Origin of the sequence: Streptoverticillium reticulum (assembly GCF_047456005.1) — a bacterium.
Taxonomy (GTDB): domain Bacteria; phylum Actinomycetota; class Actinomycetes; order Streptomycetales; family Streptomycetaceae; genus Streptomyces; species Streptomyces reticulum.
The window spans coordinates 4336137-4391681 of record NZ_CP179755.1 but is presented as its reverse complement, the minus strand read 5'-3'; the positions used below and the strand labels follow the sequence as shown (position 1 = coordinate 4391681).

Genomic DNA, 55545 nt, shown 5'->3' with positions numbered 1-55545 from the left:
TGCGCTCCATCGAGCTCCCTTTCCCCAATGTTGTGAAGACAAAAGCCACATTAGGGGATCTATCCAACGCGCCCACACACGGCACTCCCGGCGCCCCCCGACCGGCTTCCGCACCCCCACGGTACGCCCCAACTCCCGCGCCCCACGCCCGCGTCCCCACCCCCCGCACAGGCCCCTCACACGACAAGAAGGCCACCCGGACCAGTGCACCGGGGGCCTTCGATGGGGTAGAGTGTGCGACGATGCGACGCCCTGAGGGCGTCCTCACGCGGGCGTAGTTTAATGGTAGAACATGAGCTTCCCAAGCTCAGAGCGCGAGTTCGATTCTCGTCGCCCGCTCTTCGAACAAACCCCAGGCCAGGCGGCCTGGGGTTTCTTGTTGTCCAGCCCTGTTGCGGGGTGGCGTGCCCTCCGCGTGCGGCCGGCCACCGCCTGACCATGACCGAACTCCGGCCCAACGTCCTCGGCCTCGGCCGCACGGCCTGGGACACCGCCGCCGCCGTCGAACAGGACGGCACGATCAGGGCCGACGCAGCCGACTCCGCCTCCCTCACCGTGCTGCGAGGCCGGCCGGCCGCCTGGGAAGACGCCGGACGCCCGGCCCCGGAGACCTGCGCCCCGGCCCTGATCCCCGGTACCAGCGGCGACGTGCCCGGCTGGGACCTCCGCCTCACACGCTGACTCCTGCAGTCCGCGGAAGAGTTGAACAGCCCTTTGAGGCCCTCTCACTCCCAGGAGGAGAGGGCCTTTCGGGTGGATTTTTGCGATTGACGTTGTGTTGAGTTGACATGCACGGTGTGCTGCATATCGACCCGCTGGCAACCGTAAGGAGTGGGGAGATGCAGCGAAAGATCAAACACCTCGAAGTTCGGTCGACGATGGTCATGGCCATCAGCGCAGCCGCCCTGGTGATCAGTCAGGGGCTTGCGTTCGCGGATACCACCGGGTGGTCGGTTCCCGGGAACAACACGTCGATCGCGGCGGGCTCGCACGTATCCCTGAACCCTCAATGGTCCTGTCGGCAGGGCCCCTGCGACTACGACCAGAACTCGGTGTTCAGGATCGGTGCCGTAAACGGCGCCTCCCTGGACGCGGGCACCGCGCCCAACCTGGTGACCAACAGTTCCGGGACCCAGGTGGGTACCTGCACGCTCGACTCCGGTCAACTCCTGTGCAGCCCGACGAGCAGCGGAACGGTCGGCTCCGGGGATGCTCTCACCCTTGACAGCTCCGTGAGTGGATTCGCGGCAAGCAGCACCTGCACCGAGTCCTTCTACGTCGACTGGTTCGACTCGAACAACGGCACGCCGGACCAGAGCCAAGAAGGAACAGGTCAGGTCCAGGACTGGGATAACTCTGGGCAGTGCGGCGGGTAGGGCAAGGGACCAGTGAAGCGAAGGAGCGACCTCCGAATTTGCTCCTGTAAGGCCGCCCACCGGCCACCGCTCACGACACAGCGCCAGGCCCTCACAAAGCGGGGCGGACAGCAACGGTCAACGAGGGTGCCACGAGCCGGCCACGCCGACGTCAGATCGCGGCATTGTTTGTTGTCCAGGCCACGCCAGGCGTCGTGCACCAGATCCGCACCAGAGGTCCGCAGCCGGGCCGGCCTCGGACCGGGCATGTTGCGCGATCAGCTTCTCGGCCTGCTGCTTCCCCACCTGGAATCCGCCGGGTCTTTGCGAGCCATATTCCGGCACCTCAGTGCAGAACATCGCGAGGAATTGCCTTACAGCTGCGGATGACACTTAAGGCTGGATATTGAATGGTAAGGGTGCTCTTGGCACTTGGGCAGGTTCGCTGGTGCAATGAGCGGGACACCATCGGAACCAGCCCGTGCCAGTGTGGCCGGGAGTCTGCGCGGAGCCTCCCCAGCGAGGGGGCGGGCAAGACGCTGCTGTACGCGGCAGTTCCGCCTCGCTGCACAAATACACGATGGATCTTCCTCAGTACTGCTCGGTTTCCACGAAACCCGCGTCCGCGTCGTCGTCGGCGCCAAACGCGTCGGCGGCAGCGGTCGGGTCGAATCCGGGCGGGCTGTCCTTGAGGGCCAGGTCCATGCCGGCCAGCTTCGCCTTGACCTCGTCGATCGACTTCGCACCGAAGTTGCGGATGTCCAGGAGGTCGGCCTCGGAGCGCGCCAGGAGCTCACCCACCGAGTGGACGCCCTCACGCTTGAGGCAGTTGTAGGAGCGGACCGTGAGCTCCAGCTGCTCGATCGGCAGCGCCAGGTCGGCGGCCAGGGCGGCGTCCGTCGGGGACGGGCCCATGTCGATGCCCTCGGCGTCGATGTTGAGCTCGCGGGCCAGACCGAACAGCTCGACCAGGGTCTTGCCGGCGGACGCCGCGGCGTCGCGCGGGCGCATGGCCTGCTTGGTCTCGACGTCGACGATCAGCTTGTCGAAGTCGGTGCGCTGCTCGACACGGGTCGCCTCGACCTTGTAGGTGACCTTGAGAACCGGCGAGTAGACGGAGTCGACCGGGATACGGCCGATCTCCTGGCCCACCTGCTTGTTCTGGACGGCGGAGACGTAGCCGCGACCGCGCTCGACGGTCAGCTCCATCTCCAGCTTGCCCTTGGCCTTCAGGGTCGCCAGGACCAGGTCGGGGTTGTGCACCTCGACACCGGCCGGCGGGGCGATGTCGGCGGCGGTGACCAGACCCGGGCCCTGCTTGCGCAGGTACATCACGACCGGCTCGTCGTGCTCCGAGGAGACGACCAGCTGCTTGATGTTCAGGATGAGGTCGGTGACGTCCTCCTTGACGCCCGGCACGGTGGTGAACTCGTGCAGGACACCGTCGATGCGGATGGACGTGACCGCCGCACCCGGGATCGAGGAGAGGAGCGTACGACGCAGGGAGTTGCCGAGGGTGTAGCCGAAGCCCGGCTCCAGCGGCTCGATCACGAACCGGGAACGGAACTCGTCCACGACCTCTTCGGTCAGGGAGGGACGCTGAGCGATCAGCACGAGGTATTGCCTCCAGTGTTTGGCGCCCGCTATATGACGCCGTAGACACCACGAAGAGTACGGGCGTTTCGGCCTCCAACCAGGCCGAACCGCCCGTATCCCGCCCGTCTGCCGGCCGGCCGACAGGATCAGCGCCTGCCGGAGCAAAATCCAGCAATCAACCACTCCTGCCCTGAGAATCAGCCACCAGCACAGTTCGCAGGGCGCATACTGGGGTCAATGACAAAGCCTGCTGCACCGAAGCGCCATTTGCCCACCAGCCCCTTCAAGGCCCCGGTCACACCGGCTCCCAAGCACTTCGCCGTGGGCGACCAGGTCACACACGACATGTACGGCCTTGGCCGGATAATCGGCATCGAGGACGGAATCGCGGCGCTCGTGGACTTCGGCTCGGCGCAAATGCGAATCCTGAGCCCGTACACCAAGATGACCAAACTGTAAGGACCGCTGCGCCCGGTCACGGCACGCCGGGCCCCTTTCGTGCCCCATCCGTGCCCTTCGGAGCGGTGAACAGCGGTCAGGGTGGGCACCCAGGAGCCCACCGAATCGGTCACGAATCACGGCATCACCGCAGGTCAGTCCATATGCGGGCACCCAGAGCCCCTGTGGTTCCCGAGCTCGGGGCGCGAGTTCGATTCTCGTCGCCTGCTCCCTGCAGCAACCCCAGGTCGGATGACCTGGGGTTTTGCGTTTTCCCGCCCGGTCACGGGGCGGCGGCCTCCAGGTCGGCGATGCTGCCCGACATGATCGTCCGCACATGCTCGGTGATGTGCTCCGCGGGCCAGTCCCACCAGGCCACCGCCAACAGCCGGGCGATGTCCCGGTCGTTGTAGCGGGTGCGCACGAGGCGGGCCGGATTGCCGCCGACGATGCCGTAGTCGGGCACGTCACTCGTGACCACGGCACCGGAGGCGATGATCGCGCCGTGTCCGATGCGCACGCCGGGCATGACCGTCGTGCCGTGGCCGAACCAGACGTCGTTGCCGACGACGGTGTCACCCCGGTTGGGCAGGCCGGTGAGCAGGTCGAAGTGTGCGGACCAGGAGCCGCCCATGGTGGGGAAGGGGAACGTCGAGGGGCCGTCCATGCGGTGGTTGGCGCCGTTCATGATGAAGCGCACGCCCGTGCCCAGCGCGCAGAACCTGCCGATGATCAGCTTCTCCGGCCCGTAGTGGTAGAGCACGTTGCGCGTCTCGAACGCCGTCGGATCGTCGGGGTCGTCGTAGTAGGAGTACTCCCCGACCTCGATCAGCGGGGACTTCACCAGCGGCTTGAGCAGTACCACCCGCGGCTGCTCGGGCATCGGATGGAGGACCGTCGGGTCGGCAGGCACGGGCAGGGGCATGGGCAGCGCATTCCTCATCGGTGGCGGGTCGGTGTCCGGTCCATGGTCGCGGCACCGTGCCGTCCCGGAACACCGAATTTCCTCATACCCGGGCCAGCCCCGTCCGGTAGGCGGTGACGACGAGCTGGGCGCGGTCACGGGCGCCGAGTTTGGCCATCGCGCGGTTCACGTGGGTCTTGGCGGTGAGCGGCGTGACGTAGAGCCGCTCGGCGATCTCGTCGTTGGACAGACCGGTGGCGACGAGGGCGACCACCTCCCGCTCCCGCGGAGTGAGGGCGGCCAGTTGCGGCGTCCCCCCGGGGTCGGGGGCGGCGGGCTGGGACAGGAAGCGGGCGATCAGGGCCTTGGTGGCGGCCGGTGACAGCAGCGCGTCGCCGGCCGCCACGACCCTGATGGCGTCCAGCAGTTCGCCGGGGTCGATGCCCTTGCCCAGGAAACCGCTCGCGCCGGCGCGGAGGGCCTCGGCGACGTACTCGTCGTTCTCGAAGGTGGTGAGCACGAGGACCTTGACGCCCGCGAGGTCCTCGTCCTCGGTGATGAGCCTGGTCGCGGCGAGACCGTCGAGGTCGGGCATCCGGATGTCCATCAGCACGACGTCGACGCGCCGGCTGCGGGCGAGTTCGACGGCCCGGCGTCCCGTCGCGGCCTCGGCGACGACCTCCATGCCGGGGGTGGAGTCGATGAGCATCCGGAACGTGCCGCGCAACAGGGCCTGGTCGTCGGCGAGCAGGACGCGGATGGTCATGGTCAGCCCTTTCGGCCGGAGTTCAGCGGCAGGTCGGCGGTGATGCGGAAGCCGCCGCCGGGACGTGGTCCGGCGGTGAAGGTGCCGCCCGCGGCCTTGGCCCGCTCGTGCATCCCGATCATCCCGTGGCCGGTACCGGTGCCTCCGCCGGTACCAGCGGAGCCGTCGTCCTCGACCGTGATGCGCAGGACGTCCGTGCGGTACTCCAGACGGATCCGCGCCGCGACGGGACCTGCGTGCTTACGGGTGTTGGTGAGCGCCTCCTGGACGATCCGGTAGGCCGCCAGGTCGGTGATGGACGCGAGCTCCGCGGGCCGGCCGGTGCGCTCCAGGGCGATGTCGAGGCCGCTGTGGCGGAAGGAGTCCAGCAGGCGGCCGAGGTCGTCGAGAGCGGGTGCGGGTTCGCGCGGCGCCTCGGCGGTCTCGCCGTTCCGGAGCACCCCCACAGTGGCGCGCAGCTCGTCCAGCGCCGTCCGGCTGGTGTCGCGGATGCGTTCGAGGGCCTGGTAGGCGTGGTCGGGGTCGGAGCCCATCAGGTGATGGGCCACGCCCGCCTGGGCGTTGACCAGCGTGATGTGGTGCGCGACGACGTCGTGCAGTTCACGGGCGATGCGCAGGCGCTCTTCGGTGACCCGGCGGCGGGTCGAACGGGCACGTCCGCGTCACAGGCTGCAGTGCGGTGACGGGCTGTATGTCGCTCACGATGTCGCTCACGAAGCGGTCCCTTCCCAACGGTACGACGTCCTGGCGTCCACCGTGCCGCCCCGCTCGGAGCATGTCGTCGCGCGTCCGCAGACACGTGGGCTACTGCGGCTGCGGTACGGGGGCGTTGACGACTACCGCGGATGCAGACGGCTCACCCCGGCCCGGCCGGCAGCGTCCACTCGTTGACCAACTGCCGGGCCCGGCCCGCGTCCTTCGCGAACACCAGCACCTGCAGCCGCCACGGCGAGCGCCGGCGGCGGGGGCAGGGGGCCGTGGTGGAACGGATCCCGCACAGGTCGAGGAAGGCGCGGACCTCCTCGGCCGCCGTCCCCGTGGCGACGCGCACCACGGGGACCAGCAGGCCGTACGGATAGGAGCCGCGGCGGACCGGGCGTCTCACGCGAGGGGAGCGTGCGGCCGGGTCAGTGGCTGCCCTCGCCGACCTTGGCGACGGCGTGGTGCTCGTGGGCCGCGGCGATCTCCCGGTACTCCTCCGCCGTCGGCTTGGGGATCTGGCCCATCTCGCCGAAGTACGCCTCGGACAGGCGGGCCCGCAGGCGCTGGGCCCAGGAGATCTTGCGCGGGTTGCCGTTCTCGTCGACGGCGGGCGGCAGTTGCCAGGGCGTGTACTGCCCGTGGGCGGTGAGCGTGTAGAGCCCCTCCTGCGACAACGGCTCGTGGATCTCGACGTATTCGCCGTGCGGATAACGCGTGATGACGCCCGACTCCCGGCCGTGCAGCACCTTTTCGCGGTCGCGGCGCTGCAGGCCGAGGCACCATCTCCGGGTGATCGCGAAGGTCAGGGCGGGGACCACGAAGAAGCCGACGCGGACGAACCAGGTGATCGCGTTGATCGACATGTGGAAGTGCACCGCGAAGACGTCGTTGCCGCCGCCCAGCAGCAGCACGACGTACAAAGAGATCCAGGCGGCACCGAATCCGGTGCGCACCGGGTTGTTGCGGGGGCGTTCGGCGATGTGGTGCTCGCGCTGGTCCCCGGTGACCCAGGCCTCGAAGAAGGGATAGCTCCAGATCGCCAGGAAGACCATGGGGAAGACGATCAGCGGGATGAGGACGCCGAGGACGAGCGTGTGGCCCAGGAAATTGATCTCCCAGCCGGGCATGACGCGGATCAGGCCCTCGGAGAATCCCATGTACCAGTCGGGCTGGGCGTCGGTGGTCACCATGTCCGGCCGGTACGGGCCGTACGCCCAGATCGGGTTGATCTGCGCGAAGCCCGCGAAGACCGCGATGATGCCGCTGACCAGGAAGAAGAAGCCGCCCGCCTTGGCCATGTAGACCGGCATCAGCGGCATGCCCACGACGTTGTCGTTCTTCCGTCCGGCGTGAATCCCCTGCGTGTGCTTGTGGTAGAAGACCAGGATCAGGTGGGCCGCCAGGGCGGCCGCCATGATGCCGGGGATCAGCAGCACGTGGACGGTGAACATCCGCGGGATCCAGATGTGGCCCGGGTATTCGCCGCCGAAGATGAAGAACACCAGATAGGTGCCGACGATCGGCAGGGACAGGATCGCGCCCTCCATGAACCGGACGCCCGTGCCGGAGAGCAGGTCGTCGGGCAGCGAATAGCCCATGAAGCCGTCGAACATGCCGAGGATCAACAGGCTTGCGCCGAACAGCCAGTTGAGTTCGCGGGGCTTGCGGAACGCGCCGGTGAAGAAGACGCGCATCATGTGGACGAGCATCGCCATGATGAACACCAGCGCGGCCCAGTGGTGGAGCTGACGGAGCAGCAGTCCGCCGCGGACGTCGAAGCTGATGTCGAGCGTCGACTCGTACGCGCTGGACATCCTGATGCCGTTCAGCGGGACGTACCGGCCGTGGTAGACGACCTCGTTCATGCTGGGCTTGAAGAACAGCGTCAGATAGACGCCGGTCACGATGATGACGATGAACGAGTAGAGCGCGACCTCGCCCAGCATGAAGGACCAGTGGTCGGGAAAGATCTTCCGCAGATTGGCCTTGGCGAGTGAATACAGCCCGACGCGACCGTCGAACCAGTCCGCGAGCCGCTCCCCCTTGGATGCCTGGGCAGGGGTCTGTTGCGTATTGGACATGCGCCGCGCTCCCGGAACCTGGTGGTGACCGTCCTTGCCACACCTGTGACCACAGTTCCGCCCATCTTCCACGCATTTGCCGAGGAAGACGGGATTGTCACCCTTCCGGGGCCTCCGCGGTGTCGTCGTCCTCGTAGGGCGCCTCCTCGACGAGGCGTTCGCCGATGTCGTCGGACCACTCCTGCGCCCAGCGCCGCAGTGCCGCGCTCTCCTCCGCGTCCAGTCCGTACCCGGCGAACTCGGCGTCGCCGTACCAGTCGGCCCGGTCGAGCCGGTCCCGCAGGTCGGCGAGGTCGAGGGCGTCCCGCGCGTGCCGCCGGCCGAACTCCTCCAGTTCGGGCCGGGACCAGCGGGCCGAGGCGGCGTGCACGTCGACGAGGTCCCGCGCGAAGCCCCGCTCGGCGAGGGCGCGGACCTTGGTGCCGATGACGTCCTCGACGGCGAGGGCCAGGCCCCAGGCGGTGGGGACCGGCGGGCGCCACATCGTCTCCTTGAGGACGTGCACCTGGCACTCCGCGTCCGTCACCGGGTCGCCCGCCGTGAACCGCGCCGACAGCGGTTCGGCCTCCAGGTCCCGCACCCGCCAGCCGCGTTCCAGCAGCCCGCCCCGCAGCACGGCGGCGATCTCCCGCATCGGCGCCGGGGACCCCGTGGCCAGAGCCGGGCCGCGGACCGGCCGCTCCACCAGGCCGTGCGCCCGCAGCGCGTAGCCGCCGGTGAGCACCAGCGGGAAGGACGCCCCCACGGCGACCGCATCGGCGAGCAACCGCCGGTGCAGCTCGGGAGGGAGCTGCACTCGGCGGTCCGCTTCCATGGCCGGGATTATGGCGCACGGTCCCCGGCCGGGCCCGCAACCGCTCAGTGGCCGGGCCAGCCCTCGAGGTGGCGGTGCACGGTGACGGCCCGCTCGGCCGGGTGGTTCGCCGCTGCGACGGCGTCCTTGAGGATCGAGGTGACCTCGGCGGCCAGAGCATCGGTCTGGTGCTTCAGGTCGGTGGCCGGCAGCTGCGAGCGGCCCAGGGCGTCGAGCCTGCGGTGGACGTCGGCCAGGCGGCCGCGGGTGGCGGCGCTCAGGTGGAGCGGCGAGGGGGTGGAGACGACGAACTGGTAGGCGCCCGCCAGGGTCTGGCAGCCGGTGCAGTGGTCGTTGACCGCCGTGCCGTCGTTGACGGCGTTGAGGTGGACGTGCTGTCCCGCGAGGGTGACGATCTGGAAGGACAGCGCCACCGAGCGGCAGGCGTCGTCGGCGGTGCAGCCGGCGCCGGTCGCGGTGGCCTGGTTGCGGACGGCCGCGGCGCCGACCCTGCCGAGCTGGTGGACCGCGAAGCTGTCGCGGAACTGCACGTGGTGATGGTGGTTCGCCGTGGTGCGGACGTTGTCCATGGTGATCTCGGCCGCCTGGGCGGGCACGGCGGTGGCGGCGGCCGCGACGCCTGCCGCCAGCAGGCCGAGGCGGAGGACGGAACGGGACAGCGGTGTGGAATGGGACATGGGCGTGTTCCTTTTCGATGACCTGTTGCGGTGACCTGTTGCGGTGAGCTGGGTGACGGGTGCTCAGTGAGCGGGCCGGGGCGACGCGGGCGGCGACACCGCCGGCGGGCTCGCCGGGGGCTTCGGGCCCCCGGGCGACGGAGCCGCGCCGGCCGGGGCGGAGGCGGGAGTGCTGGGGTGCGGCGGCACGGCCGACGGGGCCACGCTCGGTCCGACCGCGGGCGCCGGCTTCGACGGGGCGGCGGGCGAGGGGGCGGGCGGCCGCGGCGCCACGCCGGTCGGGGCCGGCTTCGGACCGGGCGGCGCGGGCGGCGCGGGCGTCGTCCCCGGGCTCGGGGGCGGCAGTACGACGGCCGGGTTACTCGGCTGCGGCGTGCGCCACGGCAGCGGCACGACCACCGGTCCCGTACCGCCCTGGCCGCCGGACGCGCCGGGGCCGGTGTGCCCCTCGGCGGGGGTGCGGCCGGGCAGGGTGGGCCGGTCCGCCGCCGGCGGGGCGGTGGGCACGTGGGGCTGGAGGACCGGTGCGATGGGCGGCGCGGGCGGCAGCGGCTTGGGCGTGACGCCGCTGAACCACGCGAAGCCCAGCGTCGTGGCCACCCCGGCGACGGCCGCCGCGAGGACGAACCGCAGCCACAGCCGGTCGGCGGTGGCGCGCAGGGCGTTGCGCGCCAGCCGTCCGGTGAGCCGGACGGACAGGTACGTCATCCCGGCGAGCGGGCAGATCAGCATGAGGCTGCCGAGCACGCCGGCCAGTCCGCTGGCCACCTGCCCGTCGGCGAACGCCTCGAAGGTTCCGGTGAGTTGCTGGGTGAGCGAGCGGATACCGGTGTCGATGAGGCGGGGCAGGTTCCACAGCGCGTAGCAGAGGTCGCCGAGCAGCAGCGGCACCATCGTGACGACCCAGGCGGTCACGATCACGCGGGTGCTGCGCTTGAGGTCGGCCACGGCGGGCTCGACCGGGCGGCCCGGCACCATGCTCAGCAGGATCGGTTTGATCTTGCCGTAGAGGTCGGGCACTCCGGCGAGGTCGCCGAGGATGAAGTAGCCGTCCAGCCGGACGGCGGGCATCAGTTGTTCCAGCACCTCGAAGTGGCCGAGGTAGACGGCGCTCAGCAGGAAGGGCTGTCCGGTGAGGAAGTACAGGCCGGTCAGGCCCAGCATGAAGACGACGTTGAAGTAGACACCACCCAGGTCGGTGCGGATCCGCCCGCCGCGGCCGATCCGGTAGACGTCGGTGACGTCGGTGTACATCGACGGCCAGATCAGGAAGAGCCCGCAGCCGATGCAGCCGGGGTCCGCGCCTCCGTATCTGCACGCCGACGCGTGGCCGAACTCGTGGAACACGAGCGACGCCACGATCAGCCCGAACACCGCGAGCAGCAGCAGCGGTTGGTCCAGGACGTGCAGCACGGGCGTCATGGCGCCGTAGAAGCCGAACAGCCAGGTGTCCATGGCGACGGCGGCGAGCAGCACCAGCACCACCACGGGCGGCCGGTGCAGCCAGGCCAGTGCGCGGGAGATCCCGGCGACCCGGCGTTCGGTGAAGAGGACCGTGTGGCCCTTGAGACTGAGCAGCAGGTCCGAGCGCGGGCCGCCGGCCCGGTCGTCCTCCTGCCCCTCGGGCACGGTGATGCCCATCGGGTCGAGCTTGTTCTCCACCAGGTAGGCGATGTTCTCGGCGCTGACCTCCCGCCCGAACTCCGCGCTGACCAGGCGGGCGATGGCGTGGGTGTCCCGCTCGCCGTCGACGGCGGACGCGGTCAGGTGCAGCAGCCTGGTCAGCTGCACGACCTGGCCGTCGCCGCGGCGGGCGATGTACTTGGGCTCGGTGAAACCCGACCCCTGGTACTCGCCGTGCAGACGCAGCCCCGCGCTGAGCCGCGGGACGACGGCCCGTGTTCCGGGCAGCGGGCCGGCCGGCTGCGTCTGCGGCGGCCGCTGCGGTACGGGCAGCGGCGCGGTGGCGGTCTCCCCCGCCCCGTCCTCCCACAACCGGGAGTACGGAAAGCCGCCGGGCCCCGGCACCGGGGCCCCGGATTCGTCCCCTGTCAGGACGTCCGGCCATCTGGTGCCGAACCCCAAGGTCGCGGTGTCGCCCGTGCGATGGCGGCTGCGGCCGGCGTCGTGGTCTCCGACCACCGTCATCTGTGTTCTCCCCCTCGGCGAAACCGCTGTCCCCCTCGCGGACCACGCCCTCCCCCGGACGCGGTCCGCCTGCGTGGGTCGTGCGGTGGAACTACTGGTGGATGGAGATCGACTGCGCCGCCTCGGACTGGGCCGTGGCGAACGGGGAGTCGTTGTTGAGCGCGAGCGACTCGTTGTGCGCGTGGACGTTCGCGATGTGCTTGGTGACGTGCGTGGTGCGGTGGAAGCTGAACTTCAGCTTGCCCAGGGCCTCGCGGCCGGGAAGCAGTTCGGCGGACTCGGCCTCGAGCTCCTGCGGGTTCATGCTCATGGTCTTGCCTCTCTCTGTCGGTGCGAAGTGCTACAACTGGTGTGGCGGAACGAACTGCCGGTACGGCTGGGGGTGTTGCTACTGCGAGATGGAGATGCCCTGCATCGCCTCGGACTGGGCGATCGCGTCCGGCGAGCAGATGTTGACCGCGTCCGACTGGTTGTGCGCGTCGACGTTGGCCATGTGGGTGGTGAAGTTGTCCTGGCGGAAGAAGTCGAACTTCAGCTTGCCCAGGGCCTCGCGGCCGGGAAGCAGTTCGGCGGACTCGGCCTCGAGCTCGTTGACATCCAGCATGGTTGTCCCCCTCCGGGATGGTGGTGCACGGCGTTGCGACTGCGGACGCAGGCAGGACCCCCCAGCCTGCGTCCGATGTGATCGGACGAGCTGTCCAACGAGATTGGACACTAGTGGCGCGGCACGGCTCCGCGCAAGCGGTTCGGCAGACCTCCCCCATGGCGCGGCCGGCCCCCGCCCGTAGAATCGGTTCCACCCGAGCGGGCCAGAGCCAGCCGAGAGCAGGAAGCGACCGTCAGTGGCCAACGCACTGCAGCAGATGATCCGACAGCGACTCGACCGGCAGAGCTGGTCCTACGGGGAGGTCGCACGGCGGGGCGGGATCCCCCGCTCGACGGTGCACCATCTGGCCACGGCCGAGCGCCTGGCGCGCATGCCGCAGCCGGCCACCCTCGAAGGCCTCGCCCGCGGACTCGAACTCCCCCTGGAGACCCTGCGCCGTGCGGCCGCCGAGGCCTGCGGCATCCACCTGTACACCTCCGAGGAGGAACAGGCCCCCGCGTCCCGGCCCGACCCCGAGGTGGACCTGCTGATCGCCAGTGTCCAGCGGCTCTCCGCCGACGACCGCCGGCACGTGACCGCGCTCGTCGAATCCCTCCTCGAACGCGAGCCCAAGGACGAATAGCCGTACGAGCGAATTCGGGCAACGAGGCATATCTGCGCGGCACTTGGCGTTCTGGACGCCTGGGGTGTCCGTTCCGGTTCCCGGTACGACTGAATCCGGTGAATATTCCGGAGCGCCCGAGGATCATGCGACCGCACGGATATCGTCTCCACCTGCCCGAGGCGAGTGAGTGGCACGAACCCTCTGGTGGATGGGGGAACGTGTGCTCGTTGTCAGTGGTGGTTCGACATCCAATGCCGTCGTCCGGGGCCGCTCCGGGGAATCCGTGGTGCTGCTCTCCGGCGAACTGCCCGATGTGCTCACCGATCGCAGCGTCGCCGAACTGCTCGACCTGGCGGCCGCGGTGCTGACCGGTGAGGAGATGGGGATGTTCCGCAAGTGCCTCGACGCCCTGCGCAAGGGCGAGGTCCGCGACCACAGACGCATCGAGGTGGGCGGCGCGGTGCTCACCGTCTACCACGAGAGCCCGCACGAGGCCTGACCCCCGCGCGGACCGCACAAAGCCGCCCCCGGGATCCCCGGGGGCGGCTTCCGCGCTGCACTGCGGCAGCGTGCCGGCCGGCTAGTGGCCGTGCCGTCCTTCGTGGTGGTGGTGTCGGCCGCCTCCGAAGTCGTGCCCGAACTCGTGGTCCTCCTCGTTGGCGGAACCATTGCCGGACAGGATCGGGATGTCGTCCAGAATGTGCGACAGCGCGTCGTCCCCGTCGTTGATCGTGGAGTTCTCGGTGCACATCTGCTGCTGCTGCGAGGACAGGATCGGAATGTCCTGGAGGCCGATGCCGACCAGGCCGACGAGCGACTGCGCGCCCAGCTTGCCGATGGCGATACAGGGCTTGTTGAACGAGCCGTTGATCAGACCCATCTGCGGGCTCATATAGCCGCCCGTGTAGGTGTTCCCGTAGGACTGGTACGCACCGTTGGCGTTGGCGACATCGCTGTCGTTGCCGATCGCCAGTGCGGGAGCCGCTCCTCCACCGACCGCGGAGGCCGCCAGAGCGGCCGTGGCCACAACCTTCTTGATCACGATATTTCCTTCGCTCCGGTCGACGAATTCCAGTGGCTCTCTGCCTAACTCACGGCATCGGCGGAGGTTCTCCGGCATCAGTCGTTCGGCCCACGCACCGACCCGATGAGCATCAATTCGGCGGAATTCCCCGGCCCGGCCGGACCCGGGCGCACGGAAATCCCCCTGTGGCAGGTCCCGCACACCCGCCACAGGGGGACTGTTCCGTGACCGGAAGGTCAGTGCCCGTTCGCCGAGCCGTTGCCCGAGAGAATCGGGATCTCGTCGACCAGGTGCGACAGCGCGTCGTCCCCGTCGTTGATCGTGGAGTTGTCGGTGCACTGCTGCTGCTGCTGCGACGTGAGGATCGGAACGTCCTGGACACCGACGTTGATAAGTCCGATGAGGGACTGGAGCTCCGCCTTGCCGAGGCCGATGCACAGCTTGTTCAGCGTGCCCTGGATCAGGCTCATCTGCGGGCTTTCCTTGCCGCCCGTCGAGGTGTTGCCGTAACCGGTCTTGGCGCCGTTCGCGTTGGCGACGTCGGTGTCGTTGCCGACGGCCATGGCGGGGCCGGCCATGGTACCGACCGCGGTCGCCGTCAGAGCGGCCGTCGCGAGAACCTTCTTGAGCACGTCTATGCCTTTCGATCGAGTAGCGCCCCCACTGAGAATGCGCTCTGACTAACTCCGGCTCTTTTGGGAAGTTCCGGGCTTTCACTCATTCGAGCCAGCGGGCCCAGGAAATAAGGGAGTTGTCGACCGAAGCGTTCGACGGCTTTTATCGGGTGCGTCGTCGATAAGAAAAAATGCTGGTCAGGGTGACATAGCGGTACTGGCCGCCGCGCTCGCTGACGAGTTCGCCGCGCTCTATCAGGTGGGCCACCGTCCAGGGGGAGAGGCCCAGCAGCGAGGCGGCCGTGCGGATGGGGACGCTCAGCCCCTCGAAGACGGCGGGGAGGGCGCCCTCCTGGAAGGACTCCCCTGCAAGGGAGTCCTCCGGTACCTGCCGGGCCACCACGCCGGGGTCCATCGCGTAGTGGCCCATCACGTACATGTCGTGTGCGGCTGCGGCAGCAAGGTGTCGTGCCATGTGACGCGCACCGTCCCCTCGGTCCGGAGTGTTGTTCTCAGATGTTGTGCGGTGCTGTGTCCAGCAAAACGGAACCAGGCATTCCGGTCAGTTCACCGGCCCCTTCTGACGGCAGTTCAACTTCCTTACCTGCCGCCGGGCTAGCGTCCCCCGAAAGACTAGAAACCGACTTGCCGGGCGTCAAGTAGGCTAGGCTGCCTGCCTGCTGAGCGGCAAGAGCGGCCGGTCCCCGGCCCTCCCGAGCGAAGGGAACAGCCGATGGGGAGCACAACGACACCCCGCCGTAGCAACACCCGGCAGCGCATCCAGGACGTCGCACTGAAGTTATTCCTCGAACAGGGATACGAGAAGACCGCGCTCCGGGAGATCTCGGACGAGCTCGGTGTCACCAAGGCAGCCCTCTACTACCACTTCAAGACCAAGGAGGACATCCTCGTCAGCCTCTTCCTGGATCTCGGGAGGAAGATGGACGAACTCATCGCCTGGGGAAAACGGCAACCGCGCGAACTGACCGTCAAACAGGAGCTGCTGGCGCGGTGCAGCGTCATCTTCCACGATGCGGCACCGCTGTTCGACATCCTCATAGCGAACCAGGCGACGCTCGACGCACTCAGCGTCGGCCAGGACTTCAAGGACCGGGTCGCCGCCCTGTCGGACCTGCTCCAGGAGGAGAACTCCTCGCTGAACGCCCGGGTCCGCTGCGCGACGTCCCTGCTCACGCTGCACTTCGGCACCTTCGCCATCAGACAGCTGGACGGCGATCCGGAGGAGAAGCGGCTGGCCCTGCTGGCCGGCGCGACCGAACTGCTCACCTCGGCCCACGAGGGCGTCCTGTCCGGCGTGGCCGGACCGTCGGCGGGGGTACCTCCGGAAGGGTGACGGCGGGTATTCCGGCGGCGTCGCGCGTCCGGATGACGCGGACCGCCCTCTCCGCAGCGATATCGCGCCAGAGCCCGCCCCGCAGTGGCCGCTTCCTGCGCCATCATCGTCCTCCGCACCCGCGTGGGTGCGGGGCTCCTCGCACGGACCGCTGAACCTCCTTGCCGACCGGCCAGTTTTGTTCATAACGTAACCGGTCCCGGTGCTAACCGGTCGTCAAGTAGGCTCACCGGCCGGGGGGAGCGGACGGCGGGACGAACGCGACGGAGAGCAGGAGAGAAGGCCATGGGCACAACCCCCCGGGCGCGCAGGAGCGACACCCGCGAGCGCATTCAGCAGACCGCCCTCGGCCTCTTTGTGACGCGCGGCTACGAGAAGACCTCGCTCCGGGAGATCGCCGAGGAGCTCGGGGTCACCAAGGCCGCGCTCTACTACCACTTCAAGACCAAGGAGGACATCCTCACCGCACTCTCCGACCGGCTGGGCGAGCCCGTCGACGAACTCATCGCCTGGGGCCGGGAGCAGCCGCCCACGCTGGAGAACAAGCGCGAGCTGCTGAGCCGTTACAGCGTCGCGGTGCGCGACGCCGCACCGCTGTACCGGATCCTGCAGGAGAACCAGGCGACGCTGCGCGACCTCGACATCGGCACGCGGCTGCGGGAGCGGGTCGGCGCCGTCTCCCAGCTGGTGCACGCCGCGGAGGACGGCGAGGACGCGCCCCTGGAGACCCTGGTGCGGTTCTCCAGCGCCCTGCTGACCGTGCACTTCGGCACCTTCACGCTGGACGAGATGCCGGGCGACCCGGAGGCGAGGCGGGCCGCGCTGCTCCAGGTCGCCATGGAGATCCTGGACTCCACGGACGGCGGCTCCGCGGGCTGACGGGGGCCGTCGGCCCCATCCGGGTACGGCTGGCCGATACCCCGGGCGACCGGACAGTCCCTCGATTATGGTCGGGCGCAGTCACCGCAACCGACCGCCGCCGAGCCGAGGGAGCGTCTGCGGGATGAGTCTGACCGGAACCGCGTTCCTCGCGCTGCTCCTCGCGGTGACCGTGCTGACGGTGCTGGCCACGCTGCTGCTCTGGGCGAGGATCCCCGGCCCCGGGCCGGTGCGCTGGCTGGGGCGGGTGGTGCTGATCGGGCTGTGCCAGGCGACCGCGATCTGTGTGGTCGCCGTGTGGATCAACACCAGTTACGGCCTCTACGCCTCCTGGGACGACCTGCTGGGCCGCTCCGGGGACAAGGGCCCGGTCTCCATGCCGGGCCCGCCCGCGCAGCGGGCCCGGTTCATCCGCGGGGACAACGGGATGCGGGAGGCCTACTTCCACGGCTCCCGGTCCGGGCTCTCCGGCCAGGTCATGGTGTGGACCCCGCCGCAGTACGACGACCCGCGGTACCGCCGCACGGCGTTCCCGGTCGTCGTGCTGCTGCACGGGGTGCCGGGTTCGCCGCAGTCGTGGATGGAGCAGGGCAGGATGCCGGGCGCCTACGAGCGGCTGCTGCAGAACGGGGAGACGCGGCCGTTCATCCTGGCCGCGCCGATCATCAACCCCGGGGGCGTGGACACCGACTGCTCCGACGTGGACGGGCGCAAGGTGGCCACGTGGCTCGCCGCCGACGTGCCCGAGCTGCTGCGCAGCCACTTCCGGACGGCACCCGAGCCGAAGTCGTGGGGCCTGCTGGGGATTTCGACGGGGGGCCTGTGCGCGGCGAAGCTGCCGCTGCAGTACCCGAAGGTCTTCGGGGCCGGCGCCGGGCTGGATCCGGATCCGCTCAACGGGGACCGGGGGGCGGTGACCGACCCGGCGCTGCGGGAGCGCAACAGCCCCACCTGGCTGGTGGCGCACACCAGGGCCGACGTGGGGCTGTTCCTCGCCACGTCGCGGCAGGACCGGGAGAGCCCGCCGAGCTACATCGAGGACTTCCAGCGGGCGGCGGCCGGGTCGCCGGTGCGGCTGAGGACGATGCTGCTGCCGGCCGGCGGCCACAACTACGGGACGTGGATCACGCTGTACCCGGCGGCCTTCGGGTGGCTGGGCGAGCAGCTGACGGGCGGGCCGCCGCGGTGATCACTGCTTGGGCTTGTCGGCGGTGTCCTGGGGGAAGGTGAGCTGCTGGCTCATCCACTCCAGGGCCGGGCCGATCTCCCGGCGCCAGGTCTGGAAGTTGTGACTGCCCTCGGGAAGGATGATCGACGAGGCCGTCATCGGCTGCTTGACCGCCTTCAGGAACTTCTCGGTCTCCCCGAAGTTCTTCTCGCCCTTCCTGCTGCTGGTGACGAGCACCGACACCCGCGGCACCGGCATGTTCTCCAGGCGCCAGATCAGGTCGTGTTCGCGCTGGCGCTGCTTGGCGTCGGGGCCGCTGCCGAAGAGCTTGCCGGTCGTGGGGTCGCTGCCGACCTTGTAGTCGCCGGAGAGCGCGGCGGCCGCGGGGTAGACGTCCGGCTGGCGCATCGCGAGCTCCAGGGCGCAGGTGCCGCCCGAGGAGTAGCCGAGGACGCCCCAGGCGCTGGGGTCGTTGCCCACGCGGTAGGTGCTCTTCAGCGCGTCGGGCAGGTCCTTGGTGAAGAAGGTCTCCGCCTGCGGGCCGTCCGGCACGTCGACGCACTCGGTGTCGCGCGGCGGGGCGATGGTCGGGCGGACCATGACGATGATCGTCGGCTGCATCTTGTTCTGCGCGAGCAGCGTGCCGGCGGTCTGCGGCACCTGGAGGTGCTGGGCGAGATTCATGATCCCGCCGGGATATCCGCTGATGACCACCATGACGGGGAAGCGGTGGCGCTCGTACTGCTTCTGGAAGTACTGCGGCGGCAGATAGACGAAAGCGGGATTGATCGCGCGCGACTTCTGTCCGATGATCCGGACCGACTGGACCTTTCCCTCCTTCTCGGCCGGGCCGCGCGGAATTCCGCCCACCTTGTCGATGCCCTGCGGGCCGGCCGGCTGTACGAGCCCGTCCTTCGAGGCGCCGACCGTCGCGTACGGGGCGCCCTGGGTCATCTCGTTGACGTTCACCGGCGCCTTGTCGACGCGGCCGAGGAGCTGGCCCCAGGTGCCGTAGAACTGGCCCCAGGAGTTCACCGCGAGCAGCAGGGCCGCCATGATCGCCAACTGGGTGGTCAGGATGGAGCCCAGCCGTCCCAGGACGGGCAGCACTCCGCGCCCGGCCAGCCTCGGCCACACCCACACCATGAGGGCTACGCACAACACGGCGCCGAACGTCACCGTGTAGAAGAGCGACCTGCTGGTCAGGCCCATGTGCGACTCAACTCCCTGCCCCCGATGTGGGTACTCGTGTTCGTCCGGCCATAGTCACCGATAAAGAGTCGGGAACGGGACGGGAGGGTTGCCCGGCCCGCATTTATTGCCCTGCTCTTGTCCTGCCCGTGTCCTGGGCTTCCCCGGGTGTTCCCCGCCCCGAAAGACCGCGGGACGCTGCCGGAAAAGCCCAGAGAGCGCAACCGCCGCTGGCAGAACGTCCCCTTCCGCTGGATGGTGGTCGGGAGGGCACCGCGGGGGCGGGCCGGGGGAGGCGGTGGGTCATGACCGGTGCGGACCGAGCGGCCAATCCCTGCCCCGGCGGCCTCTTCGCCCCCGTGCACGACGAGGTCACCGCCTTCGACCTGCCGGTCACCGGCCGCCTCCCCGAGTCGCTGCGCGGGCGCTACCTGCGCAACGGGCCCAATGCGCTGCACGTCGACGAGCCCGCCGCGCACCACTGGTTCGGCGGCGAGGGCATGATCCACGGAGTGCGGCTGCGCAACGGCCGGGCCGAGTGGTACCGCAACCGCTGGATCCGCTCCGACGCGGTCGCCGGGCGGCTCGGCGAGAAGCTGCTGCACGGGCCGCGCCACCTGGGGACGGACTTCGCGCCCAACAGCCACGTACAGTTCTTCGCGGGCCACTGCCTGGCGCTCGTCGAGGGCGGTGCGCTGCCCTACGAGATCGACTCCGAGCTCTTCACGGTCGGCCCGTTCGACTTCCACGGCACCCTGCCCGGCGGGTTCGCGGCGCACGCGGTCGTCGACCCGCGGACCGGGGAACTGCACGCGGTCGCGTACTGCTGGGCCTGGCCGTACGTGCAGTACCTGGTCGTGGGGACGGACGGCTGTGTGCGGCGCCGCGTCGACGTTCCCGTCGCGGGGCGGCCGATGATGCACGACTTCTCGCTCACCGAGCACCACGTGCTGCTCTACGACCTCCCCGTGGTCCTCGCCCCGGAGCGCAGCCGCAGCGGCTTCCCGTACGCCTGGGAGCCGGGACGTCCGGCGCGGCTCGGGGTGCTGCCGCGGGAGGGCCGGGCAGTGGACGTCCGCTGGCTGGAGATCGAGCCGTGCTTCGTGCTGCACCCGGTGAACGCCTACGAGCACGACGGCGGGCAGTGCGTGACCGTCCATCTCGTGCGCTACGAGCGGCTCTTCGACGGCGGCCGGCGCGCTCCGGACAAGCACCACGGGCAGTTGGAGAGCTGGACGGCCGACCTGGCGGCCGGGACCGTGCGACGGCGGCAGCTGGACGACCGGGCGGTGGAGTTCCCGCGGGCCGACCCGCGGCGGCTGACCGGTCCGTACCGCTACGCCTACGCGGTGCACGAGCGGGAGGACTGCCGGGGAACGGACGGCTACCGGGGCGGCTTTGGCGCAGGACTCGTCAAATATGACTTCCTGCGCGGAACGAGCGAGGAGTTCCGGATGCCGCCGGGCGGCGACATCGGCGAGGGCGTGTTCGTCCCCGCCGCCGCGGACGCGGCCGAGGACGACGGCTGGGTGCTGTCCTTCGCCTACGACCCGGCCCGCGCGGCCACGGATCTGGTGGTGCTGGCGGCCCAGGACGTCGCGGCGGGTCCGGTGGCCCGGGTGCACCTTCCGGTGCGAGTGCCGCTGGGTTTCCACGGCAATTGGATTCCTGATGACACGTGAGGTGCTTGTTGCCGTCTGTGTGACAGCGACGCGCGCGGGGCAGGTGTGGCCCTACGGGACGGGTGTTGACAGCTAGCCTTACTGCGTCGCACCACCGGGGAACTTTTCCCATCACACCAGACACTTCACACCAAGAGGACATCTCCCCATGGGCATTCGGAGTCTGCTGCGGAACGCATTCGGCCTGGGCAAACCGGCGAACCGTGACGAACCGGGTGTGCCCCAGCAGAGCGCGGGGCCCGACGGCGCGGCGGCCGGTTCCGTGACCGTCCCGGCACAGACCACCGCCGACCGCGCCGCCGAGCCGCGGATCCCCGACCCCGGACCGCTCGGCCCCATCCCCACCCCCGGCCCGCCGCGCCCCGAGCCGGTCCCCGAGCCCGAGCCCGCGCCGACCCCGATGCCGGAGCCCCAGCCCGTACCGGAGCCGGAGCCCGTCCCCACGCCCCCGCCGAACCCGGTCCCCGAGCCGGCCCCCGGCCCGGACCCGGAGCCCGCACCGGCCATGGGCGGGGCGGCCGTCAGCCTGGAGAAGGTGCAGCAGCAGGCCCCCGCGCTGGTCAGCCTCTACAAGTCGGCCGGGGTCTCGCTGCGCAAGCAGGGCCTCGCGGGACAGCGGGCGGCCGTCTACCTCGTCCTCGACCGCTCCGGTTCGATGCGCCCGTACTACAAGGACGGCAGCGTCCAGCACCTCGCCGAGCAGGCGCTCGCACTCGCGGCCAACCTCGACGACGACGGCGTCGTGCCCGTCGTCTTCTTCTCCACCGACGTCGACGGCACGGCCGAGATCGACCTCGGGAACCACGAGGGCCGGATCAACGAACTCCACGCGTCCTACGGCCACATGGGCCGCACCAACTACCACTGGGCCATGAAGGCCGTGATCGACCACTACCAGGCGTCCGGCGCCACCGATCCCGCCTTCGTCATCTTCCAGACCGACGGCGCCCCGTACAGCAAGCCGGCCGCCGAGAAGGCGCTGTGCGAGGCCGCGCACCTGCCGATCTTCTGGCAGTTCGTCGGCTTCGGCGACCCGGAGGGCAAGGGCTTCGACTTCCTGCGGCGGCTGGACGACCTGCCGGTTCCGGAGCGACGTGTCGTCGACAACGCGGGGTTCTTCCACGCGGGGCGTGAGCCGATGGTGCTGACGCACGACGAGCTGTACGAGGAGCTCATGGTCGAGTTTCCCGACTGGCTCGTCGAGGCGCGGGCTGCGGGCATCGTGCGCTGAGCCCCGTAGGGGCGCGGGGAACCGCGCGAGCGGCCACGACGCGCCTGCAGCCGAAGTCCCCGGAGCTTCGCCCCGGACCCCTGGGGTGGTGCTTCGGCTGCGGGCCGGTGGGGGCTGGTCGCGCAGTTCCCCGCGCCCCTTACGGGGCGCTGTCGCTACGGGCGCGCCGGCCCCCCGGGGCGCGGTCGCGGACCGGAAAATCCACCGTCACCCTGAGGCCGCCCTGCGGCCGAGGGGCGGCCTTCGCCGTGCCGCCGTGGGCCCGGGCGATGGACCGCACGATCGACAGGCCGAGCCCCACGCCCCCGCCGAGCCGTTCCCGGCCGGCGCCCCGGCGGAACGGTTCGAAGAGCCCGTCGACCTCCGGACCCGGCACCGGCGGGCCGGTGTTGACGACGGTCAGCCGCCCCGGCCGGACGTCCACCTCGACGCTGCCGCCGGGGTGGTTGTAACCGACCGCGTTGCGCAGCAGGTTGCCGGAGAGCTGGGCGAGGAGGACGCGGTTGCCCTGCATGGGGGCGGTCGCGGCGGTCAGCCGGAGCCGTACGCCGTTCTGCGTCGCCTGTCCGGACACCGCGGCGACCTCGTCGGCCACCACGGCGGCCAGGTCGAGGCGTTCGCAGCTGTCCAGGCCGCGCTCGCTGCGGGCGAGCACGAGCAACCCGTCGATCAGCCGCTCGGAGTGCCGGTTGGTCTCCAGCAACGTGGCCTTGGTGCGGGCCAGTTCCTCCGGGGAGGGGTCGCCGTCGAGTCCGACCTGGATCGCGGTGCGCTGCACGGCGAGCGGGGTGCGCAGTTCGTGCGAGGCGTTGGAGATGAAGCGCCGCTGGCTCTCGAACGCCCCCTGCACGGGCCGCAGTACGCGCCCCGCCGTCCACCAGCCCACGCCGACGGCCAGCAGCGCGGTGATCAGCAGGGCCGCCGCCGACCAGGCGACCATCTCCTGCGAGGCGGCGGCGCTGACGTCCCCGGAAACCCGGTAGACCGTCGACATGGTGACGGTCTCCCCCGGCTGCAGGACCTCCAGCGGCACGGCCGTGCGCGCGATCGTCGTGGCCCGCTGCCGGGTGCTCTCGCGCGAGAGCACGTTGACGGTCGTCAGCAGCGCCGTCCCCAGGACGAGGAAGATCGCCCCGAAGGCGAAGGCGATCCGGGCCCGGGCGGTGAGGACGGGCCGCCTCACAGGGCGTACCCGACGCCCTGCACGGTGCGGATCAGCGGGGGTTCGCCGAGCTTGCCGCGCAGTTTGCTCATCGCGACGCGGACCGCGCCGGTGAAGGGGTCGGCGTGCGCGTCCCAGGCGCGCTCCAGCAGCTCCTCGGCGCTGACCACCGCGCCGTCGGCCTCCAGCAGGATCTGCAGCAGCGCGAACTCCTTGGGCGAGAGGTCGAGCTCCCGCCCCTCGCGGTCCGCCGTGCGCCGCACGGTGTCCAGCCGCAGGCCGTGCCGCTCCAGCAGCGGCGGCGCGGGACGGGCGCTGCGGCGGCGCAGCGCCCGGACGCGGGAGATCAGTTCGGGGAACTCGAAGGGCTTGGGGAGGTAGTCGTCCGCGCCGAGGTCCAGGCCCGCGACCCGGTCCTCCATGGAGCCGGACGCGGTGAGCATCAGGATGCGGGTGCGGGAGCCGGAGGCGACCAGGCGGCGGGTGACGTCGTCGCCGTGCACCCGGGGCAGGTCGCGGTCGAGCACGACGACGTCGTAGTCGTGCAGCCCGAGGTAGGCGAGCGCGGCGTCCCCGCTGTAGACGGTGTCCACGGCGAAGCCCGCCCGGCGCAGCCCGGTGGCCACGAGCTCGGCCAGCACCTCTTCGTCCTCGGCGACCAGCACCCGCATGACCTTCGTTCCTCTCGTCCGCTATGCCCCCTTCTCTCCAGGATGCGGGTGTACCAGAGGGGATGTTTCGCAAATGTCTCTGTGGGACGGAGCCCGAGTGGGCATGGTTACGACGTGACCGAAGAACAGCGCACGAGGCCGAAAACGGTCTACCGGTTCGCCCGGTGGACGCTGCAGCCCGACCGGGAGCCCGACGCCGAGCCGATCACCTACGCCATGCAGTGCGCCGTGTGCGGAGAGGGCTCGCAGCCGGAGGAGGACCTCGCCGAGGCCCAGACCTGGACGTTCCGGCACGCGGGACGCCATCCCTCGCACCACACCTACCGGGAGACGATCACCCGGCCCTGGCGGGCCTGGATGGAGCGGCCGGGGTGAGGGGCCGGGCGGTAAATGCGGCGCGGCCGCCTCCTGGTGCTCGGATACGCTAAAGGTCTCACATCAACACCGCGACCAGGGAGCAGCCGCAATGGCTCGACACCTCATCACCAGCGCCCTTCCGTACATCAACGGGATCAAGCACCTGGGCAACATGGTGGGGTCCATGCTCCCTGCGGACGTCTACGCCCGCTTCCTGCGCCAGACCGGCCGCGAGACGCTCTACATCTGCGCCACGGACGAGCACGGCACCCCGGCCGAGCTGGCGGCGAAGGAGGCCGGTCTGCCGGTCGACGTGTTCTGCGCGCAGCAGCACGAGGCCCAGAAGGCGATCTACGACGGCTTCGCGCTGTCCTTCGACTACTTCGGCCGCAGCTCCTCCCCGGAGAACCGGGAGATCACGCAGCACTTCGCGCGGCAGCTGCAGAAGAACGGGTTCATCGAGGAGCGGGCGATCCGCCAGGTGTACTCGCTCGCCGACGGCCGCTTCCTGCCCGACCGCTACATCGTCGGCACCTGCCCGCACTGCGGCTACGACAAGGCCCGCGGCGACCAGTGCGAGAACTGCACCCGCGTGCTCGACCCGACGGACCTGATCGACGCCCGCTCCGCCATCAGCGGCAGCAGCGACCTGGAGGTCCGCGAGACCAAGCACCTCTTCCTGCTGCAGTCGAAGCTGCAGGGCGAGGTCGAGGCGTGGATCGACGAGCACGGCAAGGACTGGCCGGTGCTCGCCTCCTCCATCGCCCGCAAGTGGCTGACCGAGGGCCTGAACGACCGCGCGATCACCCGTGACCTGGACTGGGGCGTGCCCGTCCCGGAGGACACCTGGCCCGAGCTGGCGGCCGAGGGCAAGGTCTTCTACGTGTGGTTCGACGCGCCGGTGGAGTACCTGGGCGCGACGAAGGAGTGGGCGGACCAGGCTCCGGAGAGCCGCGACTGGAAGTCGTGGTGGTACCAGGCCGAGGACGTCCGCTACACGCAGTTCATGGCCAAGGACAACGTCCCGTTCCACACGGTGATGTTCCCGGCGACCGAGATCGGCACCCGTGAGCCCTGGAAGAAGGTCGACTACGTCAAGGCCTTCAACTGGCTGACGTACTACGGCGGCAAGTTCTCCACCTCGCAGAAGCGCGGCATCTTCACCGACGCCGCCCTGGAGATCCTGCCCGCCGACTACTGGCGCTACTTCCTCATCGCCAACGCCCCGGAGTCGGACGACACGTCCTTCACCTGGGAGCACTTCACGACCTCGGTCAACAAGGACCTCGCCGACACCCTGGGCAACTTCGTCAACCGCGTCCTGTCCTTCTCCCGCAAGCGCTTCGGCGACGAGGTCCCCGCGGGCAGCGAGGCCGGCGAGGCGGAGGCCGCCCTCGGCCGCGAGATCGCGCAGCTGCTCGGTGAGTACGAGGAGCACATGGAGGCCCTGCAGTTCCGCAAGGCCGCCCAGGCGCTGCGCGCCCTGTGGAGCGCGGGCAACGCCTACCTGGAGACCAAGGCCCCCTGGCTGGAGATCAAGACCGACCCCGACGGGGCCGCGCTGACGCTGCGCACGGCGATGAACCTGATCCACCTCTACTCGGTGGTCTCCGAGCCGTTCATCCCGGCCTCGGCGGCCGCGATGCGCTCGGCGTTCGCGCTGGAGAACGACACCCGCACCTGGGTGACGGCGGACGAGGCCATGTCCCTGTCCTTCGTCCCGGCGGGCACGGCGTTCACGGTGCCGCCGGTGCTCTTCGCGAAGATCACCGAGGACGACCTGGCGGCGTACCGCGAGCGCTTCGGCGGCGGCGAGGAAGCCGCGTAACAAGCCTTCGGCAGCTGCATCACGGGCCCGGAAACCGCACGGTTTCCGGGCCCGTTGATCGTTCGACAATCGTTCGTTCAGCGCGCTCCGGAACTCTGGTTCCCGTCGATACACGGGGGCAGACGAGGAAGTGCAGCAGCAGTGTTCGAGAAGCGCATGACCGACCGCATCACCGTAAGCGTCCACACCGCCGACGAGGTCGCCCGGGCGCGCGTCGCCAGACAGCTGCGCGCGCTGCCGGGGGTGAGCGTGGTCCGCGAGGGGGCGGCCGTCGACGTGCTGCTCCTGGGCCGGCACGACGACGGCGCGCTGCGGCGGCTCGCTCGGGCCCGCCGGGCACCGCTGGTGGTCATCGCCGACGAGCTCGGGGAGACCGAGCTGATGGCGGTGCAGGAGTACGGGGTCCAGTCCGTGCTGTGGGGGCAGCGGCTGACCCCGGGGCGGCTGCAGCGCGCGGTGCACCAGGCCGCGGGGTGCTGTCCGCGACTGCCGATGGTGACCGCTCTGAGCGCACTGACATGAGAACGAGGGCATGAGAACGAGGGCGGGCCGGTGAGAAGCTCACCGGCCCGCCCTCGCGCTGTACTGCCGCCCTTACTTGGTCGGCTTGTACGGGGTCGGCTTGGCCGCGCCCTTGTAGATGCTCAGGTGGAGCTCCTTCAGGCGGGCGTCCTCGACCTCGCTCGGGGCGCCCATCAGCAGGTCCTGCGCGTTGCCGTTGAGCGGGAAGGCGATCGTCTCGCGGATGTTGGGCTCGTCCGCCAGCAGCATCACGATGCGGTCGACGCCCGGGGCGATGCCGCCGTGCGGCGGGGCGCCGAACTTGAACGCGCGGAGCATGCCGCCGAACTCGCGCTCGACGTCGTCCTTCGAGTAACCGGCGATCTCGAACGCCTTGTACATGACGTCGGGCTCGTGGTTCCGGATGGCGCCGGAGGACAGCTCGGTGCCGTTGCAGACGATGTCGTACTGCCAGGCCAGGATGTCCAGCGGGTCCATGGTCTCCAGGGCCTCAAGGCCGCCCTGGGGCATGGAGAACGGGTTGTGGGAGAACTCGATCTGCCCGGTGTCCTCGTTCTTCTCGAACATCGGGAAGTCGACGATCCAGCAGAACCGGAAGACGTTCTCCTCGAAGTGGCCGGCGCGCTTGGCGGCCTCGACGCGGACCGCGCCCATGATCTTGGAGACCTCGTCGAACTCGCCCGCGCCGAAGAAGACCGCGTGGCCGGGGGCCAGGCCGAGCGCCTCGGTGAGGGCCTTGACGTCCTCCTCGGTGAGGAACTTGGCGATCGGGCCGGAGAGCTCTGTGTTCTCGGCGGTCCCGCCGACCCGGACCCAGGCCAGGCCCTGCGCGCCCTGCTGGACCGCGTACTCGCCCAGGCCGTCGAAGAACTTGCGGGACTGGCCGGCGGTGTCCGGCACGGCCAGCGCACGCACGTGCTTGCCGGCGAAGGCCTTGAAGCCGCTGTCGGCGAAGACCGCGGAGACGTCGACGAGCTCCAGCTTGGCGCGCAGGTCCGGCTTGTCCGAGCCGTACTTGAGCATCGCCTCGCGGAACGGGATGCGCGGGAAGGGGGAGGTGACGTGACGGCCGTTGCCGAACTCCTCGAAGAGGTCGGTCATGACCTTCTCGATCACCTGGAAGACGTCCTCCTGCTCGACGAAGGACATCTCCACGTCGAGCTGGTAGAACTCGCCCGGCGAGCGGTCGGCACGGGCGTCCTCGTCGCGGAAGCACGGCGCGATCTGGAAGTAGCGGTCGAAGCCCGCGATCATCAGCAGCTGCTTGAACTGCTGCGGCGCCTGCGGCAGCGCGTAGAACTTGCCGGCGTGCAGGCGGGAGGGCACCAGGAAGTCGCGCGCGCCCTCGGGAGAGGTGGCGGACAGGATCGGGGTGGCCAGCTCGTTGAAGCCGAGCGCGGTCATCTTCTGGCGCATCGCGGAGATGACGGCCGAGCGCAGCATGATGTTGCGGTGCATGCGCTCGCGGCGCAGGTCGAGGAAGCGGTACTCCAGGCGGCGCTCCTCGTTCACACCGTCGTCGGCGTTGATGGTGAACGGGATCTGCTCGGCGGCGCCGAGGACCTCGACGTCGGTGACCTCGATCTCGACCTCGCCGGTGGGCAGGTCGGGGTTGACGTTCTCCGTGCCGCGGCTCATGACCTTGCCGTCCACGCGGACGACGGTCTCCTTGGTGAGGTGGCTCAGCGCCTCGTTGGCCGGGGTGCCGGGACGGGCCACCAGCTGGGTGATGCCGTGGTGGTCGCGGAGATCGATGAAGAGGATGCCGCCCAGGTCGCGACGATTGTGCAGCCAGCCGCTCAGTCGCACGTCGGTGTCGACGTCAGCCGCACGGAGCTCGCCGCAGGTGTGGGACCGGTACCGATGCATCATTCATCCAAGTCGTGGTCGGAGTCGTTGATCGAGCGGAATGCCACGCGCCCGGTGGTGCGCCGCCGGTGCGGATGCGGCACCTGACTGGTGTGCATACAGCACCTGTGCAAGGGTACTGCCCCACCTGTCATCGGTGGTCCCCACTGCCCACACCTGCATAAAGTAGGGCAATGCGCACCGAGGACGTACTGGCCGCCGTCTCCACCGGACTGTGGTCCTGGGACAACGCCTCGGGCATCGTCACCTTCGACGCCGAGGCCGCACGGCTCCTGGGCCTGCCCGCGGAGCGGGTGGAGCTGCCCGAGCGGGCCGCCCGGGCCCGCTTCCACGCCGTCGACTGGGTGGAGATCCAGAGCATCACCGCCCTGGCCGCCGCCGAGGGCACCCTCGCCGAGGCCCGGATGCGGGTGGTCGACGAGGAGGGCCGGGTGCTGCGCACCGTCCGCACCCGCACCAAGCCCGTCGTCACCGGCCCCGGCACCGTCCTCGTCGGCACCCTGGAAGAGGTCCCCGCGCCGCAGCCGGGCACCACCGCGGCCCGCACCCCCGTCACGGGCGACTGGAGACGCAACCGCGAGGCCTTCCTGCTGGACGCGGGCCGGGCGCTCTCCGAGGCACGCTCGACCTCCGAGGTGCTGCGGGTGGCGGCCGGCCTCTCCATGCCGGGCTTCGAGCCCTCCGCCCTGGCGGTCTTCGCCGGCGAGGCCAACCGGGTCCGGCTCATCGGCCAGCACGGCTACGCCCCCGGCGACATGGACGCCTTCCTGGACCTGCCGGTGAACTCGCAGTACCCGGCCGCCGAGGTCATCCGCACCGGGCGCGCGGTCTACATCCCCACCCCCGGCGAGTACGGGCGCCGCTTCCCGCTCATCTACCCGATGGTCGAGCACTTCGGCCGCAGCTCCTGGGCCTTCCTCCCGCTCATCAACGCGGGACGCGTGATCGGCGCCTGGATGGCCGGCTTCAGCATGCCGGTGGCCTTCACCCCCGACGAGCGGTCCGTGCTGACCACCGTGGCCCGGATGCTCGCCCAGGCGCTGAGCCGGGCCAGCGTCCACGAGTCCGAGCGCGAGCTGAGCGACGGCCTGCAGCGCACGATGATGCCGACCGTCCAGCCGGACATCCCCAACATGACGGTGGCCGCCCGCTACGTGCCCACCGGCGGCGGCCTGCAGATCGGCGGCGACTGGTACGACATGATCCCGCTGCCCTCGGGAAAGATCGCCCTGGTCATCGGCGACGTCCAGGGCCACGACGTGCGGGCCGCCGGGCTCATGGGACAGCTGCGCATCGCCCTGCGCGCCTACGCCTCCGAGGGCCACCACCCCGACGCGGTCCTCTCCCGCGCCTCGCGCTTCCTCGCCGGCGTCAATGGCGCCGGCGGCGAGGAGACCGACCCGCGCTTCGCCACCTGCCTCTACATCGAGGTCGACCCGCTCACCGGGCTGCTCGTCATCGCCCGCGCCGGCCACCCCGACCCGGCCGTCCGGCTCAACGACGGCACCATGCTCGTCCGTTCCACCGCGGGCGGGCTGCCGCTCGGCATCGACCCCGACACCGACTACCCCACCACCCGGCTCGTCCTGGAACCCGGCGAGACCATGCTGGTCTGCACCGACGGGCTGATCGAGACCGGCGGCCACGACCTGGAGAGCGGCTGGAACCGGCTGCGCGAGGTCGTCGAGGGCCACGACCTGGGCCAGGACGGCGAGGGCGGCCTGGGCGACAGCCTGGAGCGGCTCGCGGACTCCCTCGTGCAGGCCGTGCACGGCCCGTCCTCCCACCACACCACCGGGCCGCTGGTCGACCGGCGCGAGGACGACATCGCCCTGCTGCTCCTGTGCCGCGAGCCGGGCGTCCCGGCCGGCCCAGGCGTCGCCGCCCTGCCGCGGCCCACCCGGCGCACGGTCCTGAGCATCGCCCAGGCCGAGCCGGAGCGCATCGCCGAGGCCCGCCAGCAGGTGCGGGACCTGATGTACGACTGGCCGGACGAGGACCAGACCGACTCGGCGGTGCTGATGGTCTCCGAGATGGTCACCAACGTGCTCGTCCACACGGACGGGGACGCGCTGATGGTCGCCGAGATATCGGGCGAGCTCGGCTCGCGCTGCGTCCGCGTCGACGTGGCCGACAGCAGCGACGAACTGCCGCACCGCCGGCACCCGGGGGAGATGGCCTCCTCCGGGCGCGGCCTGGTGCTGATGGAACTCCTCGCCGGGGCGTGGGGGGTGGACCCGCGGGGCGAGGGCAAGAACATCTGGTTCGAGTTGCACGAGTCATCGGCCGGGGAGGCCGAGGACTACGAGGGCATCACCTGAGCCGGCCCGTCGGCTGCGGGCCGGCTGTGGTTGCTCGCGCCCACGCGGCGGAGCCGCATATCGGACACAGCCCCGCGCCCCCTACGGGGCCGGGATCGTCCCCAACCGTCCCGCTTGGAAGTCCTCGAACGCCTGGGCCAGTTCGGCGTGGGTGTTCATCACGAACGGGCCGTAGTGCATCATCGGCTCCCGGATCGGCAGGCCGCCGAGCAGGACGACCTCGAAGTTCTCGCTGCGGGACTCCTGGGCCTCGTCCGCGCGGATCGTGAGCGAGTCGCCGTCGCCGAAGACGACCGCCTGGCCCATCCGGAAGGGGCGCCGCTCCGCGCCCGCCGAGCCGAGGCCCGCGAGACCGTACGCCAGGGCGTTGAAGTCATTCCGCCACGGCAGGGTGACCGAGGCGCCGGGGCTCACCGACATGTGGATCATCGTGATCGGGGTGTGCGTCGAGCCCGGGCCCTCATGGCCCGCGATGTCACCGGCGATCAGACGGACGAGCGCGCCACCGTCCTCGGAGGCCAGCAGCTTGACGCTGCCGCTCCGGATGTCCTGGTACTTCGGCGCGATCATCTTGTCGCTGCTGGGCAGGTTCACCCACAGCTGGAGGCCGTGGAAGAGGCCGCCCGACATGACGAGCGACTCCGGCGGGGCCTCGATGTGCAGCAGCCCGGAGCCCGCCGTCATCCACTGGGTGTCGCCGTCGGTGATGACGCCACCGCCGCCGTGGGAGTCCTGGTGCACGAACGTGCCGTCGATCAGATAGGTGACGGTCTCGAAGCCGCGGTGCGGGTGCCAAGGGGTGCCCTTGGGCTCGCCCGGGGCGTACTCCACCTCACCCATCTGGTCCATCATGATGAACGGGTCGAGGTACCGGTAGTCGATCCCCGCGAAGGCCCTGCGGACGGGGAAGCCCTCGCCCTCGAAGCCGCTGGGAGCGGTGGCGACGTGCAGTACCGGTCGCTGCTGCGCCGCCGCGGGAGCGGACACGCGGGGCAGGGTCAGCGGGTTCTCGACGGTCACTGCAGGCATGACGTCCTCCTCGGGGTCTCTACACCTACAATTTAGTTGAATAGTGAACGACCCGCAAGGCCCGGCTATTCCCGGGTCCGCCACAGCCTGCTCACAGCGCGAGGGTGGACACTTGATCAATGCGCCTGAACGTCCGAGCCCCCGGCCCCGCCGGGTGGACCGCCCTCGCCGCCGCCGTGCTGGCCCTGGCCGTCATCGGCCTGCTGGTGGCCACCCGCGGCCTGGCGGCGACCGACGCCCCGGTCGCCGAGGGGGACTCCGCCGGGCACTACCGGGAGCCCGCGGCGCTGGGCGAGGCCTCGGCGCAGGCGATGCGCTCCGCCGTCCGCACGACCGTGGCGCGGGAGCCCGTGCAGCCGGTCTCGCGCGGCCTGCGCATCGAGGCGCTGCCCGCGTCGGAGCCCTTGCAGGCGGCCTCCATGGCGCCCTCGCCGGCCGTGGGGCCGCTGTTCTACACCGGGCAGGGCGATCCGGACCACGGCTGTACGGCGAGCGTCGTGCACAGCCCCTCGGGCAATCTGCTGATCACCGCCGCGCACTGCGTCCACACCGGCGGCTTCCGCACGGATCTCGCCTTCGTGCCCGGCTACCGCGACGGAGAGGCGCCCTACGGGGTCTGGGTGCCCACCGCCATCGACGTCGCCCCGCAGTGGACGGACTCCCGGGACCCGGACTACGACGTGGCGTTCGTCCGCGTCCGCAGCACGGAGGGCGATGCGCAGATCGAGCGCGTGACGGGGGCGGAGCAGATCCGCTTCGACCCGCCCGTCCACCGCCCGGCGCGGGTGCTGGGCTACCCGAACGGGAGCGAGCAGCCGCTCGGCTGCCAGAACACGACCACCACCGAGGGCCCGACGCAGCTGCGCTTCGACTGCGAGGGCCTGCCGAACGGGACGAGCGGAAGCCCGGTCCTCACGGACGTGGACGCCGCCACCGGGCTCGGCACGGTCAACGGCGTCCTGGGCGGGAAGGACGAGGGCGGGGACGACGAGACGTCGTACAGCTCGTACTTCGGGCCGGCGGTGGAGGCGCTGTACCACCGCGCGGCGAACGGGAGTCAGCCGTATACGCAGTAATGGCGTCTAGCCATACATACGGCGCATGGCGAAGTCCACCATCTGCTCCACGGACTTCGCGTCGAAGACCATGCGGTGATCGCCCTCCATGTCGAGGACGAACCCGTAGCCGGTCGGCAGGAGATCGAGCACCTCGGAGCCCGTGATCACGAAGTACTTGGACTCCTTGCCCGCGTACCGCCGCAGCTCCTTCAGCGAGCTGAACATCGGGATCACCGGCTGCTGGGTGTTGTGCAGCGCGAGGAAACCGGGGTTCTCGCCGCGCGGGCAGTAGACCTTGGAACCGGAGAACACCGTCTGGAAGTCCTCCGCGGACATCTGGCCCGTGGTGAAGGCGCGCACCGCGTCGGCCAGGGACGGCGGCGACGGTTCGGGGTAGAGCGGCTGTTCGCCGTAGCCGCCGGGCTGCTGCGGCGGGGCGTAACCCTGGGCTCCCGCGTTCTGGTCGTAGCCGTACATGGGCCAAAGCGTAACGAGTCACAGTTGGGCGATCGGGTCTTGCGCCTTATTACCGACGGGTAGCATCATGCTGCTTACTGACCGGTACGCACAGAGGATCGCACCTCCCGTCCCTTACGGAGCCGTCTGTCATGGGCCACTACAAGTCGAATCTTCGCGACATCGAGTTCAACCTCTTCGAGGTTCTCGGCCGCGACCAGGCGTACGGCTCCGGCCCGTTCGCGGAGATGGACGTCGAGACCGCGAAGAGCGTCCTGTCGGAGATCACCCGCCTCTCGGAGAACGAGCTGGCCGAGTCCTTCGCGGACACCGACCGCACCCCGCCGGTCTTCGACCCGGAGACCAACACGGCGCCGATTCCCGCCGCGTTCAAGAAGAGCTACCAGGCCTACATGGACGCCGAGTGGTGGCGCCTGGGCATCCCGGAGGAGATCGGCGGCACCACCTCGCCGCGCTCGCTGATCTGGGCGTACGCGGAGGCCATCCTCGGCTCCAACCCCGCGATCTGGATGTACTCCTCCGGCCCGGCGTTCGCGGGCATCCTCTTCGAGGAGGGCACCGAGCAGCAGAAGCACATCGCGAAGATCGCGGTGGAGAAGCAGTGGGGCTCCACCATGGTCCTCACCGAGCCGGACGCCGGCTCGGACGTGGGCGCCGGCCGCACCAAGGCCGTGCAGCAGGAGGACGGCTCCTGGCACATCGAGGGCGTGAAGCGCTTCATCACCTCGGGTGAGCACGACATGTCGGAGAACATCCTCCACTACGTCCTCGCCCGCCCCGAGGGCCACGGCCCGGGCACCAAGGGCCTCTCGCTCTTCCTCGTGCCGAAGTTCGAGTTCGACTTCGAGACCGGCGAACTGGGCGAGCGCAACGGCGTCTACGCCACCAACGTCGAGCACAAGATGGGCCTGAAGGCCTCCAACACCTGCGAGATGACCTTCGGCGACAAGCACCCCGCCAAGGGCTGGCTCATCGGCGAGAAGCACGACGGCATCCGCCAGATGTTCCGCATCATCGAGTTCGCCCGCATGATGGTCGGCACGAAGGCCATCGCCACCCTCTCCACCGGCTACCTCAACGCCCTGGAGTACGCCAAGGAGCGCGTGCAGGGCCCGGACCTGGCCGCCTTCACCGACAAGGCCGCACCCAAGGTCACCATCACCCACCACCCCGACGTGCGCCGCGCGCTGATGACGCAGAAGGCGTACGCGGAGGGCATGCGCGCCCTCGTCCTCTACACCGCCACGGTCCAGGACGAGATCATGGTCAAGGAGGCCGCCGGCGAGGACGCCAAGGCGCTGCACGGCCTCAACGACCTGCTGCTGCCGATCGTCAAGGGCTACGGCTCCGAGAAGTCCTACGAGCAGCTGGCCCAGTCGCTGCAGACCTTCGGCGGCTCCGGGTACCTGCAGGAGTACCCGGTCGAGCAGTACATCCGCGACGCGAAGATCGACACCCTCTACGAGGGCACCACGGCCATCCAGGGCCAGGACTTCTTCTTCCGGAAGATCGTCCGCGACCAGGGCCAGGCGCTGACCACCCTCTCCGAGGAGATCAAGAAGTTCCTCGCCGAGGCCGCCGGCGGCGAGGACCTGGCCGAGGCCCGCGAGCAGCTCGCCAAGGGCGCGGTCGACCTGGAGGGGATCGTCGGCGCGATGCTGACCGACCTCGCCGCCACCGAGAAGGACGTCAAGTCCATCTACAAGGTGGGCCTCAACACCACCCGCCTGCTGATGGCTTCGGGTGACGTCGTCGTCGCCTACCTGCTCCTCAAGGGCGCCGCGGTGGCCGCGGAGAAGCTGCCCTCGGCCTCCTCCAAGGACAAGGCGTTCTACGAGGGCAAGATCGCGGCGGCGAAGTTCTTCGCCCGCACCGTGCTCCCGGCCCTGGCCGTCGAGCGGACGCTGGCCGAGCAGGTCGACCAGTCGCTGATGGAGCTGGACGAGGCGGCGTTCTAGCCACTCGCCCTCCCCCTTCGAACGGGCAAGGCCCGGGCGCCGAAAGGCCGCCCGGGCCTTGCCCTGATCCTTATCCTGAGGCCATGAGCTCTGCGCACCGCTTCGACCGCGGCCACACCGATGACCTGATGTCCTACCTCGCCGCAAGCCCGTCCCCGTACCACGCGGTGGCCAACGCCGCCGAGCGGCTGGAGAAGGCGGGTTTCCGCCAGGTCGCGGAGACGGAGGCGTGGGACGCCGCGGCGGGCGGCAGGTTCGTGCTGCGGGGCGGCGCGATCATCGCGTGGTACGTGCCGGAGGGGGCCACCCCGGCCACCCCGTTCCGGATCGTCGGCGCGCACACCGACTCCCCCAACCTGCGCGTCAAGCCGCTGCCCGACACCGGCGCGCAGGGCTGGCGGCAGGTGGCCGTGGAGATCTACGGCGGCACGCTGCTCAACACCTGGCTCGACCGGGACCTCGGCCTGTCCGGCCGGATCACCCTGCGGGACGGCACCCACCGGCTCGTCAACGTCGACCGTCCGCTGCTGCGCGTGCCCCAACTGGCCGTGCACCTCGACCGGTCGGTCAACCAGGACGGCCTCAAGCTCGACAAGCAGCGTCACATGACCCCGATCTGGGGTCTGGGCGAGGTGAGCGAGGGCGACCTGATCCGCTTCGTCGCCGAGGAGGCCGGCGTCGACGCGCGGGAGATCGGCGGCTGGGACCTGATGGTCCACAGCGTGGAGGCCCCCGCCTACCTCGGCCGCGACCGCGAACTGCTCGCCGGGCCGCGGATGGACAACCTGCTGTCCGTGCACGCCGGCCTCGCCGCGCTCGTCGCCGCGGCCGGCTCGTCCTCGCTGCCGTGCATCCCCGTGCTCGCCGCCTTCGACCACGAGGAGAACGGCAGCCAGTCCGACACCGGCGCGGAAGGACCGCTGCTCGGCAACGTCCTGGAGCGCTCCGTCCTCGCGCGCGGCGGCACGTTCGAGGACCGGGCACGGGCACTCGCCGGCTCGGTCTGCCTCTCCTCCGACACCGGCCACGCCGTGCACCCCAACTACTCCGAGCGGCACGAGCCCGGGCACCACCCGCTGCCCAACAAGGGCCCGATCCTCAAGGTCAACGTCAACCAGCGGTACGCCACCGACGGCAGCGGCCGGGCCGTCTTCGCCGCGGCCTGCGAGCGCGCCGGCGTGCCGTGGCAGCACTTCGTCTCCAACAACTCCGTCGCCTGCGGCACCACCATCGGTCCGATCACGGCCGCACGGCACGGCATCCACACCGTCGACATCGGAGTGGCCATCCTTTCCATGCACTCCGCGCGCGAACTGTGCGGCGCGGAGGATCCGCACCTGCTCGCGTCCGCACTGACGGCCTTCCTCGAAGGCTGAGGGGAAAGCACCCATGACCACGCGCACCGCGCGCAGGGCGGCCGCCGCCGCTGCGCTTGCCGCTGTGACCGCCCTGTCCCTCACCGCCTGCGGCGGCGGCAAGGACGGCTCGGACACCGCCAAGTCCGACGGCGCGGAGCAGTCGGCGAGCCCCGACGACGAGGGCAGCGACGGCGGCGACGAGGCGGACGACGCCAAGAGCTCGCCGCAGGCCACCGGGGACGCGTGCACACCGGCGCAGATGAAGGTGGAGGCGAAGGCGGTCCGATCGCCCGTGAACCACGTGCTGTTGACCGCCACCAACACCGGCAAGAAGGAATGCACCGCGTACGGCTTCCCGTTCCTGCGGTTCGACCAGGACCAGGCGACGGCCGGGGTGACGGAGGAGAGCAAGCCGGGTGCCGCGCTGAAGCTCGCGCCCGGCAAGGCGGCCTATGCCGGGGTGACGGCGTCCGCCGCGGACGCCTCCGGCGGCAAGGGGCGGGACGTGAAGAAGCTGTCGGTGTCCTTCCAGACCCCGAACGGGGACCCGGTGGACGGGGACCCGTCCGTTCCCGCCCTGCCGGGCGGCACGCTGCACGTGGACGACTCGGCGAAGGGGACGTACTGGGTGGAGAGCGAGGGTGCGGCCTTGAAGTGGTGACGGGAGAAGGCGGGTCCGGGGGCGAAGCCCCCGGGGCCTACGCCATCCCCGCCAGCACCAGCGGCAGCCGCTCCGTACCCCCGGCCACGACCCGCACCGGCACCCCCCAGTCCTGCTGGTGCATGTGGCACGCCGGGTACTCGTTCTCCGGGTCGTCGTCGCACGACGCCGCCATCGCGGAGACGTGCAGCACGCCCTCCGTCACCCCTTCCGCCAGCACCAGCTCGCGTTCGAGGTCCGTGCCCGCTCCCGAGCCCTCCGCCAGGAGTTCCGGCGGGGTGGAGGAGACGAGCAGGCGCGTCGACGGGCCGTAGCGCGTGTCCAGCTTCTGGCCCGCCGGGGCCTGGAAGACGACGTCCAGCCGCAGGCGCCCCGGCGCGATGTCCGTCGCCGCGCGCTGCGTGCGGTGCGCCACCGCCTCGACGCGGACCGCCTCCTCCGGGAGCCGCAGCCGGGTCAGCCGGTGCCGGGCGGACTCCACGACGACGATGTCGTCGCCGGCGAGCACCGCGTCGGACGGCTCCCGCAAGTCCGTCGCCAGTGTGCTGACTTCGCCTGTGGCGGGGTCGTAGCGGCGCAGCGCGTGGTTGTACGTGTCCGAGACGGCCACCGAGCCGTCCGGCAGGGCGGTGACGCCCAGCGGGTGCTGGAACAGGGCCTGCGCGGCGTCGCCGTCCCGGTGTCCGAAGTCGAACAGGCCGGTGCCGACGGCCGTCCGCACGGCAAAACCGTCCCCGTCGCGCTCGACGTACCGCAGGGCGGACGTCTCCGAGTCGGCCAGCCACAGCCGGTCCCCGGCCGCGGCGAGCCCGGACGGCTGGGCGAACCAGGCCTCGGCGGCGGGCCCGTCCACCAGGCCCTCGTTGGTCGTGCCGGCCGCGACGGCGACGGTCCCGGTCGCGGGGTCGTACGTCCACAGCTGGTGGACGCCGGCCATGGCGATCCAGACGCGGTCCGCCCACCAGGCCACGTCCCAGGGGGACGAGAGCGCGACCTCACGGGCGGGCCCGGACGTCGGCTGCCCCTGCATCCACTGCCGGCCGGTGCCGGCGACGGTCGTGATCGCGCCCGTCTCCGGGTCGTACACGCGCAGCGCGTGGTTGACCGTGTCGGCCACGACGACCTTGCCGTCCGGCAGCAGCGCGATCCCCTGCGGCTCGCTGAAGCTCTCCGGCCCGAAGCCGCGCTCGCCGGTGCCGATGCGGCGCACGACGGTCTCGCCGTCGGCCTCCAGCTCGACGAGCTGGTGCCGGGTGGAGTCGGAGACCAGGAAGCCGCCGGTGGGCAGCACGACCGCCTTGCCGGGGAAGCGCAGATCCGTGGCCTCCGGCTCGGGCGCCACGTACGCACCGTCGCCGCGCCGCAGAGTGCCCTTGGCGGCGTGCTCGGTCTCCAGCTCCTCGACGAGCGCGGCCAGCGCATGGGCGTGGCCCTCGCCCGCGTGCTGCGCGACGACGTAGCCCTCGGGGTCAATCACGACGAGCGTGGGCCAGGCCCGCACGGCGTACTGCTTCCAGGTGGCGAGCTCGGGGTCGTCGAGGACGGGGTGGTGCACCTCGTAGCGCTCGACGGCGTCGACGACGGCCTGGTGGTCGGCCTCGTGCACGAACTTCGGCGAGTGGACGCCGATGATCACCACGGTGTCGCGGTGCTTCTCCTCCAGCTCGCGGAGCTCGTCCAGGACGTGCAGGCAGTTCACGCAGCAGAACGTCCAAAAATCCAAGATCACAATGCGGCCTCGGAGTTCCGGCAGGCTCAGGGCATTACCGCCCGTGTTGAGCCAGCCGCCCTTGCCGGTCAGTTCGGGAGCGCGGACACGTGCACGAGTTGCCATGCCCCCATCCAACAACATCCAAGGGCGAAGGCTTCCCCGTGCATCATTAACGTCCTATGACGCGGTCCTTCAGCGCCGGGAAGTCCGCCCGCGTCTTCGCCACCGTCGCCAGGTCGAGGTCCACCGTCAGGATCTCCTCGTCCGCGCCCGCCTCCGCGAGGACCGTGCCCCAGGGGTCGACCACCATGCTGTGGCCCGCCTGCTCCACGTCCGCGTGGGTGCCCGCCGTGCCGCACGCCAGGACGTAGCACTGGTCCTCGACCGCGCGGGCCCGGGCGAACAGCCGCCAGTGCTCGCGGCGGCGGGCCGGCCAGCCCGCAGGGACGACGAGGATCTCCGCGCCCGCGTCCGTCAGGGCGCGGAAGAGTTCCGGGAAGCGGAGGTCGTAGCAGGTCGCCAGGCCCAGCGTGGCCTCCGGCGTGGGCACCGTGACGATCTCGCTGCCCGCGCTCATCAGGACCGCCTCGCCGCGGTCGAAGCCGAAGCGGTGGATCTTGCGGTAGGTGCGGGCGAGTTCGCCGTCCGGGGAGAAGACGAGGGAGGTGTTGTAGAGCGAGCCGTCGGGGGTCGTCTCGACGATCGAGCCCGCGTGCAGCCAGACGCCCGTGTCGCGCGCGGCCCGCGACATCGCCTCGGCCGTGGGGCCGTCGAGCCGCTCGGCCTCCGCCGCGAAGGACTCGTAGGCGAAGGCGCCCACGGTCCACAGTTCGGGGAGCACCACCAGGTCGCTGCCGTGCCGGGCCCGTACGAGCTCCGCGGCACGTTCGCGGCGTGCCGCCACGGATTCGGCCGGATCGACCTTCAACTGCATCACGGAGGCGCGCACCGTACCCACCATTCCTCTGCCGAGTTGACCGTGCGCAGCGTAACTTAACGGGTGAGCACCCAGACAGCACTTGCCCCGCACCCGCGCCCTAGCACCGCCGAGGGATCCACGTGACCGTCCACCCGAGTCTTCAGCCCGCCATCGACGCCTGGACCCACTCCATCGAAGCCGTCGGCGACTTGGTGAAGCCGCTCGCCGAGAGCGACTGGAACCTGCGCACCGAATGCCCGGGGTGGTCCGTGCGCGACGTGGTGTCGCACATCATCGGCGTCGAATGCGAAATGCTGGGAGAACCACGGCCCATTCACACGCTGCCGCGCGATCTGTACCACGTGACCGACGAGTTCTCGCGGTACATCGAGGTGCAGGTCGATGTGCGGCGCTGCCACACGGCCCTGGAGATGACCTCCGAGCTGGAGTACACGGTCATCCGGCGGTCGCGGCAACTGCGCAACGAGATGCGTTCGCCGAATGCGGTGGTGCGCTGGCCGCTCGGCAGCGGCAACGAGATGAGTCTCGAACGGACGTTGACGACACGGGCCTTCGACGTGTGGGTGCACGAACAGGATGTGCGCAGAGCGCTCGGTGTGCCGGGGAATCTGGACTCCCCGGGTGCGCTGCTCGCGCGGGACTTCCTGCTGCGGGCGCTGCCGAAGGTGGTGGCCGGGGAGGCGGAGGCGAAGCCGGGTTCGACGGTCGCCTTCGACGTGCACGGCGCCGTGGAGTTCCTGCAGACGGTGCGGGTCGGCGCGCAGGGCAGGGCCACGATCGACAGCAGCATCGCGCTGGGGCCGACGGTGGGGTTCTCGATGGACTGGGAGCTCTTCGTCCGGCTGGCGTGCGGGCGGGTGCGGGCGGAGGCCGTCGCGGACCGCATCAAGGTGGAGGGCGATCCGGCGCTGGCGGCCGCGATCCTGCGGGAGTTCGCGGTCACGCCGTGACGGGGGCGGGGGCCCGGGGCCCCCGCCGCTCCGTTCGCACCGCTCGGTTCACACCGGTACGTGCACGGTCTCCACGCGGGACGCCACGATGCGCTCGCGTTCCCGCTGCCGGGCCCGGCCGCGCAGGCGCAGGATCCGGTAGAGGCCCAGCGCCTGGAGGACGAACACCGAGGAGAACGCGGTCCGGTAGTCCTCACCGGTGGCGTCGAGCACGACGCCGACCGCCAGCAGGGTGGTGATCGAGGCCGTGAATCCGCCCATGTTGACGATGCCGGAGGCGGTGCCCTGGCGCTCGGGCGGGTTGGCGGGCCGGGCGAAGTCGAAGCCGATCATCGAGGCCGGTCCGCAGGCCCCGAGCACCGTGCACAGCGTCACCAGCAGCCACATGGGCGCGTGCCCCGGCCAGGCCAGAACGGCCGCCCACAGCACGACCGTTGCCGCGACCGTGCCGAGGGCGAGCGGCAGCCGGGCCGCGTGGTGGCGGCCGATGACCTGGCCGTAGACGAGGCCGACGGCCATGTTCACCAGCACCACCAGCGTCAGCAGCATCCCGGCCGTGGCCCGCGAGAGCCCCTCGGCCTCCACCAGGAACGGCAGCCCCCACAGCAGCAGGAACACCATCGCCGGGAACTGCGTGGTGAAGTGCACCCACAGGCCCAGCCGGGTCCCCGGCTCGCGCCAGGCCAGCACGATCTGCCGGCGCACGAACCCCTTGCCCGCATGGGGGTTCGGGGGCGGCTCGTGGCCCTCGGGGTGGTCCTTGAGGAACAGCAGCATCAGCACGAGGACGAGCACGCCCGCGGCCGCGCTGCCGCCGAAGGTCGCGGTCCAGCCCGCGCTGTGCAGCAGCCGCGCGAGGACGACGGTCGAGACGAGGTTGCCCGCCATCCCGAACAGCGCGGCGACCTGCGCGATCATCGGCCCGTGCCGGGCGGGGAACCAGCGCGCGCCCAGCCGCAGCACGCTGATGAACGTCATCGCGTCGCCGCAGCCGAGCAGGGCCCGGCAGGCCAGGGCGGCGGCGTACGAGTGCGACAGCGCGAAGCCGAACTGGCCTGCGGTGAACAGGACGACGCCGAGGGCCAGCACCTTCCTGGTGCCCAGCCGGTCGACCATCACGCCGACGGGGATCTGCATGCCCGCGTAGACGAGCAGTTGGAGGATGGAGAAGGTGGACAGGGCCGAGGAGTTGATGTGGAAGCGGGCCGCCGCGTCGATGCCGGCGACGCCCAGGCTCGTCCGGAAGATGATGGCGACGAAGTAGACCGCGACGCCGATCCCCCAGACCGCCAGTGCCCGGCGACCGCCCGGAGGGTCGCCGGGCAGGGATATGGAGCCGGTGCCGCCCGCGCCGGTGCCCGTGTTCATCGAGCCTCTCCGCGGGCGAGGTTGCGCACCCAGCCGACGTGCCGGTCGACGACGCGGATCGCGGCCTCGGCGTCGCCGGAGCGCAGCGCGTCGAGGATCTCGGTGTGCTCGGCGATGTTCTTGGCGATGCGGTCGGGGTGGGCGTGCATCACGGCCTCGCCCATCCGCAGCTGGCGGTCGCGGAGCTGTTCGTACAGGCCCGAGAGGATCCGGTTGCCCGCGCTGCGCACGATCTCGGCGTGGAAGGCGCGGTCGCTGACGGAGACGGCGGCCAGGTCGCCCGCGGCGGCCTGGGCGCGCATGTCGTCGACGAGCTCCTCCAGGCGTGCGATGAGCGCCGGCGGGGCGGGGACGGCCTTGCCGGCCGCGTGCTTCTCGACGAGCAGCCGGGTCTCCACCACGTCCGTGATCTCCTGTGCGGACACGGCCAGCACGAGCGCCCCCTTCTTCGGGTAGAGCTTGAGCAGCCCCTCGGCCTCCAGCCGCAGCAGCGCCTCGCGCACGGGCGTCCGCGACACCCCCACTGCCTCGGCCAGATCGCCTTCGGTGAGCAGCGTGCCGCCCTCGTAACGACGGTGCAGGACGGCGTCCTTGACGTGCGTGTAGACGCGTTCGGCGGCGGGGGGACGTCTGACGGCGGCAGTGCTGGCGGGAGACATGCGCACAGCATAGATACAACAGGAATGCATGGTCAGAGCGCGTCCGGAATGTGGTCAGCGCGCAAGAGGGCGCTACGCGCCCCTACACGCCCGCCCACCCCTCCAGCGGCGTGATGAACACGAAGCGCAGATCCGGACGCTGTATCGGCAGCAGCACATGCGACGTCACCCGCACCTCGGCCCCGCCGTGATACGGCAGGCGCAGCCGGAAGACGTGGCCGTCCCGGTGCTCGACGACGTCGTACTCCTCGGCCCAGATGCGCCGGCAGTCCGCGTCCGAGGCGAGGATCTCCTGGACGAGGTCGTGCAGTTCGGTGTTGCCGGGGTTGCTGTTGGAGGCGACGCGCAGCATGGCGAGGTAGACCCGCGCGCAGCTGTCCTCCCAGTCGAGCATCTGCTCCCGCGCCTCGGGGTCCAGCAGCGCCCAGCGCATCAGATTCGCCTTGGGCCGCAGCGCCCACGGGAACCACTCCCCCATGAGGGAGTTGGCCGCGACGATGTTCCAGGCGCCGTCGGACAGATAGGCGGGATAGGAGACCTGCTGTTCCAGCAGCGCTTTGACGCCGGGCGGCAAATCCCGGCGGCAGCGGCCGAATTCCGGAGGACGCCGCCCGGTGACGGCCATGAACAGCGTCAGCGTTTCCGCTTCGCTCAGCCGCAGCGCCCCGGCGACCCGCAGCAGAAAGTTCTCCGAGAAGTCCTGGCGCCGTCCGGCCTCCAGCGCCCGGTACCAGCCCTCGCTCACGCCGGTCATGCGGGCGACGTGTTTCTGCGACAGCCGGCGCCCCGGCCTGGGGAAGACTCCGCGCAGCTCGGGCAGGTGCCGGGCGTCGACGCGGGCCCGCCAGGCACGGAGCAGACGGCTGATGGATTCCCCGCCGTCACGGTGCACCGCGGGCTCCAAAGCGGCCTCCAATTCCGACACTGCAAGTGTCGGTCATCCTTGGGTAATTTGCCCGCACGGGCTATTCCCACATCTGACCAGTGTGGATTCCCGTAGGCCGCTCCGCATACGGACAAGGGGCCCGGACGACGCGCTCTCTCCTCACTGGAGGGGGGTGAGGAGAGAGTATCCGGGCCCCTTGTCCTGTGCCGGTCAGCCCCAGGTCATGAGGCGCTTCGGCTGCTCCAGGACCGCGGCGGTGTCGGCGAGGACCCTGGAACCGAGTTCGCCGTCGACCAGGCGGTGGTCGAAGGACAGTGCCAGGGTCGTCACGTGACGGGGCTTGATCCTGCCCTTGTGGACCCACGGCTGGAGCTTGATCGCGCCGAGGGCGAGGATCGCGGACTCGCCGGGGTTGAGGATGGGCGTGCCGGTGTCGACGCCGAAGACGCCGACGTTGGTGATCGTGACCGTCCCGCCCTGCATGTCCGCCGGGCTCGTCCTCCCCTCGCGGGCGGTGGCCACCAGGTCGGCCAGGGCCTGCGACAGCTCGGGGAGCGTCTTGGCCTGGGCGTCCTTGATGTTCGGGACGATCAGGCCGCGCGGGGTCGCGGCGGCGATGCCGAGGTTGACGTAGTCCTTGCGGACGATCTCCTGGTTGGCCTCGTCCCAGGCGGCGTTGACGTCGGGGTTGCGCTTGATCGCCACGAGCAGGGCCTTGGCGACCAGCAGCAGCGGGTTGACGCGCAGCCCGGCCATGTCCGGGTCGGACTTGAGCTGCTGGACGAGCTTCATGGTGCGGGTGACGTCGACGGTGACGAACTCCGTGACGTGCGGGGCGGTGAACGCGGAGGCCACCATCGCCTGCGCGGTCGCCTTGCGCACCCCCTTGACCGGGATCCGGGTCTCCCGCGCCCCGGGCACGGGGGCGGGGGCGGGGACCTCCGCGGGGGCCTCCACGACCGGGGTGGCCGGGGCGGGCCGGGCGGCGGCGTGCACGTCCTCGCGGGTGACGATCCCGTCGGGCCCGGTCGGGGTCACGGTCGCCAGGTCGATGCCGAGGTCCTTGGCGAGCTTGCGCACCGGAGGCTTGGCCAACGGCCGTGCGGCGGGCGCCGGCACGGCGGCCGGGGCCTCGGGCGCGGCCGTCCCGGCGTGCCCGTTCAGCTCGGCCTGCACGGCGGCGGCGACGGACGACGCGCCGGCGGCGGGGCCGGACGTCTTGCGCGCGCGGCGCTTGGTCGAGGACGGCGCGGCGCCGTAGCCGACGAGCACGGCCTGCCGGCCGGCCGGCTCCGGCTCCTCCGCGGCCGGAGCGACGGCCGGGGCGGCGGCCTGCGCGGGAGCCTCCACGGGCCCCGCTCCCGGCTCGGTGTCCACCGAGATGATCACCTTGCCGACGTCGACCGTCGTGCCCTCCGGGAAGCGCAGTTCGTGGACCACGCCGTCGAAGGGGACGGGCAGTTCGACGGCCGCCTTGGCCGTCTCGACCTCGCACACCACGTCACCGTCGGAGACCGTGTCCCCCACGTTCACGTACCACTTGAGGATCTCGGCCTCGGTGAGCCCCTCGCCCACGTCCGGCATCTTGAACTCGCGGAAACGCTGATTGCTGGCAGTCATCGTCAGGAATCTCCTCGGCCCTAGTACGCCAGTGCGCGGTCGACGGCGTCGAGCACCCGGTCCAGTCCGGGCAGGTACTCGTCCTCCAGCCGCGACGGCGGATACGGCGCGTGGTAGCCGCCGACCCGCAGGACGGGGGCCTCCAGGTGGTAGAAGCAGCGCTCGGTGATCCGGGCGGCGATCTCCGCGCCGGAACCGAAGAAGACCGGGGCCTCGTGGACCACGACCAGGCGGCGCGTGCGCTCCACGGACGCCTGGATGCCGTCGAAGTCGATCGGCGAGATCGACCGCAGGTCCAGCACCTCCAGGGACTTGCCCTCCTCCTCGGCCGCCGCCGCGGCCTCCAGGCAGGTCTTGACCATCGGCCCGTACGCGGCCAGCGTCAGGTCCGTGCCGGCCCGCACCGTGCGCGCGGCGTGCAGCGGGCCCGGGATGGCGTCCGTGTCGACCTCGGAGCGGTCGTGGTAGCGGCGCTTGGGCTCGAAGTAGATGACCGGGTCATCGCTCTGGATGGCCTGCTGCATCATCCAGTACGCGTCGGCCGCGTTCGACGGCGACACGACCTTCAGACCCGCCACGTGCGCGAACAGCGCCTCCGGCGACTCGCTGTGGTGCTCCACCGCACCGATCGCACCGCCGTAGGGGATGCGGATGACGACCGGCAGCTTGATCTTGCCCAGCGCACGGGCGTGCATCTTCGCCAGCTGCGTGACGATCTGGTCGTACGCGGGGAAGACGAAACCGTCGAACTGGATCTCCACCACGGGCCGGTAGCCGCGCAGCGCCAGACCGATCGCCGTGCCGACGATGCCGGACTCGGCCAGCGGGGTGTCGATGACCCGCTCCTCGCCGAAGTCCTTCTGCAGACCGTCGGTGACCCGGAAGACACCGCCCAGCTTGCCGACGTCCTCGCCCATGACGAGGACCTTCGGGTCGGTCTCCAGGGCCGTCCGCAGAGAGGCGGTGATCGCCTTGGCGATCGAGAGCTTCTCGATGCTCATGGTTACTTGCTCTCCTCTGCGAACTGCGCCTGGTACGCGACGAACTGGGCCCGCTCCTCGTCCACCAGGGCGTGTCCGTCGGCGTAGATGTTCTCGAAGATCGCCATGTCGTCGGGGTCGGGCATGGTGCGCACGGTGTCGCGCACCCGCTTGGCGAGCGCGTCGCTCTCGGTCTCCAGCTCCGCGAAGAAGGCCTCGTCGGCGTGGCCCTCGCTCTCCAGGTACGTCCGCAGGCGCAGGATCGGGTCCTTGGCCTCCCACTGCTCGCGCTCGGCGTCGCGCCGGTAGCGGGTGGGGTCGTCGGAGGTGGTGTGGGCGCCCATGCGGTAGGTGAACGCCTCGATGAGCATGGGGCCTTCGCCGGTACGGGCGCGCTCCAGCGCCGCCCTCGTCACGGCGAGCACGGCCAGCACGTCGTTGCCGTCGACGCGCACGCCGGGGAAGCCGTAGCCCTGGGCGCGCTGGTAGAGCGGCACGCGGGTCTGCTTCTCGGTGGGCTCGGAGATGGCCCACTGGTTGTTCTGGCAGAAGAACACCACGGGCGCGTTGTAGACGGCCGCGAAGGTGAACGCCTCGGCCACGTCGCCCTGCGAGGACGCACCGTCGCCGAAGTAGGCGATGACGGCCGAGTCCGCGCCGTCCTTCGCGACACCCATCGCGTAACCGGTCGCGTGCAGCGCCTGCGAGCCGATGACGATCGTGTAGAGGTGGAAGTTGTTCTCGTTGGGGTCCCAGCCGCCGTTATTCACGCCGCGGAACATGCCCAGGAGGTTGGTCGGGTCGACCCCGCGGCACCAGGCGACGCCGTGCTCGCGGTAGGTCGGGAAGACGTAGTCGTCGTCGCGGGTCGCGCGGCCGGAGCCGATCTGGGCGGCCTCCTGGCCCAGCAGCGAGGCCCACAGGCCGAGTTCGCCCTGCCGCTGCAGGGTGGTCGCCTCGGCGTCGAACCGGCGGGTCAGCACCATGTCCCGGTACAGACCACGCAGTTCCGCGGGCGACAGGTCGATGGAGTAGTCCGGGTGCTCGACCCGTACGCCCTCCGGCGTCAGCAACTGGACGAGCTCCGGCTCCTGCCCCGGCCCGTCGGCCGGCTTCTTGGCCCCGGCTCGCTTGCTGCTGCTGCGTCGCGGCTTGCGCGCGGCAGTGCTGTCCACGGTCACGTGTGCTCCTCCGTCTGTCCGGCCCCCGGGGTCGCCGGCGGCCAGAGGGAAGTCCCCCCGCCGTGAGACAGGGGGAGGCTCGCCCGGCCGCCCGAGGCACACGGGGTGGGTGTGCCGAGGCCGGAACCGGGCGTGACAGGCGCCCCGGCGAATGGCCTGCAATAAGCACGTTACCCAGCGGACCGCATTCCTGCGAAACCCCTCTGACCTGCGATTTTGCTTGGATTTCCAAGTAAATCGAGAATGTGGGGCGCTTCCCCTGGTCACAGCCTTGTGCACTGCCGGAACGGGGGCACGTTATCCCGGAGGACAAGAGCAGGGGAAGAGTCGGTGTGTGAGACTGTCAGCGTGCGCGAAGAAGGAAAAATCACGGTATTTCTGCTGGACGACCACGAAGTCGTCCGTCGCGGCGTCCACGAGCTCCTCTCCGTCGAGGAGGACATCGAGATCGTGGGCGAGGCCGGCACCGCCGCGGATGCACTGGTGCGCATTCCCGCCACCCGGCCGGATGTCGCCGTACTGGACGTTCGCCTTCCGGACGGCAGCGGAGTCGAAGTATGCCGTGAGATCCGTTCTCAGGACGAGAGCATCAAATGCCTGATGCTCACCTCGTACGCCGACGACGAGGCCCTCTTCGACGCGATCGTGGCCGGCGCCGCGGGCTATGTCCTCAAGGCCATTCGCGGCAATGAGCTGCTCTCCGCCGTGCGGGACGTGGCGGCCGGGAAATCCCTGCTCGACCCGGTGGCCACGGCCCGGGTGCTGGAACGGCTGCGCGACGGCAAGGACCCCAAGGGGGACGACCGGCTGGCCTCGCTGACCGAACAGGAACGGCGCATTCTGGATCTCATCGGCGAGGGCCTGACCAATCGCGCGATCGGCGAGCGGCTGCACCTCGCCGAGAAAACGATCAAAAACTACGTCTCCAGCCTGCTGTCCAAGCTGGGCATGGAGCGGCGTTCCCAGGCGGCGGCCTACGTGGCCCGGCTGCAGGCCGGAAAGGGCTGAACGCCGGATTAGGGACCAACGACCCTGTGCCGAAGGGGCGGGTGCCCCTATGGCGCCGTGGGTCCGCCCGGCAGAGTGGTGACCATGTTCTCCGTGCCCACAGGCGCTCACGACGCGCACGACGGCGACGCCTGCCGGGCGCTCGAACTGCTCGGCCGCACACCCTACGGCCGGGTGTCCGTCACCCTGCGCGCACTTCCCTTCGTCACCGTCGCCCGGCACGTCGTCGACGACGGCAGGGTGCTGCTGCGGCTGCACGAGGGCTTCGGGTACGCGCAGGCCTGCGACGGCAGCGTCGCCGCCTACTCCGCCGACAACCTCGGCGACCGCGAGGACGGCGACGAGACCGTCTGGACCGTGCAGTTCGTCGGCACCGCACGGCGCTTCGTGCCGGGACCGGCGGAGCTCGAACTCTTCGGCCCCGCACCCCGGTTCGCGGACGACGTGCCCTTCACGCCTGAATACCTGTGCATAGAACCCCAGTTCATCACCCTGCACCACCTCGAAGGCGTACCCGCGCGACGACCTGCACACTCAGCGTGATCTAACATCTGGGGCGTGCCGCGCTCACTTGTCACCCCCGCCCCACCCGACGGCGGCACCCTGCGCACCCTGCTGCGCCGCTACGGCGACGCCGGCGAGCCGGTCTCCTGCGAGACGCTCACCGAGGGGCTCCTCAACCGCGGCTACCGCCTCTCCACCACCCGCGGCCGCTTCTTCCTCAAGCACCACCTGGACGGCGACGAGGCCGTCATCGCCCGCCAGCACGAGGTGACCCGCCGGCTGGGCGCCCTCGGCCTGCCCGTCGTGCCGCCCGTCGCCGACTCCGAGGGCTCCACCGTGACCGTCCTCGGCGGCCGCTGCTACGCCCTGCACCCCTGGATCGACGGGCGGCACCGCGACGGCGGCGAGCTCACCGCCGGCCAGTCCGACCGGCTCGGCGCACTGCTCGGCCATGTGCACACGTGCCTGGACGAGGTCATGGAAGGCCCGGAACGGGCCTGTACGGCCGCTGGAGAGGCTCCGGACGCCGCGGCCGACCCCGAGGACACCTACGCCCTCATCGAGGATCTCCTGGCCCTTGTGCGCCGCCGGCCCCGGGACGCCTTCGACGAACTGGCCGAGCACCGCCTCGTCGAGCGCCGCGGCCTGCTGGAACAGCACGCCCACCGCCGCCCCGGCGCGGCCGCCGTCCCGGCCCGCGGCTGGGTGCACGGCGACTTCCACCCGCTGAACCTGCTCTACCGGGGCGCCGAGCCCGCCGCGATCGTCGACTGGGACCGGCTGGGCGTCCAGCCGCGCGCCGAGGAGGCGGTCCGGGCCGCCGTGATCTTCTTCGTGCGCCCCGACGGCACCCTGGACCTCGCGAAGGTGCGGCCGTACGCACGCGCCTACCGCCGGGCCACCGGCGCGGACGCGGCGGAACTCGGCGCGGCCGTGCACCGGGTGTGGTGGGAGCGCCTGAACGACTTCTGGATGCTGCGCTGGCGCTACCAGCTGGGCGACCACCGCGCCGACCCCGGTTTCCCGGCGTCGGCGGCGCTGGCGGTGTGGTGGACCCGCAGGTACGAGGCGGTCGGTGAGGCGTTCACCGGCTGACCCCGCGGGCCCGGGCGGTTCAGTGCCCGGTGGTGCCCTGGACGGTGCCGGCGGTGTCGCCTGCGCCGTGGCTCGGCTGGGGCGCGGTCGTCGGGTTCTTGTCGTCGCCCGACGGGTTGGGCGAGGGCTTCCCGCTCGGCACGTCCGGGTTCGACGGGTTCGTCGACGGCTCCGTGCTCGGGTAGCGCGAGCGGTGCCGGCTCGGCTCGGTCGACGGCTCGGCGTCGTCGGTCGAGCCGCTCCAGTCGCCGCTGTCGCCGCCGGTGTGGCGGTTGGGGCTGGGTGACGTCCGCTTCTCGGGGGAGTTGCTCGGTCCGTCGCTCGGCGTGCTGACGGTGGTGCTCGGGCTGTCCTTGGTGGTCCCGCTGCTGCTGCCGGTGTTGCCCATCGACTTGACCACGTAGAAGCCGCCCAGCGCCACGATGATCAGGACCACCGCGGCGATCAGCGCCGCCTTCCCCTTGCCGCCCCCGCCGCCGGAGCCGTGGCCGCCGTAGCCGCCCTGGCCGCCGCCCGCGTAGCCGTCGAAGCCGCCGCTGTCGCCGGGGCGCCGCGGCAGGATCGGCTGCTGCGAGGTGTTGCCGTGCTGCGGCATGGCGGTGGTGGCCCCCATGCCCATGCCCATGCCGTTGATGACCTGGGTGGCCGCGGTGGCCTGGTCGACGGGACCGGTGTTCCAGGCGCCCGTGTGGCTGCCCGCGTCCTGCAGCATCTGCAGGGCGTACTGGACCAGCCCGCGCATCTCCTCGGCGCTCTGGAACCGGTCGTCCGGGTCCTTGGCGAGGGAGCGCATGACGAGGCCGTCGAGCTCCGGCGGCACGCTGCCGAGCACCTGCGACGGCGGGACGGGGTTGTCCTGGACGTGCTGGTAGACGACCGAGAGCGGGGTCTCGCCGGTGAACGGCGGGCGCAGCGACAGCAGTTCGTAGAGCAGGCAGCCGGTGGCGTAGAGGTCCGAGCGGGCGTCGACGGTCTTGCCGAGGGCCTGCTCGGGCGAGAGGTACTGCGGGGTGCCCATGACCATGCCGGTCTGGGTCATGGTGGACGCCGCGCCGTGCAGGGCGCGGGCGATGCCGAAGTCCATGACCTTGACCGCGCCGTTGTTCGTGATGATCACGTTGGCGGGCTTGATGTCACGGTGCACGATGCCGTGCTGGTGGCTGTAGGCCAGCGCCTCCAGCACCCCGGAGACGATGATCAGGGCCTGCTCGGGCGGCGGCGCATCGGCGTTGAGCAACAGGTCGCGAATAGTGCGGCCTTCAACCAGCTCCATGACGATGTACGGCACGACGTTGCGGCCGACGGTGTCCTCGCCGGAGTCGTAGACGGCGACCACGGCGTGGTGGTTCAGGCCGGCGACCGACTGTGCCTCGCGGGTGAAGCGGGCCTTGGAGACCGGATCCTCGGCGAGGTCGGCGCGGAGCAGCTTCACCGCGACCGTGCGGCCGAGCCGGACGTCCTCGGCGGCGAAGACCTCGGCCATGCCGCCGCGGCCCAGCCGGTGGGTCAGGCGGTAGCGGCCGTCGCCGACCAGTCCACCGTTACCCCACATTTCCGGCACATCGGGCATTCCGCCCCCGTTGGCGCCAGGGTCGCCCGGACCCTGGTCGCTCTGCGTCTGTGCCATCAGTCCTCGCCGTCGTCTCTGGCCGCTCGCGTAGGGGCGATGCGCGGGGCAATACGGTCTTCCGCCAGGCCACGCTACAGGTTCCGCAGCGTGCACCGGTCCGGGATGGACCGGCCATCAAACCCGTACCGTCCCTAACAAGGCAAATCCCGTGACGGCTTGTCGCGCATCCGGTCACGGAACGGGCACGCGGCTTGACGTGCCCGCGCCCTGGGGCAGACTTGGCCGGGATACGTCGAAGAAGAGCCGGATCGCAGCGGTGAACCGGCTCCGTACGCCACCGTCACCGGTCACAGACAGTGCACAGTGCGCCGAGGGGGAAGCAACACCATGAGCCAGGACGGCGCACACGGCCGGTACGCGGGACGCACGGTCGGCGGCGGCCGCTACCAGCTCCGTGACCTGCTCGGCGAAGGCGGCATGGCCTCCGTGCACCTCGCCCACGACAGTGTGCTCGACCGGTACGTGGCCATCAAGACCCTGCACACCGAGCTGGGCCGCGAGGCCTCCTTCCGCGAGCGCTTCCGCCGCGAGGCCCAGGCCGTGGCCAAGCTCACGCACACCAACATCGTCTCGGTCTTCGACACCGGCGAGGACGAGCTGGACGGCGCGACGATGCCGTACATCGTCATGGAGTACATCGAGGGCAAGCCGCTGCGCTCGGTGCTCGACGCCGACGTCGCCCAGTACGGCGCGATGCCGGCCGACAAGGCGCTCAAGATCACAGCGGATGTGCTGGCGGCGCTCGAGGTCAGCCACGAGATGGGCCTGGTCCACCGGGACATCAAGCCCGGCAACGTGATGATGACCAAGCGCAATGTGGTCAAGGTCATGGACTTCGGCATCGCCCGCGCCATGCAGTCCGGCGTGACGTCGATGACGCAGACCGGCATGGTCGTCGGCACCCCGCAGTACCTCTCGCCCGAGCAGGCGCTGGGCCGCGGCGTGGACGCCCGCAGCGACCTGTACTCGGTCGGCATCATGCTCTTCGAGCTGCTGACCGGCCGGCTGCCCTTCGACGCGGACTCGCCGCTGGCCATCGCCTACGCGCACGTCCAGGAGGAGCCGGTCGCGCCCTCCACGATCAACCGCTCGATCCCGCCGGCCGTCGACGCGCTGGTGATGCGCGCGCTGAAGAAGAACCCGAACGAGCGCTTCCCCAGCGCCGAGGCCATGCGCGACGAGTGCGCCCGCGTGGCCGGCACGGCCCAGGCGACCGGTTCGCCGATCATCATCGCGGGCGGCCCGCCGGCCCGCAGCGGTGCAGGGGTCGGCTCGGCCGTCTTCCCGCCCGTGGACAGCCAGATGCCGGCGCCCGGCCCGCAGGCCGTCCAGACGCCGTACCAGCCGCAGCCGGCCGTCCAGAACCCGTACGGCGGCTACAACCCGTCCACCCCGCCGCCGACCGTCCAGGGCGGCTACCAGCCCCCGGCGCCCGCCTACCAGACGCCGCCGCCCGCACCGGCCCCCGCCGACAGCGGCAGGAGCAACAAGCCGGTGCTCATCGGCTCGGCCGTGGTCGCGGTCCTGGCGGTCGTCGGCGTGATCGCCGCCATCGCCCTCAACGGCCAGGACAACAACAAGAACGACCAGGCCGGCGGCGGCAAGTCCTCCAACGCACCGGTCGCCCCCGGCGGCGCGGGCGGCCAGGGCAGCACCTCCGGCGGCGGTGGCGGCGCGGCGCAGTCCAAGCACAAGGACGGCGACAAGTCGAAGACCATCGACAAGGAGAAGTGCACGCAGGCCTACGACGCCTACAACGACAAGACGAAGAAGACCGCTCCGGACTTCAAGTACTTGTACATCGACTCCGTGAAGGAGTGCCTGCAGGCCGCCGGCTGGAAGTACCGCGTGGACCCGGTCAGCGAGAACACCTGGGGCAAGGGCACCGTGATGACCCAGTCGCCCGAGGCGGGCGACCCGTTCGACCCGAAGAGCGCGCAGTTCGTGCTGACGGTGTCGACGGGCGACCCGGCGTCGTAAGGCGTAAGGCGTAAGGCGTAAGTACCCATGCGGAGGGGCCCCTTGCCGGTTCGGCAAGGGGCCCCTCTTCCGTTCTTCTCTTCCGTTCTTCCGTTGCGCCTACAGGTACGGGCCCGAACGGGCGCCGCCGTGCGGCTGGATGTCGTGCTCGTCGTCGTCGAGGACACCGGCGGGCAGGGCGCGGCGCATCTGCTCCAGCTGGGCGCGGGCCGCCATCTGCTGGGCGAACAGCGTCGTCTGGATGCCGTGGAAGAGGCCTTCCAGCCAGCCGACCAACTGGGCCTGCGCAATGCGCAGTTCGGCCTCGGTCGGGATCGTCTCGTCCGTGAACGGCAGCGACAGCCGCTCCAGCTCCTCGACGAGCTCGGGGGCGAGACCGTCCTCGAGCTCCTTGACGGAGCTGTGGTGGATCTCCTTGAGCCGGACGCGGCTCGCCTCGTCCAGAGGCGCGGCGCGCACTTCCTCCAGCAGTTGCTTGATCATGCTGCCGATGCGCATGACCTTGGCGGGCTGCTCGACCATCTCCGTCACCGGGACCTCGCGCGACTCGTCGTCGCCCTCCCCGCCGCCGGGGCTGGCGCTGCCGAGAGCCATGCCGTCCGGGCCTACGACCAGAACGTGCGGGCTCTCCTGCGACCGTTCATTCCTCGGCATATCCATGCCGCCATTCTCTCGCACAGGTGATTTCCCCCTGGTGATGCCCCCGTACACGCCTGATCCACCGCTTCCTTGCGCGGGGCGCGCGCTCCCGCGCTACTGCCTCCGCAGCCGCCAGGCGATGAATCCCAGCCCGAGACCCGTCAGTGCCATCCCGGTGCCGAGCGGCAGCACGCGTATCACCCGCTCCGCCTGCTCCGGCCGCTCCGCCGCGGCGGGTCCCGGCCCGTGCGACGCCCCGCGCACGGGGCCCGGCTCCTCGCGCGCGGGCGGCACGATCGGCGCCGCGTGCGAGGGCCGCGGAGCGGAGCGCCGCGGCGCGGCCGTGTCGGCCCGCCCGGGGTGCGGGCGGCCCTCCCCGGCCACGGTCCCGGCGAGCCGCCGGCCGGGTGCGGGCGGGGAGGGGAAGACGGTCGTGGTGGACGGCACCGCGGGCGACGGCGACGGCGTCGGCCCGGACAGGGCTCCGGTCACCGGTACGACCGGTATGAACACCCCCGGCACCGCCATGGCCAGTCCGGCCAGAGCCCCGGCAATCCACACGGCCGCCACCGCCCTCCGCAGGAGTTCACGTCACCCCCACCCTCACACCGCCGCGCGGCGACGGCGCGCTGATGGGCGCCCGGCCGGGTGACCCGGCGGAGCCTCACGTCGTGAGCAGCACCTTGCCGACGTGCACGCTCTCCTCCAGCACCCGGTGCGCGGCGGCCGCGTCCCGCATCGGCACCGTCCGGTCGACGACCGCCCGCACCCGCCCGCCGGCGATCAGCGGCCACACGTGCTCCCGCACGGCCGCCACGATGGCCGCCTTCTCCGCGAGCGGCCGCCCGCGCAGCGAGGTCGCCGTCACGGCCGCCCGCTTGGCCAGCAGCTTGCCCAGGTCGATCTCACTCTTGCGGCCGCCCTGCAGGCCGATGATGGCGAGCCGTCCGTTGACCGCCAGGGCGTCGATGTTCCGCTGCAGGTACTTCGCCCCGACGATGTCCAGGACGACGTCGGCGCCGACCCCGCCGGTCACCTTGTGCAGTTCCTCGACGAAGTCCTGTTCGCGGTAGTCGATGAGGATGTCGGCGCCGAGCTCGCGGCAGCGCTCCAGCTTGTCCCGGCCGCCCGCGGTCACCGCGACGCGCGCCCCGACCGCCTTGGCCAACTGGACGGCCATGGTGCCGATTCCGCTGCCGCCGCCGTGCACGAGAAACGTCTCACCGGGGCGGAGGTGCGCCACCATGAAAACGTTCGACCACACAGTGGCCGTCACTTCGGGCAGAGC

The 55545-nt window shown here is 70.7% G+C and carries 55 protein-coding genes, 1 tRNA gene and 1 pseudogene (2 of these 57 running past the window's edge); 24 read left to right on the top strand and 33 right to left on the bottom strand.

Annotated elements, in window-relative coordinates:
* Positions 1-10, bottom strand: the beginning of a protein-coding gene (locus ACMATS_RS19975) for a hypothetical protein (RefSeq protein ID WP_390781308.1). Its footprint begins 155 nt before the window's first position; the window shows 10 of its 165 coding nt (coding positions 1-10); its start codon is at positions 8-10; its stop codon lies beyond the left edge, outside the window.
* A gap of 258 nt (positions 11-268) precedes the next feature.
* On the opposite strand from ACMATS_RS19975, the gene ACMATS_RS19970 reads away from it, so the two are divergent.
* The 3 genes from ACMATS_RS19970 (at position 269) to ACMATS_RS19960 (ending at position 1376) form a co-directional block, all read left to right on the top strand.
* Positions 269-339: transfer RNA gene (locus ACMATS_RS19970), tRNA-Gly, on the top strand.
* Positions 340-438: 99 nt separating this feature from the next.
* Entirely contained in the window at positions 439-681 is a 243-nt protein-coding gene (locus ACMATS_RS19965; protein WP_414168627.1) for a hypothetical protein, read from the top strand.
* Between the two features lie 158 nt (positions 682-839).
* Entirely contained in the window at positions 840-1376 is a 537-nt protein-coding gene (locus ACMATS_RS19960; RefSeq protein ID WP_414168626.1) for a hypothetical protein, read from the top strand.
* 570 nt (positions 1377-1946) lie between these two features.
* On the opposite strand, the gene ACMATS_RS19955 is transcribed toward ACMATS_RS19960, so the two are convergent.
* On the bottom strand, positions 1947-2969 hold the full coding sequence (locus ACMATS_RS19955; protein WP_414168625.1) for a DNA-directed RNA polymerase subunit alpha: 1023 nt from the start codon (positions 2967-2969) through the stop codon (positions 1947-1949).
* Positions 2970-3188: 219 nt separating this feature from the next.
* Between ACMATS_RS19955 and ACMATS_RS19950 the strand changes: the two genes are divergently transcribed.
* Complete coding sequence (locus ACMATS_RS19950; RefSeq protein ID WP_390777377.1) at positions 3189-3410, top strand: hypothetical protein; 222 nt, start codon at positions 3189-3191, stop codon at positions 3408-3410.
* 262 nt (positions 3411-3672) lie between these two features.
* On the opposite strand, the gene ACMATS_RS19945 is transcribed toward ACMATS_RS19950, so the two are convergent.
* The 10 genes from ACMATS_RS19945 to ACMATS_RS19900 form a co-directional block, all read right to left on the bottom strand.
* Entirely contained in the window at positions 3673-4314 is a 642-nt protein-coding gene (locus tag ACMATS_RS19945; protein WP_390777376.1) for a CatB-related O-acetyltransferase, read from the bottom strand.
* Between the two features lie 82 nt (positions 4315-4396).
* Complete coding sequence (locus tag ACMATS_RS19940) at positions 4397-5059, bottom strand: response regulator (RefSeq protein WP_414168624.1); 663 nt, start codon at positions 5057-5059, stop codon at positions 4397-4399.
* A 2-nt stretch (positions 5060-5061) separates the two neighbouring features.
* On the bottom strand, positions 5062-5670 hold the full coding sequence (locus tag ACMATS_RS19935) for a sensor histidine kinase (protein WP_414170752.1): 609 nt from the start codon (positions 5668-5670) through the stop codon (positions 5062-5064).
* Between the two features lie 245 nt (positions 5671-5915).
* Positions 5916-6164, bottom strand: coding sequence for a hypothetical protein (locus tag ACMATS_RS19930; protein WP_336410198.1), 249 nt, complete (start codon positions 6162-6164; stop codon positions 5916-5918).
* Positions 6165-6186: 22 nt separating this feature from the next.
* Positions 6187-7842 carry a cytochrome b gene (locus ACMATS_RS19925; RefSeq protein WP_390777371.1) on the bottom strand — a complete coding sequence of 552 codons (1656 nt, stop codon included), beginning with the start codon at positions 7840-7842 and terminating at the stop codon, positions 6187-6189.
* A gap of 97 nt (positions 7843-7939) precedes the next feature.
* Positions 7940-8656, bottom strand: coding sequence for a nucleotidyl transferase AbiEii/AbiGii toxin family protein (locus ACMATS_RS19920; RefSeq protein WP_414168623.1), 717 nt, complete (start codon positions 8654-8656; stop codon positions 7940-7942).
* 44 nt (positions 8657-8700) lie between these two features.
* Entirely contained in the window at positions 8701-9333 is a 633-nt protein-coding gene (locus ACMATS_RS19915) for a hypothetical protein (protein WP_390777369.1), read from the bottom strand.
* Positions 9334-9396: 63 nt separating this feature from the next.
* Entirely contained in the window at positions 9397-11481 is a 2085-nt protein-coding gene (locus ACMATS_RS19910) for a hypothetical protein (RefSeq protein ID WP_414168622.1), read from the bottom strand.
* A 91-nt stretch (positions 11482-11572) separates the two neighbouring features.
* A complete protein-coding gene (locus tag ACMATS_RS19905; protein ID WP_390777367.1) occupies positions 11573-11791 on the bottom strand; it encodes a hypothetical protein in 219 nt (72 codons plus the stop codon).
* Positions 11792-11869: 78 nt separating this feature from the next.
* Positions 11870-12085: a hypothetical protein gene (locus tag ACMATS_RS19900; protein ID WP_171078659.1), complete on the bottom strand. Its 216-nt coding sequence runs from the start codon at positions 12083-12085 to the stop codon at positions 11870-11872.
* 238 nt (positions 12086-12323) lie between these two features.
* On the opposite strand from ACMATS_RS19900, the gene ACMATS_RS19895 reads away from it, so the two are divergent.
* Together ACMATS_RS19895 and ACMATS_RS19890 are read left to right on the top strand one after the other, a co-directional pair.
* On the top strand, positions 12324-12710 hold the full coding sequence (locus tag ACMATS_RS19895; protein WP_171078658.1) for a helix-turn-helix domain-containing protein: 387 nt from the start codon (positions 12324-12326) through the stop codon (positions 12708-12710).
* Between the two features lie 190 nt (positions 12711-12900).
* Positions 12901-13191: a hypothetical protein gene (locus ACMATS_RS19890; RefSeq protein WP_390777366.1), complete on the top strand. Its 291-nt coding sequence runs from the start codon at positions 12901-12903 to the stop codon at positions 13189-13191.
* A gap of 156 nt (positions 13192-13347) precedes the next feature.
* On the opposite strand, the pseudogene ACMATS_RS19885 reads toward ACMATS_RS19890, so the two are convergent.
* From ACMATS_RS19885 to ACMATS_RS19875, 3 genes and pseudogenes are all read right to left on the bottom strand, one after another.
* Positions 13348-13734 (bottom strand): annotated as a pseudogene (locus ACMATS_RS19885) (rodlin); the annotation flags it as partial.
* Between the two features lie 218 nt (positions 13735-13952).
* Positions 13953-14348, bottom strand: coding sequence for a rodlin (locus tag ACMATS_RS19880; protein WP_414168621.1), 396 nt, complete (start codon positions 14346-14348; stop codon positions 13953-13955).
* A gap of 145 nt (positions 14349-14493) precedes the next feature.
* Positions 14494-14805: a hypothetical protein gene (locus ACMATS_RS19875; RefSeq protein ID WP_390777364.1), complete on the bottom strand. Its 312-nt coding sequence runs from the start codon at positions 14803-14805 to the stop codon at positions 14494-14496.
* A 258-nt stretch (positions 14806-15063) separates the two neighbouring features.
* Here ACMATS_RS19875 and ACMATS_RS19870 point away from each other — a divergent pair, with 258 nt between their 5' ends.
* The 3 genes from ACMATS_RS19870 (at position 15064) to ACMATS_RS19860 (ending at position 17752) form a co-directional block, all read left to right on the top strand.
* Positions 15064-15684 carry a TetR/AcrR family transcriptional regulator gene (locus ACMATS_RS19870; protein ID WP_414168620.1) on the top strand — a complete coding sequence of 207 codons (621 nt, stop codon included), beginning with the start codon at positions 15064-15066 and terminating at the stop codon, positions 15682-15684.
* A gap of 285 nt (positions 15685-15969) precedes the next feature.
* Complete coding sequence (locus ACMATS_RS19865) at positions 15970-16563, top strand: TetR/AcrR family transcriptional regulator (protein WP_414168619.1); 594 nt, start codon at positions 15970-15972, stop codon at positions 16561-16563.
* 124 nt (positions 16564-16687) lie between these two features.
* Positions 16688-17752, top strand: coding sequence for an alpha/beta hydrolase (locus tag ACMATS_RS19860; protein ID WP_414168618.1), 1065 nt, complete (start codon positions 16688-16690; stop codon positions 17750-17752).
* Here ACMATS_RS19860 and ACMATS_RS19855 read toward each other — a convergent pair whose 3' ends face one another.
* Positions 17753-18943, bottom strand: coding sequence for an alpha/beta hydrolase (locus ACMATS_RS19855; RefSeq protein ID WP_336410212.1), 1191 nt, complete (start codon positions 18941-18943; stop codon positions 17753-17755). It lies immediately after the preceding gene.
* A gap of 284 nt (positions 18944-19227) precedes the next feature.
* Between ACMATS_RS19855 and ACMATS_RS19850 the strand changes: the two genes are divergently transcribed.
* Complete coding sequence (locus tag ACMATS_RS19850; protein ID WP_414168617.1) at positions 19228-20604, top strand: carotenoid oxygenase family protein; 1377 nt, start codon at positions 19228-19230, stop codon at positions 20602-20604.
* Between the two features lie 148 nt (positions 20605-20752).
* Positions 20753-21835 (top strand): VWA domain-containing protein, encoded by a 1083-nt coding sequence (locus ACMATS_RS19845; protein WP_390777359.1) that lies wholly within the window; start codon positions 20753-20755, stop codon positions 21833-21835.
* Positions 21836-21974: 139 nt separating this feature from the next.
* On the opposite strand, the gene ACMATS_RS19840 is transcribed toward ACMATS_RS19845, so the two are convergent.
* On the bottom strand, positions 21975-23018 hold the full coding sequence (locus ACMATS_RS19840; RefSeq protein ID WP_391150435.1) for a sensor histidine kinase: 1044 nt from the start codon (positions 23016-23018) through the stop codon (positions 21975-21977).
* The gene (locus ACMATS_RS19835; RefSeq protein ID WP_390777357.1) at positions 23015-23668 is read right to left on the bottom strand and encodes a response regulator transcription factor; all 654 of its coding nucleotides are present in this window, start codon (positions 23666-23668) and stop codon (positions 23015-23017) included. The genes ACMATS_RS19840 and ACMATS_RS19835 overlap by 4 nt, the downstream gene beginning before the upstream one ends.
* Positions 23669-23782: 114 nt before the next feature.
* On the opposite strand from ACMATS_RS19835, the gene ACMATS_RS19830 reads away from it, so the two are divergent.
* From ACMATS_RS19830 to ACMATS_RS19820, 3 genes are all read left to right on the top strand, one after another.
* On the top strand, positions 23783-24043 hold the full coding sequence (locus ACMATS_RS19830; RefSeq protein ID WP_390777356.1) for a hypothetical protein: 261 nt from the start codon (positions 23783-23785) through the stop codon (positions 24041-24043).
* A gap of 91 nt (positions 24044-24134) precedes the next feature.
* A complete protein-coding gene (gene metG, locus ACMATS_RS19825; RefSeq protein ID WP_390777355.1) occupies positions 24135-25853 on the top strand; it encodes a methionine--tRNA ligase in 1719 nt (572 codons plus the stop codon).
* Between the two features lie 141 nt (positions 25854-25994).
* Entirely contained in the window at positions 25995-26375 is a 381-nt protein-coding gene (locus tag ACMATS_RS19820) for a DNA-binding response regulator (protein WP_391150431.1), read from the top strand.
* 72 nt (positions 26376-26447) lie between these two features.
* On the opposite strand, the gene aspS is transcribed toward ACMATS_RS19820, so the two are convergent.
* Positions 26448-28244 (bottom strand): aspartate--tRNA ligase, encoded by a 1797-nt coding sequence (aspS, locus tag ACMATS_RS19815; RefSeq protein WP_390777400.1) that lies wholly within the window; start codon positions 28242-28244, stop codon positions 26448-26450.
* A gap of 173 nt (positions 28245-28417) precedes the next feature.
* Between aspS and ACMATS_RS19810 the strand changes: the two genes are divergently transcribed.
* Positions 28418-30565, top strand: coding sequence for a SpoIIE family protein phosphatase (locus ACMATS_RS19810; RefSeq protein ID WP_414168616.1), 2148 nt, complete (start codon positions 28418-28420; stop codon positions 30563-30565).
* Positions 30566-30646: 81 nt separating this feature from the next.
* Here ACMATS_RS19810 and ACMATS_RS19805 read toward each other — a convergent pair whose 3' ends face one another.
* The gene (locus ACMATS_RS19805; protein ID WP_414168615.1) at positions 30647-31594 is read right to left on the bottom strand and encodes a pirin family protein; all 948 of its coding nucleotides are present in this window, start codon (positions 31592-31594) and stop codon (positions 30647-30649) included.
* A gap of 119 nt (positions 31595-31713) precedes the next feature.
* Between ACMATS_RS19805 and ACMATS_RS19800 the strand changes: the two genes are divergently transcribed.
* Entirely contained in the window at positions 31714-32670 is a 957-nt protein-coding gene (locus tag ACMATS_RS19800; RefSeq protein WP_414168614.1) for a trypsin-like serine peptidase, read from the top strand.
* Between the two features lie 6 nt (positions 32671-32676).
* On the opposite strand, the gene ACMATS_RS19795 is transcribed toward ACMATS_RS19800, so the two are convergent.
* Positions 32677-33129, bottom strand: a complete 453-nt coding sequence (locus tag ACMATS_RS19795) for an SseB family protein (RefSeq protein WP_390777350.1) — start codon at positions 33127-33129, stop codon at positions 32677-32679.
* A 131-nt stretch (positions 33130-33260) separates the two neighbouring features.
* Between ACMATS_RS19795 and ACMATS_RS19790 the strand changes: the two genes are divergently transcribed.
* From ACMATS_RS19790 to ACMATS_RS19780, 3 genes are all read left to right on the top strand, one after another.
* The gene (locus ACMATS_RS19790; RefSeq protein ID WP_390777349.1) at positions 33261-35087 is read left to right on the top strand and encodes an acyl-CoA dehydrogenase; all 1827 of its coding nucleotides are present in this window, start codon (positions 33261-33263) and stop codon (positions 35085-35087) included.
* Positions 35088-35170: 83 nt separating this feature from the next.
* A complete protein-coding gene (locus tag ACMATS_RS19785; RefSeq protein ID WP_390777348.1) occupies positions 35171-36463 on the top strand; it encodes a M18 family aminopeptidase in 1293 nt (430 codons plus the stop codon).
* A 13-nt stretch (positions 36464-36476) separates the two neighbouring features.
* On the top strand, positions 36477-37106 hold the full coding sequence (locus ACMATS_RS19780; RefSeq protein ID WP_390777347.1) for a DUF4232 domain-containing protein: 630 nt from the start codon (positions 36477-36479) through the stop codon (positions 37104-37106).
* A gap of 37 nt (positions 37107-37143) precedes the next feature.
* On the opposite strand, the gene ACMATS_RS19775 is transcribed toward ACMATS_RS19780, so the two are convergent.
* A complete protein-coding gene (locus tag ACMATS_RS19775) occupies positions 37144-38940 on the bottom strand; it encodes an NHL domain-containing thioredoxin family protein (RefSeq protein WP_414168613.1) in 1797 nt (598 codons plus the stop codon).
* A 46-nt stretch (positions 38941-38986) separates the two neighbouring features.
* A complete protein-coding gene (locus ACMATS_RS19770) occupies positions 38987-39766 on the bottom strand; it encodes a carbon-nitrogen family hydrolase (protein WP_414168612.1) in 780 nt (259 codons plus the stop codon).
* 110 nt (positions 39767-39876) lie between these two features.
* Here ACMATS_RS19770 and ACMATS_RS19765 point away from each other — a divergent pair, with 110 nt between their 5' ends.
* Complete coding sequence (locus tag ACMATS_RS19765; RefSeq protein ID WP_414168611.1) at positions 39877-40707, top strand: maleylpyruvate isomerase family mycothiol-dependent enzyme; 831 nt, start codon at positions 39877-39879, stop codon at positions 40705-40707.
* 48 nt (positions 40708-40755) lie between these two features.
* On the opposite strand, the gene ACMATS_RS19760 is transcribed toward ACMATS_RS19765, so the two are convergent.
* The 6 genes from ACMATS_RS19760 to pdhA all read right to left on the bottom strand — a co-directional run bounded on the left by ACMATS_RS19760 (position 40756) and on the right by pdhA (position 47401).
* Positions 40756-42075 (bottom strand): MFS transporter, encoded by a 1320-nt coding sequence (locus ACMATS_RS19760; protein ID WP_414168610.1) that lies wholly within the window; start codon positions 42073-42075, stop codon positions 40756-40758.
* Positions 42072-42734 (bottom strand): GntR family transcriptional regulator, encoded by a 663-nt coding sequence (locus tag ACMATS_RS19755; RefSeq protein ID WP_414168609.1) that lies wholly within the window; start codon positions 42732-42734, stop codon positions 42072-42074. Before ACMATS_RS19755 ends, ACMATS_RS19760 begins: the two co-directional genes overlap by 4 nt.
* Positions 42735-42816: 82 nt before the next feature.
* A complete protein-coding gene (locus ACMATS_RS19750) occupies positions 42817-43659 on the bottom strand; it encodes a helix-turn-helix transcriptional regulator (RefSeq protein WP_390777341.1) in 843 nt (280 codons plus the stop codon).
* Positions 43660-43830: 171 nt separating this feature from the next.
* Positions 43831-45240 (bottom strand): dihydrolipoamide acetyltransferase family protein, encoded by a 1410-nt coding sequence (locus ACMATS_RS19745; RefSeq protein WP_391150416.1) that lies wholly within the window; start codon positions 45238-45240, stop codon positions 43831-43833.
* Positions 45241-45260: 20 nt separating this feature from the next.
* Entirely contained in the window at positions 45261-46241 is a 981-nt protein-coding gene (locus ACMATS_RS19740; RefSeq protein WP_390777339.1) for an alpha-ketoacid dehydrogenase subunit beta, read from the bottom strand.
* A gap of 2 nt (positions 46242-46243) precedes the next feature.
* Entirely contained in the window at positions 46244-47401 is a 1158-nt protein-coding gene (gene pdhA / locus ACMATS_RS19735; protein ID WP_390777338.1) for a pyruvate dehydrogenase (acetyl-transferring) E1 component subunit alpha, read from the bottom strand.
* A gap of 348 nt (positions 47402-47749) precedes the next feature.
* Between pdhA and ACMATS_RS19730 the strand changes: the two genes are divergently transcribed.
* The 3 genes from ACMATS_RS19730 to ACMATS_RS19720 all read left to right on the top strand — a co-directional run bounded on the left by ACMATS_RS19730 (position 47750) and on the right by ACMATS_RS19720 (position 50008).
* On the top strand, positions 47750-48409 hold the full coding sequence (locus tag ACMATS_RS19730) for a response regulator (RefSeq protein ID WP_390777337.1): 660 nt from the start codon (positions 47750-47752) through the stop codon (positions 48407-48409).
* Positions 48410-48502: 93 nt separating this feature from the next.
* Positions 48503-48952: a pyridoxamine 5'-phosphate oxidase family protein gene (locus tag ACMATS_RS19725; protein WP_414168608.1), complete on the top strand. Its 450-nt coding sequence runs from the start codon at positions 48503-48505 to the stop codon at positions 48950-48952.
* Between the two features lie 15 nt (positions 48953-48967).
* Complete coding sequence (locus ACMATS_RS19720) at positions 48968-50008, top strand: phosphotransferase (protein WP_390777335.1); 1041 nt, start codon at positions 48968-48970, stop codon at positions 50006-50008.
* Between the two features lie 19 nt (positions 50009-50027).
* Here ACMATS_RS19720 and ACMATS_RS19715 read toward each other — a convergent pair whose 3' ends face one another.
* Complete coding sequence (locus tag ACMATS_RS19715; RefSeq protein ID WP_414168607.1) at positions 50028-51635, bottom strand: protein kinase domain-containing protein; 1608 nt, start codon at positions 51633-51635, stop codon at positions 50028-50030.
* 330 nt (positions 51636-51965) lie between these two features.
* On the opposite strand from ACMATS_RS19715, the gene ACMATS_RS19710 reads away from it, so the two are divergent.
* The gene (locus ACMATS_RS19710) at positions 51966-53618 is read left to right on the top strand and encodes a Stk1 family PASTA domain-containing Ser/Thr kinase (RefSeq protein ID WP_390777333.1); all 1653 of its coding nucleotides are present in this window, start codon (positions 51966-51968) and stop codon (positions 53616-53618) included.
* Positions 53619-53717: 99 nt separating this feature from the next.
* Here ACMATS_RS19710 and ACMATS_RS19705 read toward each other — a convergent pair whose 3' ends face one another.
* The 3 genes from ACMATS_RS19705 to ACMATS_RS19695 all read right to left on the bottom strand — a co-directional run.
* Positions 53718-54278, bottom strand: coding sequence for a bacterial proteasome activator family protein (locus ACMATS_RS19705; protein WP_336410241.1), 561 nt, complete (start codon positions 54276-54278; stop codon positions 53718-53720).
* Between the two features lie 93 nt (positions 54279-54371).
* Complete coding sequence (locus ACMATS_RS19700) at positions 54372-54818, bottom strand: hypothetical protein (RefSeq protein ID WP_390777332.1); 447 nt, start codon at positions 54816-54818, stop codon at positions 54372-54374.
* Between the two features lie 103 nt (positions 54819-54921).
* Positions 54922-55545, bottom strand: partial view of an NAD(P)H-quinone oxidoreductase gene (locus tag ACMATS_RS19695; RefSeq protein ID WP_390777331.1) — the 3' portion only. Its footprint extends 354 nt past the window's final position; the window shows 624 of its 978 coding nt (coding positions 355-978); its start codon lies off the right edge, out of view — the gene reads right to left on this strand; the stop codon is at positions 54922-54924.

Coding starts and splice junctions, on each gene's coding strand:
- ACMATS_RS19965 (WP_414168627.1), top strand. CDS start 439: ATGACCGAACTCCGGCCCAACGTCCTCGGCCTCGGCCGCACGGCCTGG.
- ACMATS_RS19960 (WP_414168626.1), top strand. CDS start 840: ATGCAGCGAAAGATCAAACACCTCGAAGTTCGGTCGACGATGGTCATG.
- ACMATS_RS19950 (WP_390777377.1), top strand. CDS start 3,189: ATGACAAAGCCTGCTGCACCGAAGCGCCATTTGCCCACCAGCCCCTTC.
- ACMATS_RS19945 (WP_390777376.1), bottom strand. CDS start 4,314: ATGCCCCTGCCCGTGCCTGCCGACCCGACGGTCCTCCATCCGATGCCC.
- ACMATS_RS19940 (WP_414168624.1), bottom strand. CDS start 5,059: ATGACCATCCGCGTCCTGCTCGCCGACGACCAGGCCCTGTTGCGCGGC.
- ACMATS_RS19925 (WP_390777371.1), bottom strand. CDS start 7,842: ATGTCCAATACGCAACAGACCCCTGCCCAGGCATCCAAGGGGGAGCGG.
- ACMATS_RS19920 (WP_414168623.1), bottom strand. CDS start 8,656: ATGGAAGCGGACCGCCGAGTGCAGCTCCCTCCCGAGCTGCACCGGCGG.
- ACMATS_RS19915 (WP_390777369.1), bottom strand. CDS start 9,333: ATGTCCCATTCCACACCGCTGTCCCGTTCCGTCCTCCGCCTCGGCCTG.
- ACMATS_RS19910 (WP_414168622.1), bottom strand. CDS start 11,481: ATGACGGTGGTCGGAGACCACGACGCCGGCCGCAGCCGCCATCGCACG.
- ACMATS_RS19905 (WP_390777367.1), bottom strand. CDS start 11,791: ATGAGCATGAACCCGCAGGAGCTCGAGGCCGAGTCCGCCGAACTGCTT.
- ACMATS_RS19900 (WP_171078659.1), bottom strand. CDS start 12,085: ATGCTGGATGTCAACGAGCTCGAGGCCGAGTCCGCCGAACTGCTTCCC.
- ACMATS_RS19890 (WP_390777366.1), top strand. CDS start 12,901: ATGGGGGAACGTGTGCTCGTTGTCAGTGGTGGTTCGACATCCAATGCC.
- ACMATS_RS19875 (WP_390777364.1), bottom strand. CDS start 14,805: ATGGCACGACACCTTGCTGCCGCAGCCGCACACGACATGTACGTGATG.
- ACMATS_RS19870 (WP_414168620.1), top strand. CDS start 15,064: ATGGGGAGCACAACGACACCCCGCCGTAGCAACACCCGGCAGCGCATC.
- ACMATS_RS19865 (WP_414168619.1), top strand. CDS start 15,970: ATGGGCACAACCCCCCGGGCGCGCAGGAGCGACACCCGCGAGCGCATT.
- ACMATS_RS19860 (WP_414168618.1), top strand. CDS start 16,688: ATGAGTCTGACCGGAACCGCGTTCCTCGCGCTGCTCCTCGCGGTGACC.
- ACMATS_RS19855 (WP_336410212.1), bottom strand. CDS start 18,943: ATGGGCCTGACCAGCAGGTCGCTCTTCTACACGGTGACGTTCGGCGCC.
- ACMATS_RS19850 (WP_414168617.1), top strand. CDS start 19,228: ATGACCGGTGCGGACCGAGCGGCCAATCCCTGCCCCGGCGGCCTCTTC.
- ACMATS_RS19845 (WP_390777359.1), top strand. CDS start 20,753: ATGGGCATTCGGAGTCTGCTGCGGAACGCATTCGGCCTGGGCAAACCG.
- ACMATS_RS19835 (WP_390777357.1), bottom strand. CDS start 23,668: ATGCGGGTGCTGGTCGCCGAGGACGAAGAGGTGCTGGCCGAGCTCGTG.
- metG (WP_390777355.1), top strand. CDS start 24,135: ATGGCTCGACACCTCATCACCAGCGCCCTTCCGTACATCAACGGGATC.
- aspS (WP_390777400.1), bottom strand. CDS start 28,244: ATGCATCGGTACCGGTCCCACACCTGCGGCGAGCTCCGTGCGGCTGAC.
- ACMATS_RS19810 (WP_414168616.1), top strand. CDS start 28,418: ATGCGCACCGAGGACGTACTGGCCGCCGTCTCCACCGGACTGTGGTCC.
- ACMATS_RS19805 (WP_414168615.1), bottom strand. CDS start 31,594: ATGCCTGCAGTGACCGTCGAGAACCCGCTGACCCTGCCCCGCGTGTCC.
- ACMATS_RS19800 (WP_414168614.1), top strand. CDS start 31,714: ATGCGCCTGAACGTCCGAGCCCCCGGCCCCGCCGGGTGGACCGCCCTC.
- ACMATS_RS19795 (WP_390777350.1), bottom strand. CDS start 33,129: ATGTACGGCTACGACCAGAACGCGGGAGCCCAGGGTTACGCCCCGCCG.
- ACMATS_RS19790 (WP_390777349.1), top strand. CDS start 33,261: ATGGGCCACTACAAGTCGAATCTTCGCGACATCGAGTTCAACCTCTTC.
- ACMATS_RS19785 (WP_390777348.1), top strand. CDS start 35,171: ATGAGCTCTGCGCACCGCTTCGACCGCGGCCACACCGATGACCTGATG.
- ACMATS_RS19780 (WP_390777347.1), top strand. CDS start 36,477: ATGACCACGCGCACCGCGCGCAGGGCGGCCGCCGCCGCTGCGCTTGCC.
- ACMATS_RS19775 (WP_414168613.1), bottom strand. CDS start 38,940: ATGGCAACTCGTGCACGTGTCCGCGCTCCCGAACTGACCGGCAAGGGC.
- ACMATS_RS19760 (WP_414168610.1), bottom strand. CDS start 42,075: ATGAACACGGGCACCGGCGCGGGCGGCACCGGCTCCATATCCCTGCCC.
- ACMATS_RS19755 (WP_414168609.1), bottom strand. CDS start 42,734: ATGTCTCCCGCCAGCACTGCCGCCGTCAGACGTCCCCCCGCCGCCGAA.
- ACMATS_RS19745 (WP_391150416.1), bottom strand. CDS start 45,240: ATGACTGCCAGCAATCAGCGTTTCCGCGAGTTCAAGATGCCGGACGTG.
- ACMATS_RS19740 (WP_390777339.1), bottom strand. CDS start 46,241: ATGAGCATCGAGAAGCTCTCGATCGCCAAGGCGATCACCGCCTCTCTG.
- ACMATS_RS19715 (WP_414168607.1), bottom strand. CDS start 51,635: ATGGCACAGACGCAGAGCGACCAGGGTCCGGGCGACCCTGGCGCCAAC.
- ACMATS_RS19710 (WP_390777333.1), top strand. CDS start 51,966: ATGAGCCAGGACGGCGCACACGGCCGGTACGCGGGACGCACGGTCGGC.
- ACMATS_RS19705 (WP_336410241.1), bottom strand. CDS start 54,278: ATGGATATGCCGAGGAATGAACGGTCGCAGGAGAGCCCGCACGTTCTG.